Source organism: Syntrophotaleaceae bacterium (assembly GCA_041390365.1).
Lineage (GTDB): Bacteria > Desulfobacterota > Desulfuromonadia > Desulfuromonadales > Syntrophotaleaceae > JAWKQB01.
Genome location: JAWKQB010000002.1, coordinates 960,518 through 1,018,188, shown reverse-complemented (window position 1 = coordinate 1,018,188; position 57,671 = coordinate 960,518). Strand labels below are relative to the sequence as shown.

The following is a 57,671-nucleotide window of genomic DNA, read 5'->3' as shown; positions in this document are numbered from 1 at the left end:
CCCTGTGAGATGTCAGGAGACTGCCGGTCTATGGAAACCAGCACTGCGCAGGTTTCCCAATCGAAGCCGATGCTTGAGTCGTCGTAGCCAATCTCTCTGATGGTCTGCCGGACCACCTCCGGATAATCGATTCGGGCATTGGTGGTGATTTCGCCGGCGATCATGGCCATCCCGGTGGTGACAAGGGTTTCGCAGGCCACCCGGCAAAGGGGATCCTGGGCGATAATGGCATCAAGCACGCTGTCGGAAATCTGGTCGGCCACCTTGTCGGGATGCCCTTCACTGACAGACTCGGACGTAAAAAGAAAATCGGTCATGGCCATGGAGCAGAATCCTCCTATCGTTGGTTATTGGAAAATAAACAGGGAATGCTATAAAAAAACCCGCCGGCCTGTCAAGAAATTACCCTCGACAGGCCTGTCGAACGGTTTTTCAGCAACCGGCGTCTGAACCGAACAGTTTGGGAAATCTGCTTTTCATTTCCACCTCGAGCCGCTTGGCGACTTCGGGGGCTGTGCCCAACCGGAACAGTTCATCCAGCAGGCGGACGCATTCATCCCGCCGGACCTGACGAATGATCCGCTTGACCTTCGAAATGTAAGGGGCATTCATGGACAGTTCGTCGAATCCCAAAGCGAGCAGTACCGGTGTATAGAGAGGCTCCGATGCCATTTCGCCGCAGATGCCCACCTCGATACCCGCCTTGCGGGCGGCTTGGCAGGTCATCTGCAGTGCTCTGAGCACCGCGGGATGAAGGGGTTCGTAAAGATAGGCCACATGCTCGTTGCCACGGTCCACGGCCAGGCAGTACTGAATCAGGTCGTTGGTTCCTACCGACAGGAAATCAACCTCACGGGCCAGCAGTTCGGCGATCATGGCTGCCGAGGGGGTCTCGACCATAATGCCGAGTTTTACGTCGGGCTTGAAGGCAAACCCTTCATTGCGCAAATCCTGTTTGATCTTTTCCAGCAGTTTCTTGCAGCTTTCGATTTCAGCCAGACCGGTGATCATGGGCAGGAGAATCCTGACCCGGCCATGCTGGGAGGCTCTCAGGATGGCACGCAGCTGGGTTTCGAAAAGCTTGCGTTCCTTCAAGGAAAAACGGATCGCCCGCAAACCCATGGCCGGATTCCCCTCATCCGACAGATCGATCCCGGAGACAAGCTTGTCGCCGCCGACATCCAGGGTGCGGATGGTGACCGGATGAGGAGCCATCTTTTCGACCACCTCACGGTATGTCTGGTACTGTTCCTCTTCCGTGGGCAGTTTGGAACGGTTCATGTAAAGGAATTCTGTGCGGAACAGCCCCACTCCCTGAGCGCCCTCCCGCAAGGCCAGGGGAATCTCCTCGGCCAGTTCGACATTGCCGCGGAGTATGATCCGGTGGCCGTCCAGAGTCTCGGCCGCCAGCCGGCGGTAGCTGGCCAGTTCCTTTTCCAGATATTCATAGAACTGTTTTTTTTCGAGATACCGCTTGAAGGTGTCGGGTTGGGGATTGAGAATGACCGTGCCGCTGGTACCGTCGATAATGACGGGCATCGATTCGCGGATCTGAACCGTAGCCGTCTCTAGACCTATGACCGCCGGAATTCCCAGGGAGCGGGCGAGAATGGCAGTGTGCGACGTCCGTCCCCCCACATCGGTAATGAAACCGATGATGCAACTCTTATCCATCTGCATGGTATCGGCGGGAGAAAGATCATGGGCCACCACCACCGCCTTGCGGTCGATCTCCGACAGGGATTGTTCGGTCTGGCCGATAAGATTGCGCAGCAGCCGCTCGCCCACAGAGTCGATATCGGTTCGACGATCCCGCAGATACTCATCCTGAATGCTGTCGAAAACCTCCCGGAACCGGTCCAGGGTGCGCTTGAGCGCCCCTTCGGCGTTGATCCTCTCCTCCCGGATGATTCGGATCGTGTCCCCGATCAGCATCTGGTCCTCGAGGATGAGCAGATGAGTGTCGATAATGTGCAGATGTTCGACAAGGCGGTGATCGGCAACCCCCTTTTTGACATTCTCCAGCTGCAGTTTCGCCTTTAGAACAGCTTCCCGGAAGGACTGGATCTCCCCTTCGGTCTCTTCGGGGGGAATGATGCGCTCTACAGCCTTGATCCGTGTCCGGTCAAGAATATAGGTGGAGCCGATGGCAATCCCCGGCGATGCACCGATACCGAAGAGGATCCTTTCTTCCCGGCCCTTGCTGATTTCAGTCTTCTCCGAATCCATCATCGATCAATTTCCCGATGGCGGCGAGCGCTTCACCGGCGTCTTCACCGCATGCTGCGATTTCGATTCGCGATCCCTGGGGGGCGGCGAGCATCAGTATCCCCATGATACTTTTGCCGCTGACCTCCTCACCGTCCTTGGTGACGATAATATCCGACCGGAAATTGCTGGCCGTCTGAACGAGCAGGGCGGCAGCACGGGCATGCAATCCGAGTCGGTTTTTGATGGTAAAGGATCTCTTTTCCTTCATCGGCAATCCTTCCGCTAAACCCGGTCTCTTCCTGAAATTTTGTCGCCGGGTTAAATCCATTGAAACCAGGCCAACAGAGCCATCAACATCGAAAAAAGCAGAGTCAGAGGACCGATTCTTTTCCTGATCAAAAAACCGAGGACCCAGACCAAAGGCAAAGCGAGCAGGGCCCATCCCGAAAAAAGGCTCTGGCCCTGGAGCTGCCCCCCAATCAACCAGGCGGCCAGAATCCCCAAAAGGATGACAAGAAGCTGCTTCAATCTCAGCGCCAGGTCGGGCAAGCGGCAGCGCTGGACATTTTCCACCACCCTGAATCCGCGCCGGTACCCCCGGTGAAAGCCGTAAATCCGCAACCAAAGATGAGGCAGGTTGAACAGGAACAGAGCCAGCAGCGGACCCCAGAAGGAACCGCGAAAAGCAAGAAAAAGCCCTGCAGTGGAAGCCGCGGGCCGCAACGCCCCCCAGAAGAAACTGTCACCCATGGCGGCAAAGGGCGGCGTAACGGCGCTTTTGAATTCCTGAATGCCGATCTCCTTTGGTTCCCCCGCCGCGGCCTGCTGCTCCAGCTTTGCCACGGCTCCAATCAGCGCCGAGGCCAGATAGGGATGGGTGTTGAAATACTGCAGGTGGCGCCGATAAACGGCTGGCAGCAGGTCTTCCGGATACAAGCGGCGCAGGATCGGAACCAGGGTGTAGAGAAAACCCAGGCTCTGCATCTGCTCGTAGTTCCAGCTGGCCTGCAGCGCAAACGAACGCAGCCATGAACTGCAAAAATCTCTTGGGTTCAATCGGGTCATCAAGATTCCGGAGTTTCCTCATAAACCGAAAAAGCATTCATTCGGCTGTTTTTTTCAGCATGCTAAAGAAACAAAAGAGCGATAAAAAATGAACAGCAAAACAGCAGAAAAGCCCGCGGTGCCCTGAAGGTTCCAAGAATTGCGGCAATCCCGATCAAAGGAAAAGCGAGCCAAAGCCAACGGGCAACCTCCTGGAACCGTTCGGGCAGGTTTTCATGGAACCATTCCAAGGCCAGCGAGCCCATGCCGACGATAATGGCGAAGGTCGCAAGTGAGGCCAGCCCGAAGTGCAACAGACCCAGCAGATGCAGCCGCACGGCTTTGCGGTGATGCCCGGCATCCAGCAGAAACTCCGCTCTGGCCAGCAGCCGGGCGTTCCACAGACGGGCCAAACGGTCAAAATATTCCCCCGATTTGCCAAGGGGGAGACCCACGAGCAAGCTGAGAACAATCGCCGTTTCCATGGCAATGCCGGTTTTTGAAACAGCGGCAGTCGCCAGAACGGTGCAACCCACAGCCACCTGGGTATCATCGGGAGGGATGGCCGCTCCGATCGGCAGTCGCCCCACCCACAACAGTTCGAGCAATGCGCCGATCTGCAGCCCCACCAGAGGGTATCCTAGCAGCAGTCCTGTCAGGGGCGCCGCCACAATCGGCCGGCTGAGCATGAACTGCCCGACGGCTGTACGATCCAGCCCACATAAAAGAGCCACTCCGGCCGCTGTCAGGTAGGCATAAAAAGGCATCGACGGCGTCTCTCAGCTTATGGAACGCCAGTATCTCTGGCGGTCGGACGGCACACATTGCAGAACAACCCGCACCCCTTCTTTCTCCAGAGTCTCCAGGCTTTCCATATCATCTGAATCCAGGGCGACCGTACAGCTGAGCCGCTTGCGATCTTTGCCGCCGTGCAGGTTGCCAAGGTTGAGTGTGGAAAAATGAACCCCTTGACGAAAGGCCTCCATCGCGTCCGGAAGATTGCCGAACAGAAGAAAGATGCGTCTCTGGGCAGCCTCACGAGACTGAAGGAATGCCACCATCTCCTCGACGCTGCCGATCGCCACCTCGATGCCGCTGGGGACGGCGGCCTTCATCAGCTGCCGTTGGAAGGAAAGTTCGGGCAGGTCGTTGCTGGCCACAACAATACAGTCGGCACGGGTCAGCGGGACCCAGGCCTCCAGCACCTGGCCGTGAATCAATCGATTGTCGATACGTGTGAAAACAATGGCCATCCGCCCCCCAGGAATAAATCCGGTACTAACCCGACAGCACTTCGCTGGCCACCATGATGCTGCTTCGAGCATGATCCTTGAGATCCGCGGCAATCTCGGCCAGCGAAAGATCCGAGAGAACGTTGCAGGCTTTCAGCAACATGGGCAGGTTGACTCCTGTAACAACTTCCACCTTACCGGGATCAAGAAAGGAAAACCCGATATTCGAAGGGGTCCCTCCAAACAGGTCGGTCAGGATCAGGATTCCCCCTCCGGCTTCTCCGACCCGTTCGATAGCGTCGGCAAAGCGCTGGCGAATCACGTCCACACCGTCTTCGCGGTTGATGTTGATTGCCTCGACATGAGTCAGTGACCCCAATATCATTTCCGCGGCGGCGACCAGGGCCTGGGACAGGTTGGCATGGGTGGCGACGACGATACCTACCATTGGTTCACCCCTTGGCAATATCCCGGTGAATGACTTCGAGAGATATGAAAGGCTCCTGCAGCTCTTTCCGCAGATGTTCGACCAGGGCCACACTGCGATGGTGTCCACCGGTGCAGCCGACGGAAATAGTCAGATAGCTCTTCCCCTCCTGCCGGTATTGCGGCAGCAGAAATTTCAGCAATGCCAGAAAACGTTTCAGGAATTCCTGGGTGTCCGGCTGTGACAGGACATAATCGCGAACCGGTTGAGACAGGCCGGTTTGAGGCCGCAGATCAGGAATAAAATGGGGGTTGGTCAAAAACCGGACGTCCATCACCAGATCCGAACCGACCGGGAGGCCGTGACGATAGCCGAAAGACTGCAACAGGACTGCCAAGGGGAATCCGGCACCGGCACCGCCGCGGGCGATCTGCCCGATCTTGGCCCGCAATTGATGAGGCGTCAGGCCCGACGAGTCGATGATGACCGTGGCCAGAGCCTTAACCTCCGCCAGCAGCTCCCTTTCCCGACTGATGCTGGCGGAAAGGCCTTCCTTCTGCATCAGCGGATGGCGTCGTCGGGTTTCCGAATAACGGCGCATGAGGACATCGTCGGTGGCATCGAAGAAATAGATATCCACCCTGTGTCCGGCTCCCTGGACTTTTTGCAGGATGCTTTTGTATTCGGAAAGAAACTCGTGATTGCGAACGTCGACGACAACGGCAACATTGTTGTTGACGATTCCCGGTGGTTGCTGCAGTTCCATAAAATCGGGCAGAAGAACAACGGGGAGGTTGTCCACCACAAAGAAGCCCTCGTCCTCGAGGGCCCGGGCGGCAGTACTCTTGCCCGAACCGGACAGGCCGCTGATGATGACCAGACGCCTTCGATTCATCGCTCCCTCCAGGGCAGCGGCGGCAGCCACGCCCATCCCGGGTAAACAGTCTATTGGCATAAAAACAACGGCCGCACGCTACTTCGCGACGGCCGCAAAAGGTTGAACCGACAACAAATCCGCTGATTCGGGTCGAACCCCTATTGGAAGGGTAACAGGCCGGAAACCGGATTTATCGATCGGAAACCCCGGGTAGATATCACTGCGGCCCTGCCGTGGATCCGCCCGGGAGCCATACACTTGGGTCTGCAGGTTAGAGCTTTTCCTCCTCCTCAGCTATGATACGGTAAATATCCTCGCTGCCTTCCGCCTCGAGCAAACGGCGGCGGACAGCCGAGTTTTTAAGGAGCTTGGAAATGCGGGCCAGGGTTTTCAGATGAATACCCACCGATTCTTCAGGCGCCAGCAACAGAAAAAACAGTTTGGCCGGTTTTCCGTCCATGGAATCGAATTCCACTCCGGAACAGCTGCGACCAAAAGATATCAGGAGCTGCTCGATGTCCTTGAGCTTGCCATGCGGGATGGCTACCCCGTCCCCGATACCGGTACTCCCCAGCCGTTCCCTTTCCTGCAGAACCCTGATTATCTCCATGCGATCCAGGTTGGAATCGACCATCAGCACTGCATCCGCCAGTTCCTCCAGGGCCATTCTCTTGTCAGAAGCCTTGAGATCAGCCACAATGGCGGCGGGGTTAAGCAAATCGACGATTTTCATCTTTGGCATCCGACGCTCCATCCCGCAACATGAACGATGCGGGACGGAGCCGTCTCTCTCCTGAAAACATCATCAAAGTGTTATTTTCGCTCCGGGACAATCAGGCCGTAGTTACCGTCCTTGCGACGGTACACCACGTTGATTTCTTCGGTGGATGCATCCGTGTAGACAAGGAAGTTCTTGTTGAGCAGGTCCATCTGCATGACCGCCTCCTCTACAGCCATAGGCTTGACCGGAAAACTGTAGCTGCGGATGATGACCGGTTCACCCATCCCCTCATCGATGCTCTCAGCGGCCAGAACAGTTTTTTCGACCTGCCGCGGATTGCCGGGGAGGGGCTTGTGATTCTTGAGCTTTTCCTTATAACGCTTGAGCTGTCGCTCCAGTTTATCGGTCACGGCATCGATGGCCGCATACATGTCGTTGGTTTCTTCAGATCCCTTGATGGTGATCCCCTTGGCGACGATGGTCACCTCGGCGTTGTGTCTGATTTTTTTCGAAACGGAGAGAACAGCTTGAGCGTCGATCGGTTCTTCGATGTATTTCTTGAGGCGGGAGACCTTTTCTTCAACATAATTCCGTACCGGATCACTGGCTTCCATATGCCTGAAGGTCACAGCAATTTGCATAAATTCATATCTCCTAATAGTCGTTATGGGACAATTGAGAAAGAAGGCGATGGATTCCTTCCTCGGGCACCTGTCAGAACAGGCGTTTTCTTTCGGTGGAGGAGCTTATGCCCAGCATTTCCCTGTACTTGGTGACGGTACGGCGGGCAATGTCAATGCCCTGCTGGCGCAAGAGCTCCACAATTTTCTGATCGGAATAAGGCTTTTTGGGATTTTCTCCTGCAACAATCTCCTTGATTTTGCTCTTAACACTCTCGGACGCAATAGAAACTCCTACAGTTGTATTTATACCGCTGTTGAAAAAATACTTCAACTCGAACAACCCTCGAGGAGTCTGAACGTATTTGTTCGTGGTCACCCGGCTGACCGTTGATTCGTGCATATCGATATCCTCGGCCACGTCACGCAGAACCAGCGGCTTGAGGTATTCGATGCCCTTCTCGAAAAAATCTTTCTGGAATTTGACGATGCTTTTCGTCACCCGGAAAATGGTCCGCTGCCGCTGGTGAATGCTCTTGATGAGCCAGACCGCGCCGCGCAATTTTTCCTGAATATATTCGCCGGCTTTCTCGTCGACTTTGGACTCGGAGGAGAGAGCGTTGCGGTAGAAGGAATTGATCCGCAGGTTGGGCAGTCCCTCGTCGTTCAAAACGACCACGTATTCTTCCCCGATCTTGTAAACGAAAATGTCGGGTGTTATGTAATGGATCTCTTCCTGGCTGAAGGGGCGCCCGGGACGAGGTTCCAGACCGGATATGATGCGGGCGGCGCCGAGAACTTCGTCGAGACTGACATCGAGAGCCTTGGCAATGGCCTGGTAGCGGCGGTTTTCGAGATCGGGGATATGCTCCTGCAGAATAATCTCCACCAGTGAACCCTGCATGCCCAACTGCTCGACCTGCTTCAACAGACATTCCTGCAGGGTCCGGCAGGCGATACCGGCAGGATCAAAATCCTGTACAATCTTCAAGGCCTTCTCGACGATTTCCGGAGACAGCCCGGTCGCTTCGGCAATCTCCTCGTTGGTCGCCTTCAGGTACCCGCCTTCATCCAGATTACCGATGATTTCCGCCGCTGCCATTCTCTCCACATCATTGACCCGGGTCAGGTTCAGCTGCCAGCGCAGGTGGTCGGCCAACGAACTTTTTTTGGTCAGAAGATTTTCATAGCTGGGACGGTCATCCTCCCCTTCATAGAGTTCGGAGGACGTGCCTCCCCCCCCCAGATGGTAGCCTTCCAGATAGGTCTGCCAGTCGACATCATTGAATTCTTCAGGATTTTCCTTCAGTTCCCGTACTTCATCGGACCCCTGTTCGGCTTCCCGCTCTTCCTTGAACTGATTCGCCTCATCCTTTTCCTCGGCATGCTCCTGACCCTCTTCCAGAACGGGATTTTCCTCGAGCTCCTGACGGACGACGGCTTCAAGCTCAAGTCTCGACAACTGAAGCAGCTTGATCGCCTGCTGCAGTTGCGGGGTCATTACCAGTTGCTGACTCAGCTTAAGCTGTTGACGTATCTCTAAGGCCATAACACTCCCGGGGTCTCAACCCATATGCCGGTGAACAGCGATGTATGACTAAAGGCGAAACTTTTCGCCGAGGTAGATGGATCGAACCTGCGGACAGGCCGCGATTTCACCCGGCAATCCACACGCCAGAATTTTTCCGGCATTCAGAATATAGGCTTTATCGCAGACGTTTAAAGTTTCACGGACATTGTGGTCCGAAACGAGAATTCCCATCCCCTGTTCTCTCAGTCGGGAAATGATCGCCTGGATGTCGATGACCGCCAGGGGATCGATGCCGGCGAAAGGTTCGTCGAGCAACAGAAACCCGGGATTGGTCACCAGCGCCCGGGCGATTTCCAGTCGCCGCCGCTCCCCCCCGGAAAGGGCGTAGCCCTGAGTCCTGGCCACATGGGTCAGGCGGAACTCCTGCAGCAGATCCGCAACCCGGCTTCGCCGGGCCCCTCCGGCCTGGTTCACGGTTTCAAGAATCGCCAGCAGGTTCTCCTCGACCGTCAACTTGCGGAAAACTGACGACTCCTGGGGGAGGTACGCGATGCCGGCACGGGCCCTCTGATACATGGGCAGAGAGGTGAGGTCCTCCTGCTCCAGAAAAACCTTCCCCGCATCCGGGCGGATCAGACCGACCACCATGTAGAAGGAAGTCGTTTTTCCCGCTCCGTTGGGTCCGAGCAACCCGACCACTTCTCCGGAGGAAACCTCGAAATTGACACTGTCGACCACCTGCCGACCTTTGTAGGCCTTGCACAGATTTCGAGCTGTCAACTTACGGTGCATTCCCCTTCTCCTTGGGGTGGAACACCGCTTTGGTGCGGGAACCGGGTTTGCTTTTGGCCACACTGCGATCTTCGTTCAGGAAAACCGTGATTTCATCACCCTCGACGAAATTTTTCCCTTCCTGAACCCGGGGGGATCCGGTGAGGACGACTTTTTGCGCGTCATTGTCCATTTTGGCGGCCTGCCCGGTCGCCACCCTTATCCCCTGGACAATGCGAACATTCTTGAAAGCCTCGATCTCCCTGACCCTCTGGCCCCCCTGCTCTCCCTGCTCCAGATGCAGAACGAGTTCTTCGGAATAGATGGTCACATCTCCCTTTCGTGCCACCACGGCCCCGAGAAACCGGATCACCCCTTTGCCGTAATCGGCATTCATGCGTTCGGAGGTGATCTCCACCGGCTGCTCGCCTGCCTGACCCGCTGCTGGCTGGGCGGCAGAGGTTCCCGCAAAGAACGGCAGCGCCAGCACCAATGCGAAAAGAAGCAGAGCGTAAAAAGGACTGTTGCCCGGCCCGAACCTATTGATCATAAAATGTCCCTCTGACCTGGGAAAGCAGGCGGAGCTCCCGGGCATTGGCATCGAGCCGCAGACCGTTGCCAGTCATTACCATTCCGGGCCCGACCAATTTAACCGGCAGGTCGGATTGAACAAGCCCCTGTTCCTGCAGAAAAGTCAGTTTCCCGGTGTAGAAAGCGTGACCGCGGGTCCCCTTGGCCTCTACATTCCCCTCCAGTTCGATGCGCCCCTCGTCCTGGTACCACTGGCCCTGATCGGACACCAGCGCGACATCACCGAATCCCTCCAGGGAAAAAAACATCATCTGTACATTTTCCAGCAGGGTTACTGCCTGATCTGCATTATGAGCAGCGGAATCCGCCTTCAGGGTCCAGAGTTTTTCTCCACCCCGGGTTTCCGTATAATTTATCGTTTTCAGAGCGAGATCGACATCCTGAGGAAGGTTTTCTGCAATCTGCTGGGCCACAGGGGCCTCGAATTTCCTGAAAATGATCCACGACAGCAAACCGGCCATCACCAGCATGGAAATTAACAAGATATTTCGAATAGTTACCCGATTAATCATAAGTGGCCAAATTATAGCACCTGCCCCCCCGGGTGTAAAGACGATTTCCGCGCGAATTGGCACGGGATTTGATTACATCATTCCCTTCCTGGCGGAGCCGTTTTTGGACCCTCTGCCGAAAGGTCGAAATAGCGGGAGGTTAACTCGTCCCAGCGGCCACTCTCCTTGAGCAGCAGATCGCAGACTTCCCTGACCGCCCCTCGACCTCCGGGCTGCCGGGTCACATAATGCACCCGGTTCCTGACCTCCTCCACCGCGTCGGCCACAGCCACCGCAAAGCCGACCCGCTGCAGAATCGGCAGATCGACCAGGTCGTCGCCGACATAGGCCACCTCCTCATCCCGCAGGGAACAGATATCCAGGATCTGCAGATAGGGCTCAAGCTTTACCTTGGCCCCCTGATAGACCAGATCGATGCCCAATTCACGAGCCCGAATGGTGACGATACTGGAACTGCGCCCGGTGATGATCCCGATTCTGATACCGGCCCGTTGCACAAGCTTCAGACCGTGCCCGTCCTTGACATCGAAGGATTTGGTTTCCACCCCCCGGCTGTCGAAAGTGATCCTGCCGTCCGTCAGGACGCCGTCCACATCGAGCAGCAGCAGCTTGATTTTCTCCAGACGGCTACTCATCAGACAACTCCCGCCTTGAGCAGATCGTGCAGGTGAATGATTCCTACTGGTTGTCCACTGTCCTCGGTTTCGAAAACAAACAGCGAAGTGATGGAAAATTCTTCCATGACCTGGACCGCCTTGGCGGCCAGGGAGGCCCTGAGTATCCGCTTGGGGTTGCGGGTCATCACTTCATAGATGGGCCGGTTCAGCACTTCGACCCCCTTGGCCATAGCCCGCCTGAGATCCCCGTCGGTGAAAACCCCGACCAGTACCCCGGCATCGTCCGTGACTCCGGTCACTCCGAGTTTTTTGCTGGTGATTTCAAACAGGGCGTCCTTCAGCAGGGTATGCTGATGGGACAGGGGGATTTCCGTGCTGGAATGCATCAGATCCTCGACCCGGAGCAGAAGCTTGCGGCCGAGGGTTCCGCCGGGGTGGAACAGTGCGAAATCCTCCTCCCGAAACCCTCGGCGTTGCAGCAACCCCACTGCCAGGGCATCCCCCATGGCCAGGGTGGCGGTGGTGCTGGCCGTCGGCGCCAGACCGAGGGGGCAGGCTTCCTCCTTGATGGAGATGTCGAGAAAGACATCCGCAGCGCGCTGCAGGGTACTGCGGCAGTTTCCGCTCATGGCGATCAGGGGCAGCTTCATGCGTTTGATCACCGGGAGAATCCGCACGATTTCCTCGGTTTCTCCCGAGTTGGAAACCGCGATCACGATATCGCCTTTCATCAACATCCCCAAATCACCATGAATCCCCTCGGCGGGGTGCAGGAAAAAGGCCGGAGTGCCGGTCGAAGCCATGGTGGAAGCGATCTTCTGGCAGATCAGGCCCGATTTGCCCATACCCGTGATCACCACCCGCCCCTTGCACTCCAGAATCATTTCCACAGCCCGGGTGAACTCCTCCCCGATCCGTTCGGCCAAAGCCATTACGGCCTCGGCCTCGGTGATGAGCACTTTGCGGGCAATCTCAATCATGTTCATCGGCTCTTCTGTTGTTTGACGACGGCATCGATCGCCATGATCTCCCTCAACATGGGCTCGAGGCTGTCGAGAGAGAGGGAGTTGGGCCCGTCGCAGAGGGCTTTTTCCGGGTTGGCGTGTACTTCCCAGAACAGCGCGTCGACCCCCACCGCAACCGCCGCCCGGGAAAGGTCGGCAACAAATTCCCGCTGTCCGCCGGAAGATCCCCCGGCACCACCCGGCAGCTGCACGCTGTGGGTTGCGTCGAACACCACCGGACAGCCGGTGCGGCGCATGATCGGCAGGGAGCGCATGTCGACGACCAGGTTGTTGTAACCGAAGGTTGCACCGCGCTCCGTGAGCAGGATCCTTTCATTGCCGGTCGAGGCGATTTTGGCAACCGCATGGGTCATATCCCAGGGGGCCAGAAACTGCCCTTTTTTGACGTTGATCACCCGTCCGGTGCGGCCGGCAGCGAGCAGCAGATCGGTTTGGCGGCAGAGAAAAGCAGGTATCTGCAGGATGTCAAGAACTTCAGCGGCTTCTTCGAGCTGTTCCGTTTCGTGCACATCGGAAAGAACCGGCAGATCGAAATGCCGTTTGACCTGCGCCAGAATCTGCAATCCTTCCTGCAGACCGGGACCGCGGAACGCATCGACGGAGGTCCGGTTGGCCTTGTCGAAAGACCCCTTGAAAATCAGGCCGATACCCAGCTTGCCGGTCAAACTCCTGAGGCTCTCAGCCAGCTTCAGAGTTTCCGTTTCGTCCTCAATGACGCAAGGTCCGGCAATCAGCACCAGCGGCCGGCCGCCGCCGACGACCAGGTTGCCTACAGCAACTTCCCCCCTCATGACGTTCAGACCTCCTTCCGATGTTTCAGGCAGGCGCCGACGAAGGATTCGAACAGGGGATGGGGATCCATCGGGCGGGAACGAAATTCGGGGTGAAACTGGCAGCCCAGGAACCAGGGGTGATCGGCCAGTTCCACGATCTCCACCAGGTCGGCCTCGGGGAAGACCCCGGAAATCACCAGGCCCGCATCGCTCAGCACCTGGCGGAACTTGTTGTTGAATTCATAGCGGTGCCGATGCCGTTCAAGAATGTTCGACTGGCCGTAGATGCGGCGCGCATGGGTCCCATCGGCCAGGGTGCAGGGGTAGGCTCCCAACCGCATGGTTCCCCCCTTGCGGGTCACCTTTTTCTGATGTTCCATGATGTGAATGACAGGATTCAGGGCATCTTCCTTGAATTCACTGGAATAGGCATCCTCGACGCCGCAGACATTGCGGGCGTATTCGACAACCGCCATCTGCATGCCCAGGCAGATACCGAAAAAGGGCGTTCCGTTTTCCCGGGCATAACGAACGGCGGCAATCTTCCCTTCGCTTCCCCGCTGGCCGAAACCTCCGGGCACCAGAATGCCGTCCACGTTGGCAAAAGTGTCTCCGATGCCGTGGCGTTCAAGCGCTTCGGAATCGACGTAGACCAGATTCACCCGGCAGTCGTTGGCGATGCCGCCGTGAATCAGGGCCTCGGACAGGGACTTGTAGCTCTCTGTCAGTTCAACATACTTGCCGACGATGGCGATGGAAGCTTCGCCAGCCGGTTCCTTGATCCGCCTCACGATCCGTTCCCAGTCGGACAGGTCGGGGGCCTTGGTCCAGATGTTGAGATAATCGATGATTCTCTCATCCAGTCCCTGCTCATGGAAAGCGATCGGCACCTCGTAGATGCAGGGCACGTCCCGGGCGGTAATGACCGCCTCTTCCCGCACATTGCAGAACAGAGCGATCTTGGCCTTCATGTCCCGGGGGATTTCCCGGTCGCAGCGGCACAGAAGAATGTCCGGCTGGATCCCGATCTCTCGCAGTTCCTTGACGCTATGCTGGGTGGGCTTGGTTTTCAGTTCACCCGCTGTGGGGATGTAGGGGACCAGGGTCAGATGGATGTAGAGGACGTTTTCGTGGCCCCGGTCGGTGCGGAACTGGCGGATGGCTTCAAGGAAAGGGAGGGATTCGATATCCCCGACGGTGCCCCCCACCTCGATGATGGCGATGTCCACCCCCTTGGAATTTTCAAGGATTTTGTTCTTGATCTCGTTGGTGATATGGGGAATGACCTGAACCGTACCACCGAGGTAGTCTCCCCGGCGTTCCTTGCGAATGACGGAATCGTAGACCTGACCGGTGGTGAAATTGGACTTCTGGCTGAGACGGGCCGAAGTATAGCGTTCGTAGTGGCCAAGGTCGAGATCCGTTTCCGCGCCGTCATCGGTGACGAAAACTTCGCCATGCTGAAACGGACTCATGGTTCCCGGATCGACATTGATATACGGGTCCATCTTCTGCATGGAAACCCTCAGGCCCCGCGCTTCCATGAGTGCCCCGATCGAGGCCGCCGCCAGTCCCTTGCCAAGAGAGGAAACAACGCCGCCGGTAATGAACAGAAACTTGGTTTTCATAAAATTTCAACTCCTTCCCCCAAAACCTGACGGACTTGCAGCAAGCTGCATCCGAGACCGAATCCGGGACAAAACAGGGCCTTTTTCAAAGCAGGAATTCTACACTCAAGGCGCGGAAATGGAAACCCTTATTTCTTCCATTGTTCCCGCCTTTCAGCTCATCCCCCGAAGGTGAGCCTCAACCCGTGCCACATCCTCGGGCACGTCCACCCCGATGCTGATCAGGTCGGTTTCCACCACCCGAATCCGGTAGCCGTTTTCCAGCGCCCGCAGCTGCTCCAGCTTTTCCAGGCTCTCCAGCCGGGTGGGAGGCAGAGAGGCGTATCTGAGCAGAAAATCCCTGCGATAGACATACAGGCCGATATGCTTGAAGGCTTCGGGGTGCAGGCTTGCCCCGTCACGCCAATGAGGGATGGGCGCGCGGGAAAAATAGAGGGCGAAACCCTCGCTGTCGGTCACGACTTTGACCACGTTCGGATCCAGGAACTCTGCCCGGCTGCCGATGGGCGTCTTCAGGGTGCCCATCGGTATACCCGCATCCCGTTTCAGGGGCACAATGGCGGCCTCGATCATGGCCGGGTCGATGAGGGGCTCGTCTCCCTGGATGTTGACAATCAGATCCGTGGTGAGGTCTGCGGCCACTTCAGCCAGCCGATCCGTGCCGGTGGCATGATCGGCACGGGTCATGACCACTTCCCCGCCGAAAGATTCGACGGCCTGGAAGATGCGCTGATCATCGGTGGCGACAATGATTCTGTCGACCAAAGAGGCCTGGGACACCTGCCGGTAGACCCTTTCGATCATGGTTTTCCCCAGAATCAGCTGCAAAGGTTTGCCCGGGAAACGGGTTGAAGCATAACGGGCTGGGATGATGGCGGCGACTGTCATGACTGATCCTTTCCAAGGTCGCGGGTAGGGTAAAGAAATCGGATCGGGATGTCAAGAAAGGTTAAAGCAGGCAGGGGCTGCAATAATCGCAGGGCAACCGCTGCAACCATCCGATTGTCCGGTCCCGTACCCTGGTTTTGTGTATGGTTTTTGCATCCACTATTTTAATCCGCAGAATCTGCTGGCCCGTCCCCTGCTTTCAGGGTCGTCAGCGAGGTCTGTCCGCTGCCCGGCAGGAATCAGGACAGTTCGGCTCCTCTTCCCTCTCCTCCCCTGAATTACCCGCTTGGCTTTACTGGACACCTGTGATATTCATAGGTGCCCGCCGGTTTTCATTAGAGAGAAAACCGCCATCTTCCCGAGTTTTCGATCGATGTTGTCAACGCCCTTTCATCAGAAAAAGAACGTGCGGTTTGTCTGTCTGGCAGTGTTGTTTGCCTTGCTTTGCTCCCTTCCGACATCTCTCCATGCCAGCGGTTTGTCAAGCGGCGGATCCGGCGAGGCCAACAGTTCTTCATTCGTTGAAGAGGAACCCAGGATTCTGCCCCCCGTGGTGGTAAAGGCAGGAAAACCGGAAATCACCGGAAACGGTACCGTCATCAAACGGGAAACCATTGAAAATTTGCCCTTCCGTAATGACAGCATCAACGAGGCCTTGACGGTCCTGCCCGGGGTTCAGTTCAGCGAGGGTGCAGATATCTCCACCAGGGGTGGCGATATCCTTCCTCCGGCTGTCTCCATATCCGGCGGCAAAACATTCGAAAACAATTTCACTATTGACGGCATCAGCAACAACAGCCTGATCGACCCGGAGGGAGACACCGATCCGGTGACCAACAATGATGTCCCAGGTCACGCTCAGGACCTGTTTCTCGACAATTCACTGGTCGGCGCCATCACCGTGTATGACAGCAATGTGCCGGCCCGGTTCGGCAATTTCAAAGGCGGGGTAGTCGATGCCGAAATCATCAGCCCCGATCCGTGGTTCGGCGGCAAGCTGTTTTATCGAACGACCCGGGACGAATGGACCAGTTTCCATATCGATCAGGAGGACGAGCAGGATTTTCTCAATTCAACAGACCACCGGCAGCAGCCGAAGTTTCGCAAGCATCATTTTGGCTTCGACCTGCATCTCCCCGTCTCTTCAAGGCTCATGACCCTGGCCGCCTACCGCCAGATGTACTCACGGATTCCGCTGAAGCAGGACGAAGAGACCGAGACGCAGGAGCGCCGCGGCGAAAACTACCTGCTGAAAACCGTTTTTCTGGCGACGGAAGATACCAGCTTCAGTTTTCTCTGGACCTACGCCCCCTATCGCGGAGTCTATTTCAAGGACGGTTTCCGGGACAGCGAGTTCACCCTCCGTGGCGGCGGCCATCTCTTTTCCGTTACTGGCCATACGCGACTGCCCCTTGGCGACCTCGATGTTCAGGTCGCCTACCGCACCAGCGAAAACTCCCGTAAAGCTCCAACCGATATGATTCAGACGGAAATCAGTGATAACGTCTGGGATAAAGAGGGTTTTCTTGGAGATATTGAAAAAACCCAGGAAAGTTATCAGATCAAAACTGATTTCGCCTTTCGCCCTTTCTCCACCGGCCCCATTCATCATGGCGTCAACACAGGTTTAGACATCCAGAGAATCGAAGCCAAAACCGAGCGTGTGGATACCAGTTATCTGTATACCTATCTGATCGATGCCCCCCCACGACGAACAGCTTACGAAAAAGGCGAGACCGAAGTCCTTCAACGGATGTACAGCTTCCATTTGGAAGACATAGTGCGTTGGGCCAGGCTTGAGGTTCGGCCGGGCGTCCGTCTCGATTATGATGACTTTACGCATAACCTCAACCTGGCCCCCCGCCTAATGGCGGGCCTGGATCTTTTCGGCGACCAGCAAACCTTTCTGATCGCCGGCTTCAACCGCTACTATGCCAACAATATCCTTGCCTACAAACTGAGGGAGGCGCTGAATCCGACATATCAGGAGCGCTGGTCGGAAACCGATGGCTGGACTCTTTATAGCCGGTCCGTCACCGATTCCAAATATTCGGAGCTCGAAACTCCCTTTACCGACGAGCAAGTTCTCGGTCTGGAACACCAGCTGTTTGGCGGCAAGGCTGCACTGAGATACGTTCATCGCAAAGGCCGGGACGAACTGGCCAAGACATTCGAGCAGGAAGAGGACGGCATTTATTACAACACGCCGAACAACAACGGCAGCAGCCGACATGAGAGCTACAGGATCTCCTGGGAGCGGCAGTGGGCCAAACATTACCTGACCATCAACGCCGCCTATCAGAAAACCGAGACCAGCAATGAGTCCTATGACGAGCTTCTGGAGGAGGAGGACCTTCACGAGAGGGTCTGGTACGATGGTCGACTGCTGGAAGCAAGTGAGATGCCGAGGAAGGATTTCAACCGTAACTGGATCGTCAATCTGGCCTATGTCGGAAAGTTTCCTTATGGATTCACCTTCAGCGGGCTGGCCAAGTACCGAAGTGGCTATGAAAAATTGAAAACCACCGGAGAGGACATGATCCTCCCCAACGGGGATTCGGTGCCGATCTTTGACAAGGTAAAAAAGGGCGGGTCGGTCGTCGTTTCCTGCCGCCTCGAATGGGAAAAGGACCTCTGGTCGGATCAGAGCATGATTCTAAGCCTTGATGCCTTCAATCTGTTGAATAAAAAAGTGACGATTTCCGATCCTGACTCCAACGAATTCGCCGATGAAATCGGGCGGCAGATCTGGGCCGGTCTGGAGTACCGCTTTTGATAGCGCGGCCGGATTCGGTGGCCTCCTTTTCCCTTCTCACTCCTGACCTGCCACTCTAAAACTCATGGGCTCGTCCATAATTGCATATTGACCATCTCTGGAAACCGACAGCAAGTAATTTCCTGAAACAGGCAGAGGTGGGATTCGCAGGTATATACTCCCGGAGTCGGAGATGGCGGCAAGCGTCATTTCCATCGGCAGGGGCATACATTTCACCCCCCCTCCCGTGAAGGTGACACAGGCCTGGTTGCCGACCACGTCCACGCTTCTGGCGCTGGTAACACCCAATGTACCAAGTTCGTACGGCTTTTCAGGTTCTGTAAGGTCCACCACCAGCAAGCCCCGGTCATTATCGTAGATAAAAGCAAGCCTTTCGACCACCTTGGCCCAGGCGATGTTGCCCATAGCGGATACGGTGGACAGCAAGTTGGGACGATGCGGATGGGAGACATCGAAGATCTGACATCCGGCTCGTGAATTGGCCAGGAGCAGAAGGTCTTCGCTCTGGGAAAGAGCGACGGCGGTGCTGAAAACCCGTAGGTGGGAGGGGATCTCCACCTCTCCGAGCAGAAGAGGTCTTGCCGGGTTTTTCAGGGAGACCTGCAGCAACCCCCGCTCGTCGGCTGCCACATAAAGCTGATCACCGACCAGGGAGACGTCACGAACATTGCCCAGGCCAAACAGACTTCCAACTATCTGCGGGCGCCCGGGATCGGCGATGTCGATTACGAACAGGCCGTCATTTTTGACACCCACACAGGCCAGACGAGGCGACACCGTGATCGATTCTGCAGCCACTTTACCGGGGAGAGGAACAATGTTTTCAACATGCCCCTTTCCCTGGAGATCGCCGACAATCACCAGGCCTCCCCTGCGATCGGCTAGATATAATCTTTCATTGAACAGTTTCAGCCGTCGGACATACCCGGGGGTATCGATAGTGGAACCAGCTGTCATTCTGCCGTCGGAATCGATGTCGATAAAACGAACCCCTTCGTGGCCGTCGGCCAGATAGAGGCGATTTGCACTGGAAACCAACTCCAAGGCACTCCCGCCCGTCTCCAGGGTGGGCAGAGAAGCTTCGCGCGCGCGCGCGGGGTCTATGATCTGCAACCCTCCTCTGGACTGGGCAACATAAAGCAGCCCGTTGCCCGACACCACGTCCCAGGCGAGATGGGGAGTCTCGATGATTTTCTTCCTGATCGGCACGCCCCCGGGTTCTGTTTCAAGAACCTGCAGACCGAAGGTATTGACTGCGACAAAGATCCGGTTTCCGACAACGGCGATACCGCGCGCAAAACCGGGGGTATCGATTCCTTCGACGAATTCGACTTTTGTATCCTTCAATGCGAAAAGATCCACCCCCTGTTTCCCACACCCGACCAGCAGAGTGTTGCCGCTGATGGTAACCCGTTCGGCCGGGCCGCGGGTTTTCAAGGTATCCACCAGACGAAGCCCGCTCACTCTGTCGAAATCGATGATCGCCACACCGTTTTTCCCATTGGTCAGGTAGATGCGTTTACCTTTGACCCTCAGATGTCTTCTCTTCCCTTGGGGCAGATCCAACAGAAACATGCTTTCCGGATGCTGCGGGTGATCAACGGAAACCGCTGCAATACCGTACTGGTCGGCGACCAGCACAAACCCATTGAGAAAGTCTACGGCATAGGCATCTCCCCGGGTGGCGGTTGTGGAGAGGATGCGCAATCGGGCAGGGTCGGCAATCGAGATCACGACCAGACCGGTTGGGCCGTCGGCAACAAAGGCATGATCCCCGTGCACGCGGACCCCCCATGCAAACCCGGGCGTATCAACCGAACCGATAATCCGGGGTTTTTGGGGGTCGGCAACATCAACCACCTGCAGACCCCGCTTGCCGTTGGCCAGAAAGACCCGGTCTTCCCGAACCACCACCTGGTTCAGATGTCCCCAGGTTTTCAGGGAACCGACCAGCGCCCGATAATTTCCGGTATCGAAACTCAGGCTGGCCCTGACCCTGTCATCAAATCCAGAACCCGAAACTTTAAGGAGTTTTTCCCGATCTCCGACATCCACAGTCAAGGCGGATGCGAGGGTCAGGATTTCAGTCTCCTTTCTCCCTGAAAAGAGAGTCTTGAACAACCCCGTCAGCACCAGCAGATAGGCCAGAAAACTCAGGACCGCCAGGATTTTTATAAAGAAACGGGTTTTACCCGAGTCCCGTAGAAATATCTTGTCCATGCCTCATGCCAACCTGCCGTCATCCGGCTCCCGAAAAGACACCTTCCGCCAGCCATTTTTCTACGACTTGATGCAATTGCTTCTGTTTGAAAGGCTTGCAGAGATAGTCGTCCATGCCCGCCTCGCGGCACTGTTCGACATGATTATCAGAAGTATGGGCCGTGAGTCCCACGATCGGATGTCTCCAGCCCGTGGCGCGGATCTGGCGAGTAACCGTGCAGCCGTCCATCTCCGGCATATTGAAATCCATCAGTATTAGGTCGAAGGACGAGTTCCGCCAGATGTCCAGAGCGCTTTTCCCGTCTCCGGCAACCACGACCTCGTGCCCGGCGCTGCCAAGACTGATTTTCAAAAGATTCTGGGTGGTTACGTTGTCTTCAGCCACAAGTATCCTGCCCCTGCGTTTAACCAGCTCCTTTTCATCCTCCGCACCTCCGTCCGGATCCTGAACGGATTTCGGCGGCGCCTTCAGGGGCGAGGGAGGTCCCTCGAGGATCTTCGCGAGGCATTCATCGACCACAGAGGGCAGCAGCGGCCTGTAAATCACGGCATCGACGCCATCGAGTTCCCCGCAGGGCATATTGTCCCGGTTCTTGACGGCCACCAGCCATCCGTCAAAACCGCTTTCGGTCAGCAGTTCGGCCAAACGCCGGCTATCCTCCCCGGGCAGCTCCTCGTCCAGGACAACGGCATAAAAAGCGTTGCCGGCATCCTGGCCGTTTTGCAGATGGCTCCAACCCTCTTCACAGCTTGCCGCCGTAACCACCTCAAACCCTTCCGCCTTGAACCGTTCCCGGAACATCTGACGAACGGCCAGGCTGTCGTCGACGACCAGGACTCGTTTTCCGGTTCCTTTTTTTCCGTGAGAAATGCGGTCCCTCTCCACTTTCTCGGGCACCTCCAGATCGACCGTGAAATAGAACAGGGATCCCGTTCCCTGTTCACTGCTCAAACCGATCTTTCCGCCCATCTTTTCCACCAGCTGCTTGACGATGGACAAGCCCAATCCGGTACCGCCGAATTTACGGGTGACGGAGTTATCCGCCTGGCAGAAGGCATCGAAGATCCTCTCCCGGGCGGCCGGAGCGATGCCGATACCGGTGTCACTGACCAGAAAACGGAGGGTGGCACGATCCGTTTGTTGCCGCACCAGTTTGACGTGGAGCGCAACCTCACCTGCCGGGGTGAATTTTATGGCATTGCCGACCAGGTTGAAAATGACCTGGCGCAGCCGGCCCGGATCCCCGCGCAGATGCCTTGGCACATCGGGCTCACAACGGCAGAGCAACTCGAGATTTTTGTCCCGCGCCCCTTTGGCGAGCAATTTGACCGGGGTTTCAATGATCTCCGCAAGGCTGAAATCAATGTGTTCCAGAACAAGTTTTCCCGCTTCAATTTTCGACAGGTCGAGAAGATCGTTGAGCAGGGTCAGCAAGCCCTCCCCCGATTCAAGGAGGGTCTCCACCAGATTGCGCTGATAGTAATCGAGGCTGCTGGCCAACAGCAGTTCGGAAGTCCCCAGCACTCCGACCATGGGGGTTCGGAGCTCGTGACTGATGCTTGTCAGAAATTGCGATTTGGCATGACTTGCGGCTTCAATCTTGGTTTTGGCGGTTTCCAGCTCTACGACCGTCTGCTGTAATTTTTGATTCGCTTCGTGCAGTTCGGAAGTCCGCTTGAAAACCAGGTCTTCGAGATGGTGCCGATAGCGCTCCAGTTGCCCGTCCCGTTCCTCAACCCGGCTGAGCATGCTGTTGAAACCATCGACCAGAGATCCGACCTCGTCATCGGAGGTTTTTTCCGCCCGGATGGAAAAATCCTCCTCCCTTCGAACGTGGTTCATCTTCTCCACAAGATAGAGTATGGGACGGGACACCAGTTCCTGAAGGCGAAGAGAAAGCAGGTAGGCCAGCAGAAAGGAGACTCCGACGACCAGCAGCCCTGCCCCCGCAAAGAAATGCAGCCAGTTGTAGAAGGGTCCTATATCGGCATTGAGATAGACCATGCCGACGGGATTTCCCTCGAAATAGACCGGACAAAAAGTGGTCAGGTGGCTGCTGGAAAAGCGGCTCGATTTCTTCCCGGCGCTGACCCCTTCGGCAAGCTGTTTCAGTTCGGGTTCAGATAGTTCGAGGCGCCGGGAGGCGTGCTCTTCAGCCTGGCCTTTGCATCTATAATACCGGGCGAAAGGCTGATTCCGCTTGTCGAAGATGTAAGCCAGCTGGATATCGGGTTGGGAAGCCAGGGCTTCCAGGGTGTTCTGAGCCAGGTCGCGATCATTGAAAGTCAGGGCGATGGAACTGTTCGCAGCGATGACCTCGGCAAGGGAAGCGTTGTTGCTGACCATGACCTTGCGGAAAGAAAATATTTCCGCGGCGATGAAGGCGGCAAAGGTCAGCAACAGCACGATGCTGCAGACCAGCATGGTGATGCCGGTGAGCTTTTTTTTCAGGGTGGCATTGGCGAAAAGGTCGGCCATGCGAGCCTCGGGAAAATTATCCGTCTGCTCTCGCCAGGGGGCGGAGGATTACTGGAGGCATGTCTGCAGAAAAGAGGAGAAACCCCTGTCAACGCCCGGACGAAGTCGAATTTCATTTACCGGCCGTCAATTTAGCAAAATAATCCCGAGGAGGGAAGGAGTTTTCATGAGCGGCAGGGAGAAGGAGGTTTGGAGGCCGTCATCCCTTGCGAACGAAAATTTCCCGGGCCAGCATTTCGTCCACGGCGAACTCCGAATTGCCGACACTGAAGATGTAGCTGGGAAAGTTCCTGTTGAGCCTGATCTGGTTGCCGGGCAAAACCCCCATGGACATCAGTTTCTGCATTTTTTTGCTGTCGTCGGTCGCCAGATAGGCGATCTCCGCCGTCTCGCCCACCTTGATCTCCGTCAGGCTCACGACGCCGACATCCCCCTTTTCCCGGGCTTCCAGACAGCAGGGGCCCGGCGGGATCGGCTTGCCGTGGGGGCAGGTCGTGGGATGGTTGAGAAGGGTGCAGATCTTGGTTTCCATCCCTTCATTGAGGAGATGTTCAAATTCGCAGGCGGTGCTGTTGGCATTGGAGTCCTTCATGTCGAGGATATCCATCATAAGGCGCTCGGCGAGGCGGTGCCGCCGAACCACCTGCTCCCCTTCGAGGCGTCCTGCAGGCCGCAGATAAACCCGCTCACCCTGGATTTCCACCAGGGACCGCGCGACCAGTTCGCCCAGGGCCTGGTCCCCCGCTTCCACACCGAGCTCGTCCAGACTGGCGGAATTATCCCCCTCCTCCACCACGGCCATCCAGAGAGCCTCCAGCAGGTCCTCGGCTTTGCAGGAATTATTCATCGTCACTTTTTTTCTCCTTCGATTTTCGGTTATTCCGCCTCTGCAGATACCCGGGCACCAGGGGATTTCCGTATCCACAGTAAGGGCAATAGCGTTTCTGGCATTTTCCCAGACAGCGGCCGCAGGGGTTTTTCGCCTCACCGGAGCGGGAGGAGAATTCTCTGCCGCAGAAGGCGCATTGCATCATAGCCATCCGGTGACCGACAACAGGCGGTTCAGCAGCCAGCCCACGCTGAAGGCCAGCAGGGAAACAAACAGGAATATGCTCAGGGCTACCTTCCAGCCCCTCTCCTTCTTCATCATCAGAAACTGGGCGATACAGGGAACGAACAGGGTCATGGTCACGGCCGCGACGGTCAGCTGAAGAGAGGAAAGCAGTCCGGAGCTGTGCAGGTCAAAAAGCCCGGCAGCACCGAAGTCCCTCCGGAAAAAGCCGAAAATGAAGGCTGCGGAAACCTCGGCGGGCAGGCCCAGGGACCGTACCAGCGGCGTCATGCCGGCGACCACCCAGTTGAGGGCTCCGGTCATTTTGCCGGCCCACAGCAGCACCGACGCGATGATGAACAGAGGAAAGATCTCCAGAAAATACCATTGCATGCGGCTGAGGGTCTTGATCATCACGTTGTGAAACTGGGGCAGTCGCAGGGGGGGCAGCTCCATATAGAACATCGGCTGCTCGCCAGGCATCAGGCGGGCCGAAAGAAATCCCACGGCCAGAAACACCAGGGCGATACAGAAGCCCCAGATCAGCAGGGCCAGGGGCACCCCGGACAACAGACCGAGGATGACTCCGAGCTGGGCGCTGCAGGGAACGGCCAGGGCCAGCAGCAGGGTTACGATAATGCGCTCCCGCACGGTTTCGAGGGTGCGGGTGACCATGGTGGCCATGGTGTCGCAGCCGAAACCGAGCACCATGGGGATCACCGCCCGGCCGTTGAGACCGATTTTTTTGAAAATGCGGTCAACCAGCATGGCCAGGCGGGGAAAGTAGCCCACATCCTCGATAATGGAGAAAGTCAGGAAAAAGGTGCCGACGATCGGCAGCACCAGAGCCACGGCGTAGCGGACCCCGAGGGTGAACAGCCCGTATTCACCGACCAGAAGCTCGCGCAGCCAGTACCAGGAAGTCGCGCGCTCGACCAGTGCGATCGCCCAGGGATTGAGATAATTTTCGAACAGGATCCCTTCGAAGAAATTGACCAGCGTGCCGGCGCCGAACTGACCAACGAACTGATAGATGCCGAAGTAAAGCACCAGCAGCAGCAGAGGGAAACCGGTCCAGGGATTGATGGTCCAGGCGGACAGGCGGTCGGCGAAATTCTTCCTGCGTTCCTGAGGCTGCTGGATGACGCCATCCAGCACCCCTTTGCAGACCCTTTTCCTCTCCAGACTGATCCTCAGGTGGAGATCGAGCCGCCGTTCGAACACCGTCTGATTGACCGACTGCTCCACCAGAGCGAAATTCTCGCCCTCGGTGCACCGGACCAACTGCAGGATTTCCTCATCCTTCTGCAGCAGCAGCAGGGCCAAAGCCCTTCTGGATAGGGCGTAACGGCCGCCGAGGGCGGAGGCGACCTTGTCGATGTCCCGGTCCAGATCGGCCGAATATCCAAACACCGCCTTTTTCGCGGGGGAATAGGCGGCGATCGCCTGACGGACCTCCGGCAGTCCGCGTTTGCTGCGCATGGCGCCGCCGATCACCGGGATGCCCAGTTTTTCTTGCAGCAGCCCGATGTCTATTTTCATGCCGATCCGCTCGGCTTCGTCGATGATATTGACCAGCAGAATGACCGGCAGCCCCGCTTCGATGAGCTGCAGGGTCATCGGCAGCATCCGCTCGATGTTGCGGGCGTCCACCACGTGGATGACGGCATGGGGCTTTTCCAGCAGCAGCATCTCCCGTGCGACCCGCTCCTCCTCCGTGATCGGCATGATGGAATACATGCCGGGCGTGTCCAGTATCTCAAACCGCGTACCATCGATCTCGCAGTGCCCGCGGGATACGGCCACCGAAGTGCCCGGATAGTTGGAAACAACGGTATAAGTTCCTGTCAGGACGTTGAAAAGGACGCTTTTTCCAACATTGGGGTTGCCGACCAGAATAATTGTGTTGCGGGACTCATCAACGATATTCTCGCTGTCCATTACAATTCGCTCACCTTCAACTGCAACGTCGACTTTCATTTTTTTCCGCACTTGGAACAGAGACCGAAAATTTCCAGACGATGGTGGGTCATGACAAAATCACGCTCCTTCGCCACCTGCTCCTGCAGCCGCTCGATGCGGGAATCCTCGAACTCGAGGATTTCGCCGCACTGGGTGCAGATCAGGTGATCGTGGTGCTCCCCCTTCCGGCTGGTCTCGTAAAGGGTCTGGCCGGCGCCGAAATCCCGTTCCTGGGCTATTCCGCTCTCGGCAAACAGCTTCAAGGTCCGATAGACTGTCGCATAGCCGATATGCGGGTGTTTGCTCCGGATCCTGAGATACAGGTCTTCCGTGGAAATGTGGTCCGTGGAATTCAGAAATGCATCGAGAATGACTTCCCGCTGGCGCGTCGACTTCAGCCCCTTGCTGATCATATACTGCCGGAAACGCTCACGTTTTTCCACCATCGCACTCCCCCCCTCCGTGAAATTGATTTTCAACTCTACAAAGATGGACAGGCCGATGTCAAGGCAAAAAACCCGGAAGAATCAGGGATTGACGGGAAGAATCTGATAGAGATAGCCGGTGACAATGCCGAACATGTTGAAAAACAGCATGACACCAACAATCATCAGCAGGATGCCGGTGAAAATTTCCACCAGCCGGATGTATTTGCGAAACGTGTTGAAAAATTCCAGGAAGGCGTGAAACAGCAGTCCCGAAACGAGAAAAGGGATTCCCATCCCCGCCGAATAGGTAGCGAGCAGCAGAATGCCCCGTCCCGGGCTACCGGAGGCGCCGGCAGCCAGCGTGAGAATGGCACCGAGAATCGGTCCGATGCAGGGGGTCCAGCCGGCGGCGAAGGCCACTCCCACCAGGAAGGTCCCGAGAAAGCCGGCTGGCTTGGCATGGATGTGAATCCGCTTGTCTCCAAGCAGAATGCCGAAGCGAAACAGCCCGCTGATATGAACGCCGAACAGGAATATGAGCACTCCACCCAGCTTCTGAATCCAGCCCAGACTTTCACGCAACTGCCCTTGAAAGGAAGCAGAGGCGAGACCGGCAAGAGCCCCGAGAGCGATGAAAACCGTAGAGAAGCCGGCAATAAAGAGCAGGCAGTGGACCAGGACGGTCCATCTCACCTGCTTTCCCGGATGGGCTTCCTGCAGCTGGCTGAAACTCAATCCGGTAATATAGGTGATGTAGGAGGGCAGCAGGGGCAGCACGCAGGGCGAAAAAAACGACAGCATTCCCGCGGAAAAAGCAATCCAGTAAGTTACATCCATAGTCATGATTCAACGGACCCGATCAATTCGGAGAGCTCTCGGCGAACCTCCGGTGAGGACCAATCCCGCGGGCCGAGATGACGTACCACAATCCTCCCCTCGGGATCAATCAGAAAAAACAGCGGGATCTGATAGGCTCCATACAGTCGCTGAACACTTCCGTCGCTGTCGAGCAGTACGGGAAATCCAAGGCCATGTTTTTCGACATAACCGGAAACGATGCTTTGAGGCTCGCCGAGATTGATGGCGAGAAGGGCCAGATCGGAATCGGCAAAATCTCGATACAGGCCCTGGAGGGCGGGCATTTCTTCACGGCAGGCCGGACACCAGCTGGTCCAGAAGGCAAGCAGGACGAATTTTCCCCGGAAGTCGGCAAGCTCGACCTGTCCGCCGTCGATGCTGGTCAATTCGAATCCCGGGGCCTGCTCCCCGACAGCGATGTCGTCTTCTCTCCCCCTCTGCATGAGCAGCCCGATCAGAACCAGCGCAACCAGGGCGGCCAGGGCGACCGCTGCCGCCAAGGTCCACCTGGAAAAACCCTGTTTCCTGCCGCCCGTCATAGGACCTCCCGGATTCCGTCGCATCAAAGGTTTATTAAACATCAACTATAAGGCCTGGATTGTCAAGCAAAGACATCTGCCTTTTGCCCGTTGCCCCCGGCTCCGTCCTTGAGGTATGCTTGCCCCACCTGCGGCAAGCAGAATCGCGGACAGGCCAGGCCCTAATCATCGAATGAAAATATGGCATTGCTGAATGTTCTGAACATCATCCTGCCGGTATTTCTGGTCGTAGGGCTGGGCTCCCTGCTGCGGTACCTGGGGCTGCTCGACGGTGGATTCTTTCATCAGGCCAACCGTCTGGTCTATTTCGTCTGCCTGCCCTCTCTTCTGTTTTACAAAATCGGCACAGCCGATTTCCACAACACCTTCAACGGCCCCATGGTTCTTGGCGCATCGGCGGCCCTGGTTGCGGGTTTCGCTGTCAGCTATCTTTATGCGGCCTGGAGGCCGTACCCGAAAGGGGACATCGGGACTTTCAGTCAGGGGGCCTTTCGAGCCAATCTGGCCTATATCGGGCTGCCCATCGTCTTCAGCGCCTATGGAGAAACGGCTCTTGCCAGGGCCGGCATGCTGATGGGGTGTCTGGTCCCCCTGCTCAACCTTCTCTCCATCCTGGCCCTGCTTCTGCCTTATTTCAAAGGCCGCTGCGAGGGAGAACAGAGCCTTTCGCTGAAAAGGGACCTGCTTTACAATCCCCTCGTCATCGGTGCCCTGCTGGGTTTGTCCTGGAGTTTCTTCGACCTGCCCCTGCCTGCCCCCGCGGCCAGCGTTCTCGACCTCCTCGCCCGGGTTGCCCTGCCCCTCGCCCTGATCGCCATCGGCGGCGGATTTTCCCTGCAGAAGCTGCGGGGGGATCTCAGAAAGGCCTTGCTGGCAAGCCTGTTCAAAACCCTCGCCATGCCCCTGGCAACCTTCCTTTTCCTGCGGCTGCTGCAGGTTCGGGGACTCGACTTCAACCTTGCCATTCTCATGGCAGGGGCGCCGACGGCGGCCGCCAGTTATGTCACTGCCCACCAGATGAGAGGCAACGCCGAGCTGGCAGGATCCATCATCATGCTTTCGACCCTGATATCCGTGGCCAGTTATACTGTTCTGCTGTTATGGCTGGGTAATCGTTTAGTGGGATAATGCTTTTGAGAGGAGGCGGGTTCCGCCCCGGCAGGGACGAGCCCAAACCTATTTGTCTGGTCTTTCCCGGGGACTGCCCCCTTCGCGATCGCCCTCATCCGTCGGCAGGGCGAAATGAACCCGCGTTCCCCGTCCCACCTCGCTTTCCACCCAAATCCGGCCGCCGTGGCCTTCCACGATCTGCTTGACGATGCTCATTCCCAGCCCCAGGCCTCTGACTGCTGCTGTATCGGAGGCATCGGCCCGGTAAAACTTGTCGAAGATGTGCGCCACCTGTTCGGGGTGCATACCGATCCCTTCGTCCTCGACCGTCACCTGAAATATCCCCTCCAGAAATTCTCCCTTCATGCGGATTTTTCCTCCTCGGGGGGAAAATTTGACAGCGTTGCTGACAAGATTATCCAGGACCTGGTAAATCTTGTCCGGATCCAGACTGAGTTCAATCGGAGTGCGGGGAAGATGGAGGGTGAAGTCGTGTCGAGGGCTCAATCCCCGCCAGGTGGAGGCAGATCTTTCCAACAGGGCGGCAAGGTCCTGGCGGGACCTGTTCAAGCTGATCAATCGCCCCGCGTGCACTCTGCTCAGATCGAGGAGATCCTCCACGATCTTTGCCAGTGCCTCTGAATGCCGGTAGGCTATCTCAAGATAATTTCTCCGGTCTTCGTCGGATACGGGTTCCTCCCTGTTCATCACCAGCTCCAGGTAACCCATGACAATCGTCAGAGGCGTGCGGAGTTCATGGGCGGCAGTGGAAATGAACTCATTCTTCAACCGGTCGAGCAGCATACGCTCGGTAATGTCGGTGGATATGCCGCAGACCGCATACACATTGCCTGACTTGTCGAGAACCGGCGTCTTGATCGAGATGTAAGTGTGCATGCCGTCGTCATGGGGCACTTCCTCCTCGGCCTGGAGCGGAGTTCCGAGGGCGACGACCTGCTGGTCAAAAACGCGGTAAGTGGCGGCATGGTCCGGCGAAAACAGGTCATAGTCGGTGCAACCTGCCACGGATTGCCGGTTAACATGGAAAACCTTTTCAAACTGCCGGTTGACAAGGAGATAACGTCCCTGAAGATCCTTCACATAAATCACCGCCATCGAGTTGTCGATTATGCTCTGCAGCAGGCTTTGGCTTTCGCGGACCGCCTCCTCCGCCCGTCGCCTCTCCCTGTTCTCCCGCTGCAGATCGCCGTAGAGAACGGCGTTCTCAAGCGAGATCGCGGCCTGGGAAGCGATAAGCTCCAGCACCGCCACCCGTCCTGCCGTAAAGACACCGGGGGTCAGATTGTTTTCGAGGTACAGAATGCCGGCAAGTCGCTTCTGCCTGAGCAGAGGGACGCAGAGAAGCGACCTCGAATTTGACCGGCGAAGATACTCGTCGGCCGAAAAAAAGTTGGGGCTCGAGGCGTCATCCAGGATGAGCTTTTCTTGAGTGCGCAGAACGTAACGCACGATCAATTCGGGCATTTGGGCCGGGATGACCGCAGGCGGCCGGGAAATGATCACTCCCTTGCCCGGTCCTGTGACGGCTTCCGCTTCGACCCGGTATTCTTCCCCCTGTGGAAGGATCAGCAGAGCCCTTTCAGCACCGGCATGCTGGAGGACAATGGTCATCAGAGTTTCGATAAGTTTTTCCAGCACGATCTCGCCGGACACGGCCTGGGATGCCTTCATCACCGAGAGCAGGTCGAGTTGATCGGGATGCATGGCAAATGTGCCGGTGGGTGGAGCGCCCCTGGTTCTAAAAAGACCGGGGTGTTTGCCTTCGAGCTGTTTCACCTTGCCCTCGGCGCCCCAGACGGCATAACAGGTGACGGCCTCGCGCAGGTAGGCGTCGGCGATGAGATCAAACCCTCGGGTCCGATAAAAGCCCGCGGCGAGTTCATAGGCAAGCCCTGCGTTCTGAACGAAGCCGCTCCCACTGGAGGAGCGGATCGCCTTCTCATAAAGCTGCATGGCCTCCCCGTCCCGGTTGTTCAGCCGCGCGATCTCGGCTGCGACAAGCGCCTCGCGATTGCCGAAATTGGCGGGACAATTCTCCGCCCAGATCTGGAGCTGCTCGTGATGCTCGACGGCGGCCTGCAGATGGCGCGACCGATCGACGCCCGGCGCCGATTCACAGCAGGCGGAATGAGCGAGCGCGGCGAAGAAATGATATTCGGCCGTCTCGAAGAACGATGGCGACGTCCAAAGCAGTCGATCTGCCCTGGCCGCGGCATCGACGGCGGATGGATAATCGCCCGCGAAAAAGCGCCCCTGGAGCTTACGGATCCAATACCAGCAGCTGGCAATGGCCAGGCGGGGATCCGCTTCCAGATGCCGTTCGAAGTTTTCCTCGTTGAATCCTTCATCATCAAAGGAAGAAAAATCGGGCATCAGCCCCCGCAATACCCTGATAAGCCTCAATTGACCGGTCATAATGTCGACAACCAGCCCGAACCTTGCCTTGCGCACGAAGGCAAGCGCCGCCTCGGCCTGCCGCTCCACCTCTCCGAGCGGCTCGCCTGCGGCAAGCAGCAGTGTGATGAGACAATTGCGAATGTAGCAGGCATAGGTCAGGTCCCCGGTTTCCTGCGCCACCCTGGCTCCCTGACGCAGCCAATGAACGCCGCTTCGCAGGTGTTTGGTCCAGGGATTGATGAGATGACCGAAGTTCAGGTAGGTCCGCGCCATGAAACGCCTGGGGCCCCGCTTCTCCAATAGATCGAGGCCGAGCTTTCCGAACCGGAATCCCGACTGGTAATCTCCGAAACGGGGCCCAAGAACCATGCCGAGCCGGATGTAGCCGAAGCCGGAAGCATCGCCGTTTCCATGCTCCAGGCTGAGATTCACCATGCGTCCGGCGATAAGGCAAAACAGATTATGATCGGTGAACAGGGCCGGTGAGCTGGCCCAGGAAAGAACATCCAGCGTCGCGTTCCAGTCCGGCTCGTTCATGGCAGGCAAGTCGATCAACTCTTCAATACGGCGGCTACCGAGACGTCTCCACAACAGCCGGTATTCCTCGTCGACCGCCTCCTCGGCCGGGTGTGGCGACCACTCTATATTCAGACGCCGGAGGAACTTGAGGCACGCTTCGACGGCGAAGTCGCTTCGATCCAGGGTGGTGTAAAGGGCCGCCTGCACGCTGGCGACGGCGGCGGCGTCGACGATATTGACGGCCTTGTGCGAGAGCATTGACAGCCGCTTCTCGGCCTCCGTCGTCTTGCCGGTCAGATATTCGCATTCAGCCCTGCTGAGCTCCAGGGGAAAAACGAGATCGTATCGCCGCTCCCAGGCATCCTCCGCCAGCAAAGCCCGTCCGGCGGCGAGATACTGAAGACCCGACGCGAAGTCCCCGGAAGCTTTGGCCCGTCTTCCAGCAAGCAGGTTGAGTTCGGCTACCCGCTCCCGTTCCCATGCTGAAGAGATCAGAACCGTACCCAGATTGAACTGGCTCACGATTTCGAAGATTTTTTCCGCCAGATCTTCGGGCGATGTCTGTTCCAACAGCAGAGTGCCGATGCGCAGATGCAGCTCCGGCAACTGCGGTCCAGGGATAAGGGAATAGGCCGCCTGTTGGATGCGGTCATGGGCAAAGGCAAATTTATCATCGTATCGCAGGACGAAACCGTCCCTGATCGCAGGCCAGAAATCGGCAAGTGTCTTATCACCGGACTTTCCGCAGGCAAGGGCAAGCAGTGGAATCCCGAAACTGCTGCCGAGACAGGCGGCGGTCCGAAGAATATTTTGGGTAGCGGCAGGAAGCGTTGTAAGCCTTTCGGCAAGGAAATCGACCACATTCTCGGTGAAGCCTTTCTTCCGAATTTTCTCCAGGTCCCACCGCCAGGTCAGGGTGTCTTTGTCGAAATCCAGGCATCGCTCCTGGTAGAGGGCTTCCAGGAATTGTTCCACGAAGAAAGGATTGCCGGCGGTCTTGGCATGCACCAGCCGGGCCAGCGGTTCATTGCGAGGAGGTTTGCACTGGAGGGTATCCGCGAGCAATTGTCCCAGGTCATCGACGGACAGGGGGCGCAACACTGTCTCCTGTAACGGCGCCCCGCTCCTGCGGATCGCCTCAAGGGTAACAGCCAGAGGATGGTCGGGTCCGACCTCATTGTCCCGATAGGCGCCGATGGCCAAAAGGTATTTGATGTCGGAGTAGGTGAAGAGGTATTCAAGGAACTTGAGGGTCCCCCTGTCGAGCCACTGCAGATCATCGAGGAAAAGAACGAGGGGATGGTCCTGGCCGGCGAAGACCTCGAGAAACCGGGCCAGAACCCCCAAAAACCGGTTCTCAGCCTCCCGCGGCCCGAGGTCCGGGACGGGCGGCTGTTTGCCTGTAATGAGTTCCAACTCGGGAATGAGATCGACAACCAGTCGGCCGTTCGGATGAAGCGCCTTCAGGATCTCTGTCCGCCAGACGTCGAGTTCCGCATCGCTCTTCAACAGCAGCTGCCGGACCAACTGCCGCAAGGCCTGAGCGAGGGGTGCATAGGGGATATCATGTTTGTACTGATCGAATTTACCCGAACTGAACCAGCCGCGGCGCGAAACAATGATCTGCTTCAGTTCGTTGACAACGGACGATTTGCCGATGCCGGCGAAGCCCGATATAAGCGTCAGTTCCGGCGTACTGCCGGCAACGACCCGCTCGAAAGACTCCAGCAGGGCACGAACTTCCCTGCTCCGTCCATAGAGTTTCTCAGGGATGAGCAGCCGGGGCGACACGTCCCGCTCGCCGAGAGGAAAAGGTTCGATCGTTCCTTTTGCCTGCCATTCTGAATGGCAACGGCGCAAATCGGCCGCAACGCCTGCAGCGGTCCGGTAACGCTCCTCAACGGTTTTCGCCAGCAGCTTCATGACGATGGCCGAGACCGCCGGTGGGAGCTCCGGACTGCGTTCGGCAAGGGATATCGGTTGGCGAGCCACATGGCAATGAACCCATTCGAGCAGGTCTGCGGCCACACAGGGAAGCGCGCCGGTGAGCATTTCGTAGAAAATGACGCCAAGGGAATAGAGATCGGCTCGGGAATCCACGGAGCGGTTCATGCGCCCGGTCTGCTCGGGAGCCATGTAGGCCAGGGTGCCGGCAATGACTTCCGGAGGCTCGGGCGTCGGCCGTTCACGGGGCAGACGGGAAGCGAGGCCGAAGCCGATGAGCCTGACTTGATCGGCACCATCGATGAAGATATTCGAAGGCCTGAGATCCTTGTGGATCATTCCATGGGCATGGACCTGGCTGACGGCATCAGCGAGAGAGATGGCAATCGGCAGGAAACGTCCGAGGTCCAGAGGAGAACCGAGGAGACGCTCCAGTGGTTCGCCCCCGAGATCCTCGAAAACGAGAACCTTCCCTCCATTCTTTCGGACAAGAGCAAGGGGTTTGGCGGCCCAGTTGGATTCGAGCTCCCTGCGCAGCGCATACTCGTGCTGCAGACGCTCGTCAATCTCCTGCCGTGGAAAAGAGACCGGAACCTTTATCAGAACCGGCAAAAGATCCCTGTTTCTTGTTCCGCGCCAAAGGGCAAATTGATCATTTTTCAGCAATATTTTCTGCAGGGTAAATCTTGGCACATCGACCATTCCTCAATCCCCGGTAAAGTGACCAGAACGGAAGGATCGTCAAAACTTCAGTACTATTATATCAGCCACGGATACTGCGAGAACACTCTCCGGGACCCTTCGCGAACCCTTTGCCCCCCCAAAAAAAACGGCCCGCAAGCGGGCCGTTTTTTTTTTTGATTATTTCGAGCGTTTTTCATTCGAGGATCAAGAGCAGCTCTCCCTGCTCGACCTGGAGTCCTTCCTTGATCAGAATTTCAGCTATGGTACCGTCCTTTTCGGCCTTGACGTTGGTCTCCATCTTCATCGCCTCGGTCGAGAGCAGCACGTCGCCTACCTTGACCTTGTCCCCGACATTGACCAGGATCCGGAAGACTTTGCCAGGCATCGGTGCGCCGACATGGTGGAGGTTTTCGGGATCGGCCTTGCGATGGGTGACGACATCCGATTCCACCGAAAGATCCTTGACGTTGACCTGCCGGGGTTCGCCGTTCAGCTCGAAAAAGATATCCCGGGTGCCGTTTTCCTGGACCCGGCCGATGGCGTTGAGCTGGACGATCAGGGTCTTGCCCGGCTCGATGTCGATGCTGGTCTCATCGCCGAGGTCGAGGCCGTAGAAAAAGACCGGCGTCGGCAGGACCGAAACGTCGTCGTATTCCTGGCGTTGCAGGGCAAATTCCTCGAAAACGCCGGGATAGAGGACCGCCGAGAGGACCTCCCGGTCGCTCAGCTCCTGGCCCAGCTTCTTCTCCAGTTCGGCCTTTTTGGCTGCCAGGTCGACTGCCTCGAGGAATTCACCGGGCCGGCAGGTGATCGGCTTTTCCCCCTTGAGCACGATCTCCTGCAGCTTTTCCGGAAAACCGCCGTGGGGCTGGCCGATCATGCCCTTGAAAAAGTCGACGACCCCCTGCGGGAACGCCAGTTCATGGCCCCGCGCATAGACGTCCTCCGGCTGCAGGTTGTTCTTGACCATGAACATGGCCATGTCGCCGACGATCTTCGACGACGGGGTGACCTTGATGATGTCCCCGAACATGTCGTTGACCTTGCGGTACATCTCCTTGCAATCTTCCCAGCGATGTCCGAGGCCCATCCCTTCGACCTGCGGTTTGTAGTTGGAGTACTGGCCGCCGGGAATCTCATGATAATAAACCTGGGCAGTGCCGCTGCGCAGTTCCGACTCGAAGGGTGCATAGTAAGTGCGCACGGTCTCCCAGTAGTTGGCCAGCTTCTGCAGCCCGGGCTCGTTCAGCTGCGGATCCCGTTCTCCGTCCTTGAGGGCGGCCAGAAGAGCGTTCAAATTCGGCTGGGCGGTCAGGCCCGAGACCGAGGAGAGAGAAGTATCGACGATGTCGACACCGGCCTGGGCGGCGATCAGCAGGGTCGCGCCGCCGTTGCTGGAGGTGTCGTGGGTGTGCAGATGGATCGGGATGCCCACCTCGTTCTTCAGAGCCTTGACCAGCTTTTCCGCCGCAAAAGGTTTAAGCAGGCCGGCCATGTCTTTGATGGCCAGGATGTGGGCGCCCATGCGCTCCAGCTCCTTTGCCATTTCAACATAATAGGACAGCGGGTACTTGTCCCGTTTGGGATCGAGGATGTCGCCGGTGTAGCAGATGGCGGCCTCGCAGATGGCACCCGACTTGCGCACCGCATCCATGGCCACGGTCATCCCCCGCGTCCAGTTCAACGAATCGAAGACCCGAAATACGTCGATGCCACTCTCCGCCGCCTTGGCGACGAAGTTCTGCACAACGTTGTCCGGATAGTTGCAGTAACCGACGGCATTGGCCCCCCGCAGCAGCATCTGGAACAGGATGTTGGGGATCTGCTCCCGCAGGCGGTCGAGACGCTCCCAGGGGTCCTCCTTGAGAAAACGCATGGACACGTCGAAGGTCGCGCCACCCCACATCTCCAGGGAGAAAAGGTCGCTGCCGAGGAAACTTGTGGCCTGGGCGATGCGCACCAGATCATAAGTCCGGAACCGTGTCGCCATCAGCGACTGGTGAGCGTCGCGCATGGTGGTGTCGGTGATCAGCAGCTGCTTTTTGTCAAGAGCCCACTGCGCCAGACCCTCGGGGCCTTTCTCCAGGAAGATGTCGCGGGTCCCCATGGGACGGGCCATCTCATAGGGAATCTCGGGCACCTCGGGTTCCCGCAGATCACGAAAGTGCAGGGGCTGCTTGATCCCGGGGCTGCCGTTGACGGTGGTATGGCCGATGAAGGACAGGAGCTTGTTGGACCGGTCCCGCACCACCGGAATGTGGAACAGCTCCGGATGCATGTCGATGAAAGAGGTGTCGCACTTGCCATTCAGAAACGTCGGATGTCTGACGACGTTCTGCAGAAAGCCGATGTTGCTCTTCAAACCGCGCATACGAAACTCTTCCAGGGCGCGGGTCATGGAGCGTCCGGCATCGGCCAGCGTCAACCCCCAGGTGCTGACCTTGACCAGCAGTGAATCGTAGTGTGGCGTGATGCGGGCGCCAGGGTAGGCGCTGCCGGCGTCGAGCCGGATACCGAAGCCGCCGGGGCTGCGGTAGGCGGAAATGGTGCCGAAATCGGGGGCGAAATTGCGCTCCGGATCCTCGGTGGTCACCCGGGACTGGATGGCGTAGCCGACCAGATGGATGTCCTTCTGTTTCTTGATGTTGATTTCCGGATCGGACAGACGGTGCCCCTCGGCCACACGGATCTGGGCCTGCACGAGATTGCGCCCGGTCACCATTTCGGTCACCGTATGTTCCACCTGAATCCGGGTATTCACCTCGATAAAGTAGAAATTCTGTTCCTGATCCATCAGAAACTCCACCGTACCGGCGTTTTCATACCCGACGGTTTCGGCGATCTTCAGGGCATAGTCGCAGATTTCCTTCCGCTTTTCGGAGCTGAGCCCCGGGGAGGGGGCGATTTCAACCACCTTCTGATGACGGCGCTGAACCGAACAGTCACGGTCGTAGAAATGGACGATATTGCCGTACTTGTCCCCAAGGATCTGGACCTCGATGTGCTTGGGTTTTTCGATGTACTTCTCGAGGAACACGGCAGCGTTGCCAAAAGCAGCCCGGGCTTCGGAGGAGGCCGATTTGAGCCCCTCGGCCAGTTCCTTGTGATTGCGGGCGACCCGCATCCCGCGACCGCCGCCGCCGGCGGATGCCTTGATAATGATCGGATAACCGCATTTGGCGGCAAAAAGGAGCGCTTCCTCTTCGCTCGTAATCGGTTCTTCAGTACCGGGAACGACCGGCACGCCGGCCGCCATCGCCACTTTTCGCGCAGAGACCTTGTCCCCCAGTTTGCGCTGGATATCGGCGTTCGGACCTATGAAAACGATCCCGGCCCGTTCACAGGCTTCGGCGAAATGGGGATTTTCCGAAAGAAACCCATACCCCGGATGGATGGCATCGACCCCCTTCTTGAGGGCCAGGTCGATGATTTCATCGATGCCGAGATAGGCTTCGATCGGCCCCTTCCCCTTGCCGATCAGGTAGGATTCGTCAGCCTTGTAGCGGTGGAGTGAAATCCGATCCTCATTGGAGTAAATGGCCACCGTCTTGATGCCCAGTTCGATACAGGCTCGAAAGATGCGAATGGCGATCTCCCCGCGATTGGCGGCCATAACTTTTTCGAATTTCCTTATTTCCATCAAAACCTCCAGGCGATTCTTTTTATCCCAGTAGTGAACTCGGGAGTCTACCAGATCCGCCTTTTCAAAGCAACTAAGTGTTAAAAACGCGATTCGGGACTGTTTTCGAACAGTCTTGAGGGGATTTTATCATGCTGCATGGCGCATCTTCCATTCCCTGGAAGATGCGCCTTCCATAAACAGAACCTGCGGGGAATCAGTCTTTGCCGGAGGTTTTTTCCGGGCTGTCTCCCTGCAGCCTTTCAAGAAACGGTCGAACGAGATCGATGGGGAACGGGAAGATAATGGTCGAGTTCTTTTCCGTGGCGACCTCTGTCAGGGTCTGCAGAAAACGGAGCTGAAGAGCGCTCTTGTCCGAGGAGATGATACGGGCCGCCTCGGTCAGCTTCTGCGCCGCCTGAAATTCACCTTCGGCATGGATGACCTTGGAACGCCTCTCCCTTTCGGCCTCGGCCTGCCGGGCCATGGCGCGCTGCATTTCCACCGGCAGATCGACGTGCTTGATCTCCACATTGGATACCTTGACCCCCCAGGGGTCGGTCTGCCGGTCGAGAATCTCCTGCAGATGCTGGTTGATCTGCTCCCGGTGGGCGAGCAGATCGTCCAGTTCCGACTGCCCCAGCACACTGCGCAATGAGGTCTGGGCCAGCTGACTGGTGGCGTAGAGGTAATTCTCCACTTCGATGATCGATTTTTCCGGATTGACCACCCGGAAGTAGATCACCGCATTGACCTTGATGGACACGTTGTCCTTGGTGATGACATCCTGCGGAGGCACGTCCATGGCTACGGTCCTCAGGCTGATTTTCATGATCCGGTCCACGACCGGTATGATGAACCGCAGCCCGGGCCCCTTGACCGCGGAATAGCGGCCCAGGCGAAACACCACGCCCCGTTCGTATTCATAAATGATGCGTATGGCGCTGCTGGCTATGATCAGGACCAGCAGCAGAACGATAATGGGAAGCACCATGGCTGTTCTCCTTTTTTTAAAGCGGGCAGACACACAGGTCTGCCCCTACGGTGGCGGTTCCGCCTTTTTAACCTCCAGGCGCATCTTTTCACCGAGGCGGATTACTTCCACCGTTTCACCCTCGGAAATCCGCTCCCGGGAAAAGGCATTCCAGTACTCGCCGTGAACGAAGACACGACCCTCGCCGTCGATGTCGGTCACCGCCTTGCCCTGTTCGCCCGCCATCCCTTCGGCGCCGGAAACGAAGCGTTTTTTCTGGGTACGGACCACGAAGGAGAGGACCAGCAGAAAAAGGGCACTGGTCACGGCGACAGTGGCGGCAATGACCGGCCAGGATATGCGCATGTAAGGGTTGGTATCTTCCATCAGCATCAGGGAGCCGAGGGTCAAAGAGAGGATACCGCCTATTGTCAGCAAACCATAGGAAACCACCTTGACTTCCAATATGAACAACACTACCGCGAGCAGGATGTAAAGCATGCCGACATAATTGACCGGCAAGGCCTGGAAGGCAAAAAGGGCCAGAAGCAGTGCAATGGCGCCGATGGCACCGGGAAAAATGGACCCGGGCTGGGAGATTTCGAAGAAAATACCCAGAATGCCGAGCATCATCAGCATGTAGGCGATATTCGGATGGCTGATGGTCTGGAGAATTTTCTGGCGCCAGTTCATCTCCATGAATTCAAGTTCGACCCCGGTGGTCTTCAGAACAAACTCCTGGCCGCCCCGCTGATAGACGCGGCCATCCAGCTTGGTCTTCAGCTCCTGCTCGTTTTCGGCGATCAGGTCGATGACTTTCTGTTTCAGAGCCTCCTCGGCGGGAGTGGAAATGCTCTTGCGAACAATCTGTTCCGCCCATTCGACGTTCCGCCCCCGCTGCTGGGCGATGCTGCGGGCATAGGCCACCGCATCCTCGACCACCTTGCTCATCATCGCGCTCTCGCCCTCCTTTTCACCGGCTCCGATGGCCACCGGATGGGCAGCCCCGAGATTGGTGCCCGGAGCCATGGCGGCGAAATCAGCCGCCAGCGTGATCAGTGCCCCCGCCGACGCGGCCCGGGCCCCGGAAGGGGCGACGTAGACGATGACCGGAGTCCTGGAACCGAGCATCGCCTGAATGATGGAACGCATGGCGGTATCGAGCCCCCCCGGCGTATCCAACTCGAGCAGAAAGCCCTTTTGCCCCAGCCGGTTCGCCTCTTCCAGCTGTTTGGTGATGAAATCGGCAATGGTGGGACTGATGACCCCGGTAATCCGGACCGCACGGATGGAATCCGCGGACGGCGGTTCGGCAGCTGCCGACCGGAGAGCCCCGGTGGCCAAAAGGCACAGGGCCATAATAAAAATTGGCAAATATTTGAAAATCATGGCTAAATTCCGATTTTAAGTAATAATATCGTAGCCGTAGGCAGCACGGGTGTCAAATGAGACATGACTGAAAATTTTGGCAAAGATCTTGCCGTGATTGGAAATACATGCTAGCTTGAATTTCACCGTCAAAGACCTGACACGATTAATCAGGACGATTCCATGGACATGGACAATCTTTCTCAGATTCTGGTTATCGACGATGAACCCAGCAACCGGGAAGCCATCAGCCTGCTGCTGTCCAGTGCCGGATACCAGGTCCAGACGGCCGAAAGCGGCGAGGACGCCCTGCTGATTCTGCAGAAAAACCCCTTCGAGGTTATCCTCACCGACCTGTTTCTGCCCGGAGTCAGCGGCATCGATATTCTGAAAAAGGTCAAGGAGGACGCCCCTTTCACCAGTGTCATCCTGATCACCGGCAAAGCGTCGGCAGAAACCGCAGTCGAAGCCATGAAGGAGGGGGCTTTCGACTACATCACCAAGCCTGTCCATCTTGAAAAACTGAAGGTGGTCATTTCCAAAGCTCTCGAAAAAAGCCGTCTGCTGGCAGAAAATCGCTATCTGAAGCAGCAGCTGCGGGGCAAGTACCGGTTCGACAACATGATCGGCAACAGTCTTGCAATGCAGCAGGTGTTTTCCCGCATGGGGAAAATCGTCCAGACCGATTCGACCATCCTGATTCTCGGTGAATCAGGCACCGGCAAGGAACTGGTGGCCAAGGCCATCCATTTCAACAGCAACCGCAAAAACCAGCCTTTCGTCGCCATCAATTGCGGCGCCATCCCCGCCGAACTCCTCGAGAGCGAGCTGTTCGGGCATGAAAAGGGAGCCTTCACCGGAGCCGTGGCGGACAAATCGGGAAAGTTCGAGCAGGCCAACCACGGCAGCATCTTTCTCGATGAAATCGGCACCATGCCCATGCATCTGCAGATGAAGCTGCTGCGGGTGCTGCAGGAACACGAGGTGGTCAAGGTCGGGTCCAGTAAAACCATCAAGCTTGACGTGAGGGTGATCAGTGCCACCAATGCCAATCTGGAGGAGGCGGTGCGGCAGGGTCTGTTCCGGGAAGACCTCTACTACCGGCTCAATGTCATCCCCATCCACCTTCCCCCACTGCGCGACCGCCGCGAAGACATCGCGCTGCTCACCCGGCACTTCGCCACCCGGGTCTGCAAAGATCTCGATCATCCCCCAGTCACCTTCAGTTCCGGAGCCATGCGAGCCCTGGAATCCTATTACTGGCCGGGCAATGTCAGGGAACTGGAAAACGTGATCGAAAGGACCATCACCCTCGCGGAAACCGAGATCATCGGCAGAAAGGACCTTCCCACCAATATCGGCGGAAACAACGATGAGGATGAGAGCCAGGAAATAACCTGCCCCCGCCTCACGGAACAGGGAATCGACATGGTGCGGATCGTCGAGGGCGTGGAACGCTGCCTGATCCGCAGCGCCATGGAACTGGCCGGCGGGGTCAAGGCCCGGGCGGCCGCCCTGCTCAACATCAAACGCACCACATTGGTGGAAAAGATCAAGCGGCTGGACCTGGAATTGTGAGCGCGAACTGCGCGACTTGCGGAAGCGGACTGGAGGAACTCATTTACCAAGGAGACGGTGATGCCTGATACAGTCGATCGCAATCAGGTGTTGAGGCTGGACCTCAAGTTGCTGACGAAGTTCATTTACGAGCTGAACATCGCCCGGCACCATTCCCTTTCCTATCCCACCGGTCATCCCCTCATCCGGGCCTCCATCGATCGGGCTCTGGACCTGCTGCAACAGCTGTCCCCGGAAAGGGAATCCTTTTCCATCGGCATCACCAGCGATTCCCTCTGGTACGGTTCCACCCCTCTCGATCAGAAGAATCCCGTATTTCGTGATTTTGCCCATCACCTTTTTTCCCGCGGCGGCGCCCTCATCACTTTTCAGGCCGCCCTGACAGCCCGGGAGCTTGAAATCTTCTTCGCGGTGCTGGCAAATACCCGGGAGGAAATTCTGGAGCAGGGCGGTCTGCAACAGACTCTGAAGGCGGCCGGTATTGTTCACCTCTCCCTGCAGCAGATTGACTATGGCCGGTTTCGTCCGATCCGGAAAACGCAGATTTCACCAGGGTCTCAGGAAACCGGAAAACGACATTCGGTCCTTTGGGAACGATTTGTCCGGGAACTGCTCGATGATCAGGCCGGACATTCCGTGGAGTCCCCCGTTGACACCGTCTCTCCCGAGACTCTGGCCGAAATCCTGAACCAAAAAGGTGAACCGCAGGCGAGAAAGACCCTGGGACACTACGAGCAGGCCATCACCGAATTCCTCAGAGAAATGGATCGGGAAAAACTGGACGAGGAGGTCTGCACGCCCGCCATCAACCGGCTCAAAATTCTTGCCGCCAATCTTAACCCCGAATTTCGTTTTCAGCTGATGAACAGCACCTTCAGAGAGCTGGATAAACGACCGGACACGGCGGCCCGGTTTCTGCAGCATTTCCCAGCCGGCATGCTGCTGGAAGCGCTGGAAAACCTCAATAACCGCAGGGAAGCCGTCCCGCCGGTGATTTTCAAGCTTCTGTCCCACCTGACCCTGCAGAAAACGGATTTGAAACACTTCAGCGGCAGCACCACAGCCGCGGGGATCATTCAGGATTCCGATCTTGAACCGCTATTCATGCCGGATCAAACCATCGCCTATTCCACCGAAGAATATCGCGGCATGCTGAAATCTCTGGATGGCGCCGCAGCCCCTGCCGTGCCAGCCGCACCGCCGGTCAGTGTCAATCTGGACGATCCGGAGTTTGATGCGAACATCGAAAAAAAGACCTGCGAAATCATCTTCCATCTTTCGACAGGCATCCAGGTTGGCGAAGAAAGCGGGTTTTTATGGGAGACCCTGCTGCAGCTCTGGGACCACCTGCTCGGTATCGGCGATTTCAACACCCTGGCCGATATCTATCAGAAGTCGCTGAATACCGGCTCCGACTTTTTTACGACTCTGCATCGCCCAGAGGCTCTGAACGAAGTTCTCGACTCCCCGAACCATTGGGGAAAAGAAAAATTCGCCGAAATCCAGCGGCTGGTCGTCACCATAGGCTCACCCGTCGTAAAGCCACTGCTTGACCGGCTGGCGACCGAAAGCAAAAGGTCCCTCCGGTATTTCCTCATCGATTGCCTCGTTGAACTGGGGGAAACCGCGAGACCCGAGATACTGGCGCGGCTCAAGGATCAACGCTGGTATTATCTCCGCAATCTCCTGACCGTGCTGCGGCGCCAGGGTGATCCTTCCGTCATGCCTGAAGTCCTTCTGCACCTGCGCCAGAACCCCAACGAAATCGTTCATCAGGAGTTGTTGAAAACGGCCATCGGCCTGTCTCATGCAGAAATGGACCAGCTGCTGCTGGAAGATCTGGCTCATCCACTGATCCAGCGCCAGCTCGGAGCTGTTCGGCTGGCCCCTCATAGCCGCCACCCGCAGGTCTTCCAGTCCCTGCTCCGCTTTCTGCAGATCCGCGACCTTTCCGATGCCGGATTCAGACAAAAGATCGCCTCTGTGAGGGCCCTGGCCGAAATGAACAATACCGCGGCCCTCCCCGACCTCGAACGGCTCTATTCCAGACGGAGCCTGCTGCATCCGAGAAGGCAAAGGCTTTTGCAAACAATCATCCTGGAAAACCTGCGGCATTATTCGGGCCAGGACGCAGCGCTGCTGTACCGGAAATTGGGCGGGAAAAATTGGCAGAAGGATTAGAACGGGGGCGGAGAAGATCATGATAAATGACAAGCGATCTTCCTGGCATGAATTTTTCCGCTGCCTGGTCACGGCAGCCGCCCATGCCGACCTTTACGACTCAGGCCATCCGCAGGTTCGGCACCTGGTTTCGAAAGCCCGCACCCTGCTGGGCAGTCTGGTTGCTGGCGGCAACAGTGCCGAACTGCTGCTCCTCGACGAGGACATCGTCATCGACAAAGCTCCGCTGCCTGCAAGCCTGCATACCCGCCGTTTCTCCACGGCGCTGATAACCAGCGGCGTCGAGCATCTGCGGATTATGCCGGATATCACCGAACGGGAACTGCTGTCTCTGGTCCTTGCCCTGTCCCGCCGTGGGCGGAGTGACGCCCCACTGCAATCGAGCGCACATCTGGTTTTCGGAGTCATCGACCTGGAAGATGGGAGAAACAAAGGCTCCTCCTGGGCGTGCCGGGAACAGGTGGAATTCACGAATGAAGGGGAAATTGCCGAAGAAACCGCCAGATTTGCGGAGATCTGTGAAAGCGCCAGGCAGCACCGGCCGGTCAGCGTCATCGGATTGTCAGAAATCGTTGTCCGTTTCATCCATGCTTTCGAGCAGGAGCTGCCGCCGCTGGGGGTGCTGGCACCCCTCAGGGTTGCCGACGAATACACCTTTACCCACGCTACCAATGTCTGCCTGCTCAATCTGGCCCAGGCCAAAAGTCTCGGTGTCGAATCCACCCTGCTGCACGACATCGGGCTCGCCGGGCTGCTGCACGATGTCGGCAAGCTCTTCATTCCGCAGGACATATTGCAGAAGCCCGGAAAACCGACGGACCAGGAATGGGAGATCCTGCAGCAGCATCCCGTAAATGGCGCCCGTTATCTCCTCGAGTCCTCTGGGGTGCCCCATCTTTGCGTGGTGACCGCTTTCGAACACCACATGAAGTTCAACCTTTCCGGTTACCCCATGGTGGCCTCCCGCTGGCGTCAGCATTTTGCGAGCCATATCACCACCATTTCGGACATCTTCGACGCCATATGCACCAAACGGTCCTATCGGGATCCCGTTCAGGTCAAAGAAACGGCCCGTTTGATCGCGGGCTTGAAAGGAACCGAACTTCACCCGCAACTTACGGAAAACTTCCTGGGCGTTATCGAGAGGAATCTTGCCGAAACGGCCTGATGCAGGGGCTAACGTCCCCTTTCCCGCGGAGCTGTTATCCGGGCTGCCTGGATTCGAATTCCTGGCGCATGAAGGATCTCACAAGGTGCATGTCTTCCACGGACAGATCGAGAAACTGCACCCCCATCCCGCACGGCATGAAGGGATTCTGTTTTTTGGGCGGTTCATTGACCCAGGCGACCCGGCCCTGGCAGGAGATAGGCAGCGGCTGTCCGGGCAGGACAAACTCCAGGTCGAGCGGTGTATTCATCGGCAGGGGTGAATCCGTTTCGATAAACAACCCCCCCGCACTGATATTGATGGAGTAGTTGCTGAGTTTCCTGCGGTCGGAAGCCGGCCCGTAAAAGACAGTCATCCGAACCGGAATCCGGGGGGCCGCGCCCAGTTGGATGCGCAGGTGCTTCCTGCAGACCTCGGTCATCTGGGACCAGTCGACCGGCCCGGGGATAAGGTCATCACAACCGGCGCGGCGACAACGATCCAGCATATCCTGATGAGCCAGATCCACGACCAGAACCACCGGTATTTTTTTCAAGTCCGGATGGGTTTTGAGACGACAGCAGCATTCGTCGCCGTTCAACTCGGGAAGAACGGCATTCATGACAATCAGGTCCGGTCGGTCGTAGACCGCGCTTTCGTAAGCCTGCACCCCGGAACAGGCGACAAGAAATTCATATTCGCCTTGATCTGCATCGGCTCTCTCCCATTCCCTAGAAAACCCGTCCGCGTCCACCAGGAGTATTTTTTTCCGAATCAATGTCAACCTCTTTCCATCAGAATCAAGCAGCCCTCAACGAGCACAGTCCTCCGGATCACCCTTCAGTTTCTTCAGGCCGTGGCCCAAAGCCGGGAGCACCACCTCGAGGTTTTCCCGAACCCCTTTGGGACTGCCCGGAAGATTGATGATCATCGCTCTGTTCCGTACCCCCGCCAGTGCCCGGGAAAGCATGGCATGGGGGGTTTTCTCCAGGCTGGCGGAGCGCATGGCTTCGGCGATTCCGGGAATATCCCAGTCGATGACCCTTCTGGTCGCCGTTGGGGTGACGTCGCGGGGACTGAGCCCGGTGCCGCCGGTGGTCAGAATCAGATCGAGATGCTCTTCATCGACCCATTTGACCAGCGTCTCCACGATCGTCTCGACATCGTCGGGGATAACCTGATAGTGGGTCACTTCGCCGAGTCCGGCCACCATCTCCCGTAACACCTGCCCGCTGATGTCTTCCCTTTCACCGCGGGCGCCCTTGTCACTCAGGGTCAGGACGCCGATCCTGAATCCTTCTGAATCTTTCATGGGGCCTCTTTTCTTTCCGTTTCCAGCATCAGGACAATGACGCGGTCTCCCCTGGCCACAGGACCGCCCTTGACCACTTTGGCGAAGATTCCTTCCTTGGGCATGACGCAATCGCCGGCCTGATAGTAAATCTGGCAGCGGGTGTGACAGATCTTGCCGATCTGGCTGATTTCGAGCAGAGCGGATTCACCCACCTGCAACTGGGTACCGACGGGAAGACCGCACAGGTCGATCCCCTCGGTGGTCAGGTTCTCGGCGAAATCTCCGGCCCCCACATCCAGCCCCTTGGCCTGCATCTTGGCGATGCTTTCCTTGGCGAGCAGACTGATCTGCCGATGCCAGTCGCCACCGTGGCCGTCCCCTTCGAGGCCGAATCCGGCCACCAGCGTCCCCTGCCCGACGTCTTTTTTGCGTCCGCCCTTGGTGGGGCTGACGCATACTGCCACCACTTTTCCCTGCATCATCTACCTATGACTCCTCTAGGAATTCCTACCGCCGCTTCTGCCTGGCATTCAGCAGGCGACGGGCGTTGTTGACGATTATCTGCGATATTTCGCGGCTCTTGGCAAGCACTTTCAGGTCCCGGTCTGTCATTGAATTCATATAGCGAATGGCCTGTCCGGGAGGAACCCGCGGATGAACCACCAGGGCCTGCCTGATCGTGTAATTCTTCATCCACTCCCGGTTCTGGGTGATCAAGCGGATCATCTCCTCGCTGGCCCCCTTGTTCTTGGCCACCGTCAGTACCTCGCCATCGGTGATTCTGGGGTTTTTCAGTACCGCCGTTGAGACGAGCTTGTTGGTGTCCTGGATCAGGATCTTGCGCCATTCCTTGTCGCCGTTGAGTGCTGCCTTGATCTTCTCCGAGACGCCCATGCTGAGAGCCTGTTGGTATTTGGACCGGCTTTCTTCATCCTCGACCTCCTCGTCCCAGGTTTCCTCGCCATCCTCCCCTGCGCCGGCGTCCTCGTCTTCTTCAGGCATTTCCTCGAAATCCGGAGTCTCGTCGTCCGCCGCCGGAAACGGCTGTCCGTCCAGGCCGGAAAGTCGCGCCAGCAACTCCTGGTCGGCCGCAGGATTTTCCGAGGCCGCCTGGTAAAGGGAGGCGGCTTGCGGGCTGAAGGAAAACCGGTCTGTCAGCAATTCCAGCACCGCCCGATCGGCATGACGGGCCACCAGGGGGAGGACCTGCGGATCGAGCAGCGGGTGAGACAGCAGTCGCTCCATGATCACAGCGTCATCCGGCCGGCAGGCGGCGATGAACTGGAGCAGTTGCGGATGAAGCTCTTCTTCCTGAAGCAAAGGCAGCAGGCGCGACGCCGGCATCCGTCGCAAACCGAGTCGGGCTGCTCGGCGTATCTCCTCGCCGCCGCGGTGGGCCAGCAGAAAAAGGGCGGTCAACTGCTCCTGGTCGCCAAGGGGCAATTCGCCCCTTATCGCCCGGAGCTGATCCTGCTCGGAAACACCGGCATCAATCAGTTCCCCCACCCGGGGGGTTACTTTGAGACGAATTGTTCGGGTCTGTTCTTCCATCGCAAAACAAATCCGCCATCCGGCGGTTCCTAGAATCATCCCTGAAAAGAAAAATTATCTTCGCCTTTTAACCGGATAGTGTCAAGTAGGGGCAGGCCCCTGTGATGGTCGGGTTGTAAACTTTAGGTTTATCCAAATCGAAATCGCTATCGAAATCGAAATCGGGTGTTAGCCTTTTCGTTTTTGAAGCCAAAAGCCAAAGGCCGATTTCGATTTCGATTTCGATGAAAACCTTGTCCAACCCTTTTTTTGAAAGCTTTTGTCGCGGAGTCAATAAAAGACGTCCTCCGGCCCTGGTTGGGCCGGAGGACGAAATCAATCCAACAGAATCCAATGCCGTTTTTCAGACTTGTCCGGCCTGCCTGGGCTCACTCCGCCTGCTTCCGGCTGGCCACGACCTTGTCCGTGATATGCTGCGGCGCCTCTTCATAATGGGAGAACTCCATGCTGAACATCCCCCGGTCGGAGGTCATGGAGCGGAGTTCCGGCGAGTATTTCAGAACCTCGGCCAGGGGCACCTGCGCCATGATGACCTGATTGCCGCCCTTGGGATCCATGCCCAGCACCTTGCCGCGGCGGGAGTTCATGTCGCCGATGACATCGCCGACGCAGTCATCGGGGACGGTGATTTCCATGTGGACGACAGGCTCGAGCAGGATCGGCTTGGCCTGTTCCATCCCTTTCTTGAAACCCATGGAGCCGGCGATCTTGAACGCCATTTCCGAGGAGTCGACGGTGTGGAAGGAGCCGTCGAAGAGGGTGGCCTTGAAGTCGACGGTGGGATAACCGGCCAGGGTACCGGATTTGGCCGCCTCGATGATCCCCTTTTCGACAGCCGGAATGTACTGGCGGGGCACGGCGCCCCCCACGATCTTGTCTTCGAACTCGAAACCGGTGCCGCGCGCCAGCGGAGCGAATTCCAGCCAGACGTCCGCAAACTGACCGCGACCGCCGGACTGCTTCTTGTATTTGCTCTGCAGCTTGGAGGTGCCCCGGATCGTTTCCCGATAGGGCACCTTCGGTTCCTTCAGGTCCACCTCGACGTTGAACTTGCGCTTCATCTTTTCGGTGGTGACTTCCACGTGCACCTGACCCATGCCGGAAAGAATCAGTTCATGAGTCTCCTCATCCCGCTGAACCTGCAGGGTGGGATCTTCCTCGACAAGCTTGTGCAGGGCATTGTTGATCTTGTCCTCGTCGGCCTTGCTGCGGGCTTCCAGGGCGAAGGAGATGACCGGCTTGAGGGGTTCGGGATACTCGAAAAGGATCGGCTTGCCGGCATCGCAGAGGGTGTCCCCCGTTGCCGTCTCCTTGAGTTTGGCCACCGCCACCAGATCGCCCGGTCCGGCCTCGTCCACCGGTGTCTGCTTTTTGCCGTTGAGCATGAAAACCTGGCCGTAGCGCTCGCTGGTATCCTTGTTGGGGTTGTAGAAATTGCCGTCGGATTTGAGGGTGCCGGAATAGACCCGAATAAGGGTCAGCTTGCCGGTGTAGGGATCGCTGATGGTCTTGAACACCAGCCCCGAGAAAGGCGCATCCTCGGCGGGAGCCCGTTCCTCAACTTGCTGGTTTTTGGGATTGGTGCCGTTCAGATTGCCCTTGTCCAGAGGGGATGGCAGGCAGACCGTGATGTATTGGAGCACTTCGGCAATCCCGTAATTGGCAGTGGCGCTGCCGGCCACGACGGGAATAAAGGTTCCGGCCAGGGTTCCGGCCCGGAGTCCCTGAAGTATTTCCTCGGGGGAAAGATTCTCCTCCTCGAGATATTTTTCCATCAGGGCATCGTCGGTGTCGGCGACCGCCTCCATGAGCATGATACGCATGGTTTCCGCTTCATCCTGCAGCTCGGCGGGCACCTCGGCCTCGTCGTACCCCCCCTTCTGGCCGTTGAACAGATGCGCTTTCATGGTGACCAGATCGACCAGTCCGCGGAAATTATCTTCGGCGCCGATCGGCAGCGTGACCACCACCCCCGGCACGCCGAGCGACTCCTCCATGCTGGACACCGCCTTGGCGAAATTGGCCCGCTCCCGGTCCATCTTGTTGACAAAGGCGATGCAGGCGACGTTGAAATCCTTGCACCATTCCCAGATTTTCTGGGTCTGCGCCTTGACCCCGGAAATGGCCGAAATCAGCAGTACCGCGCCGTCCACGGCCCGCAGGCAGTTGCGGGTGTCGTGGAGAAAGTTGGCGTAACCGGGAGTATCCACCATGCGGAGCTGATGCCCCTGCCACTGGCAATGCCCGATGCTGGCGCCGATGGAAATGTTGCGTTTGGTCTCTTCCGGTTCGTAGTCCATGCTGGATGTGCCTTCATCGACCCGCCCCAGCCGATCGGTGACTCCGCAATCGAACAGAATCGCCTCGACCAGGGAGGTCTTACCCGCACCCCCATGGGCAACAACCCCCAGATTTCTCACTTTGGCCGTATCGTACTTTCCCATAGTCTCTCCCTTCCTCTTTCCCCCCCAGCGGGGAACTGTCTAAGGATCACATACCAGGAAACAACGAACAGCGCGGCGTCCCCCCGCCGCACCCTATCCCGATCCGGCAGCACCCTGCCGGTCAAATCGATCAATGGGTTGAGCATGCCCGGTTTGGAAGCGGGCAGAATCAATTCTCTGTTTCAAATCTCCTTTCCCGATCCCGATAAGGATCGAATCATTTTTTGTTGCGCAGATACAGGATTCTCAATCCCTCCAGGGTCAGGAACGGCTCCACTTCGTCGATGGTCTGGGAATCCGGGGCGATGACCCTGGCCAGCCCGCCGGTAGCGATCACGACCGGATTTTCCCGGGCTTCTTCCTTCATCCGCTGGACGATGCCGTCCACCAGCCCCACGTAACCGTAGTACAGCCCGGCCTGGATGCTGTTGACCGTATTCTTGGCAATCACCTGCGGGGGCCGGCTGAATTCAACCCGCGGCAGCTTGCTGGCCCGCTGGAAGAGCGCTTCGGCCGAAATGCTCAGTCCGGGAGCGATGGCTCCCCCCTGATACTCTCCCCTGGCCGATACCAGATCGAAGGTCGTGGCGGTGCCGAAGTCGACGATGATGAGGCTGCAACGGCGTTTCTCGAAAGCCCCGACCGCATTGACGATTCGGTCTGCCCCGACCTCCCGGGGGTTGTCGTACTGGATCGGCATTCCGGTTTTCATCCCAGGGCCGACCACATAGGGGGTAAGGTCGAAATATTTGCTGCACAACCCCTCCAGGGCATTGCGGGTCGGCGGAAGGACGCTTGAGATGATGATATCCCGGATCTCTGCAAAAGAGATTCCGCCCAACCGGAGCAACTCGTGCATGAGAATGGCGTACTCGTCGACGGTGCGGGTCTTGTCGGTGGTGATCCGCCAGCTGTGCAGCAACCGGTCTTCCTGATAAACCCCCAGAACGGTATTGGTGTTGCCTACGTCAATGACCAACAACATATGGAAACTGTGAACTCCAGATATCGATTTCAATCACAAGTGGATTTTTCACCACGAAGAACACGAAGAACGCGAAAAAAATCTTTTCTATACAAATATGTCTTGAGATGTTTTCTATTTGTTTTCCACTTCGTGAACTTCGTGCTCTTGGTGGTCATGGCTTTTGATTCAGTACTTGATTCCCCTATTCCAGCAGTCGGACATCCCCGGACAGCACCCTCCGCTCGGTTCCGTCCCCCATTTTCAGCAGCAGGGCGCCGTTATCATCGAGTCCCGACACTCTGCCGCGCAACCGGTACTCCTGACAGTCCACCTCGACCTCCCTGCCCGCCATTTCAAAAAACTCCTGCCATGCCGGCAGGACTTCAGCAAAACCCCGCTGCAGATAGAGTTCATAAAGGCGGTCGAGATTTTCCAGCAGCGCCCGGACAAAAGGTAAACGTTCCATTTTGTTTCCGGTCTCCATCGCCAAAGAGGTCGCCGGATAGCGCAGATCGGGAGGAAACTGGTCAGGCTGCATGTTCAGATTGACCCCGATGCCAAGGATCAGATAATGGATCCGTTCCGTTTCTGCATCGATTTCATTGAGCAGTCCCGCCACCTTCCGTCCCCGGAGCAGGACGTCGTTGGGCCACTTGACGCTCGGAGGCAGCCCGGAACACTGGGCCACACTGCGGGCGACCGCCGCTGCCGAAAGAAAGGTCAACTGAGAGGCATGATGGGGGGGAATGGCCGGACGCAGCACCACTGAGGCATACAGATTCACGCCCGGCGGCGATTCCCAGCGGCGGCCGAGTCTCCCCTTGCCTGCAGTCTGGGCATCGGCCAGCACAACCGTTCCTTCGGATGCCCCCTTCAGGGCCAGTTCGTGGGCCCGGTTATTGGTCGAATCGGTCGAAGAGAAGAATATGATCTCACGACCTATGCGTCTGATGTCCAGCCCGTTCCTGATCTCCTCAGGTAGCAGTATATCAGGGGTGGATGCCAGACGATAACCTCGCGAGGGCACCGCATCTATCCGGTAACCCAGGCTCCGCATCTGTTCGATCCGTTTCCAGACCGCCGTACGGGAGATTCCAAGGTCCCGACTGATCCGCTCGCCGGAAAGATATTCTCCGGCATGGTCATGAAACAGCTTCAGGATCTGTTCGCCGGTACTCTGCTGGTTCATTCCGATGGGATCCGCCTTTGGGCCAGTCGGGGTCGTTATCGGTTTCGGAATCGGGGCTGAAGCAGTTTCGATACCGACCCCCGATACCGACGCCGGCCCCGAAGAAGCAAGTGCAATTACCGGAACAACATCGATATGTCCACAGCGCGGGCCGAATGGGTCAGGGCACCGACGGAGATCAGATCGACACCGGTTTCGGCAATGTCCCGAACGGTTTCCAGATTGACTCCGCCGGAGGCTTCGGTCAGGGCGCGGCCGTCGATCATCCGAACCGCCTCACGCAATGTCTCAAGATCCATATTATCGAGCATGATAACGTCCGCCCCGGCGGCCAGCGCCTCCGACACTTCCATCAGATTGCGGGTTTCCACTTCGATGCGCAGAGTATGAGGTGCGTGCTGCCGGGCTCTCGCCACAGCGGTGGCAATGCCGCCGGCTGCCGCAACATGGTTCTCCTTGATCAGGACTCCGTCATATAGGGAGGTGCGGTGATTGCGCCCTCCCCCCATCCGCACGGCATATTTTTCCAGGGCCCGCAGGCCGGGAGTCGTCTTGCGGGTATCGACCACAGCGGCACCGAGACCCTCGATTTTTTTGGCGAAAGCCGCGGTCAGAGTCGAAATTCCGCTCATCCGTTGCAGCAGGTTGAGAGCGACCCTTTCACCCTGCAGGAGGGCTCGGGCATCCCCTTTCAGCCAGGCCAGAACCTCGCCCCGCTGGACGGCGAACCCGTCTTCCCGCAGCTTTTCGAAAGCCACGGATGGATCGAGAAGGGCAAAAACCCTTGCAGCGACATCGATGCCGGCCAGCATGAAATCTTCCTTGGCCACCAGTTCCGCGCGACTGACCGTCCCAGCCTCGATTGTGGCCAGAGTGGTCACGTCACCGAGGCCGATGTCTTCCTGAAGGGCGTTGCGGATGATGCGATCGGTTTCGAACATGGGGTCTCCAGAAAAAACGGTCGGATGGAACGTTGAAGCAACATGCTAAAACAAGGTTTTTATAGCATGCCCGCCAAACCCCCCGCAACCGAAAAGCCGGCGCTATGAAAACTATTTCCCTTTACATTTTCGCCAATTTTGCGAGAAAATCGGACAACTTATGTTTTGGGTCCGTCTGCAGAAAGACTTGCGGCAACCGCAGGTCAGCCCCGCCCGACAAGGAGATCGATGATGTTTCGAAATGTCCTGATGCCCGCATTCCTGCTGCCGGCGCTGCTGATTTCCGGCTGCGTGAGCAAGACCGAATATCAACGCAGAACCGACGAAGTCCGCAATCTGGAAGCCGCCGTCGCCGGGCTGGAAACCGATTATCGCCAGGCCATGGAACAACAGAAACAGCTCGCCGAAAGATACGATGAAATCAGCCAGCAACTTGAGGCGGCGACCCGTGAAAACGCTGCCCTGCGCAAGGATCAGCTGCGTGCGGCGGCTGACATAGAGAGGCTGGAAAGCGTGCTCAGCGCCCGCAGCGCCGAGGCCGGGGCAGCCCTCAGCGAAATGCGCCAAACGGTTGACCGTCTTGAACAGGAGAAACGGGACCTGAATGACCGTCTGGAAGAGGAACGGCTTGCCCGCCAGGCCCGCCTGGCTCAAATGAATAACACCTACAATGAACTGGTCGAAAAGATGGAAGCGGAAATTCAGCGGGGTGAGATCACCATCTCAGAGCTGCAGAACCAGCTGACCGTCAATCTGGTGGAACGCATCCTTTTCGATTCGGGAGAGGCGGAAGTCAAGCCGGCAGGCATACAGATCCTTCGCCGTGTCGGCGATATCCTCAAAGGCACAACCGATAAGGATATCCGGGTGGAAGGCCATACCGACAATGTGCCGATCAGTCCCCGGCTGAAAAGCACCTTTCCTTCCAACTGGGAGCTTTCCACGGCGAGGGCCAGCAATGTGGTGCGCTTTCTCCAGAGCGAGGTCGGCATTGCCGGTGAACGTTTGACGGCCTGCGGGTATGGCCCCTATCGCCCCGTGGCGGAAAACAAAACCGTCAAGGGCCGGGCCCAGAACCGCCGGATCCAGATCGTCCTGGTGCCCAGTCAAAAAACAACCAAGTAGCGGCCTTATTTTTGCTCCACCTTATGCTCATGCATCAACAACTGGACCACATCCATTTCGTGACGGCTCATGGTCCGCACGACATCGATCAGGGCCAGGAAAATGGGAGCCGCATGGGGCAGACAGAGGCCCTCCACCAGACGGGCTTCATGAGCGGTGGCAAAATCGATACTCAGGTGGCTGAGCTGGGGAGCCTTTTCCTCGAGGATCAATTTTTTCAGAACCTCGTTGTCGGTCTTGAAGATATCGACCAGGGTCCGCAGAATCTCGATCTGCCCATCGAATAGTTTGTTCGCCTGATCCATGGCTTTACGGGAAAAGGGGATGCCCTCCCTGATCTGTTTTTTCAGCGGTGGAATCGCTTCGTTCATCGCCTCGACGATCATTTCCAGGTGGCTGAGAACGCTGAACAGCTTGATCAGGGGCGTCTTCCCTTCCTTGTGGCTTTTCATCATGTGGGCGTCAATACGCTCCGAGGCGAGGGCGATTTCCTCCCGGGCGATGCCCTGATAACGTTCCAGTTCGGCCAAATCGTGACGATTTTGGCGGTTGAAGGCGCTTCGGGCTGTCTCCATCATCACCAGATTCGCCACCACGTCCGCAAACAGATTCAATTGCTCTTTTAGTGCTTGTCCCGACATTTTTTTCTCCTTGTCCCAGCCCAAACCCTGTGAATCCCTGACCAGATTCGAAATCCCTTTTCGGCCGCAGCCCATCTCCCGTATACAATCCTGAGGGACGACAACACCGACCTTTACGCGGATCCGTTCAGCGGTTCCTATATGTTGAATAATAACAGGCTTTTCCAGACCTTAAAGCAAAGCCGGGATCATTTTGTGCGATCGGGCATGTTTTTCGAAGATTCACCGGTTGAGACTGGCTTTCACTCGAAAGCAAGGCTCGGACTCAGGCATGAATCTGCGCCGAAAAAAGCTGGCCGGTCCAGATCAGGCGTTCAACAACAGGGATTCAAAAACGACGTGGTGCTTGAGAAGGGGGGTACCGCCTCCCTCGGAGACAACCCTCAGCACTCCGCCGGCATCGCGCACCCGCGCCCCGGAAATCTGGGTCATGGGAGTTCCGACGAAAAGCTCCGGCAGCAGCGGCGCGGAGGGTCCAAGAAGAACCGCACCGCGGGGACTGCCCATGGCGTCGAGAAGACCGTCAATGGTACCGGTAATGAGACTGGTTCCGGTGACAATGGCGATATCACAGGCGGCCAGGGCCTTCATTCCCTGCTCGGCATTCAGGTCGGCCGGTCGTTCCGGGTTGATTTCTACAATTTCCAGCCGGCAACCGATCTCCCGCAGGTTTTTGACCAGCGGGCCGAAATAGCCGATCATGACCACATGGTCCTTTGGCGTGATATTCAACAGTGATAGAGCTTCCCTGGTAGTCGCATCAGGGCGCGGGTTCCCCGCCAACAGGGCGTTGGCCGTCGCCACCCCAATGGTCCGGGTCAAGGCCCCTTCGTCCGTCAGCATATTCAGAAGCTCCGAAGCCGGACGGCCGCCCAGGGTACCTGCAAAGCTCAGATGAGTGCAGCCGCAGCCTTTCAATGGCGGGGTCCAGGCCAGACCGGCCGCACCATCGTCGAGTTGAACGGCGGAGTAACCCAATCCAAGCCGGACCTCGGAGACTCGCCGGGACTGGGCCTCATCCACAAGCAGATCATGCAACTTCTTCTGAAGCATCAGACTCATTCTTTCCTCCCTGTCAATGGTGGGCCCCCTTCATCCGAAAGGGAAAAAATTAAAAAACTGGCAGACGCGGTTCTGACTCGGGAAATTGAGATCTGAATCCACGGTTCTGTCGGGCTAGATGTCAATAGCACCTAAAATAATACCCACTGGACCATTAAACAAGGAAAATAATCTGTTTGGCCCTATTCCCGCTGCAGCACCTTTCGGCAGTGAGGGCAAAAAGCGGGCTGTTTGCGGTCGGTATCTGACAGACAACTGGAGAAATGCATGACGCAACCGGTCTTGCGGCAATGGCCGAGACCGAGCAGATGCCCGATTTCATGCACCGCTTCGACCAGGGCCCGACGCAGCAGCAACATTCTGGAAGCGGCAGGCACCAGACGGGCCAGAGATATGACCGCACAGCCGGTTCGGGGATCGGCGCTGCCGAATACATAGTTCATTCCAGGGGCGAACAGGTCCGCCACAGTAACGGCCAGCAGCAGGCTTTGGGCCGGCTTGCGAAGCGGCAACTGCTGCAGAAAAAGGTGTGAATCAAACTGGCAGGATCTCTCCCTGCAGGCATCGAAATCCGGTTCGAAGCGCTTCTCTCCCGTGACCCGCAAGCTGAAAATGCCGGGCAGACGGTCCCGCAAAAAAAAGATGACGTCCTTGTCCACCCCTTCGGTCCACAACAGGCGGATTTCTCTGATGGTCTCCCCGGGCGGGGAATCGGAGAGGAACATGGGACAAGTCAGTCCTTTATACCTGTGAGGATGGCAACGGGTTTCTTCCTCCAGCACAAACTTATTCAAAATTTAAGTGCAGAAAAGCAGGATTTGCAAGAGGCAATTTGACTTCGAACTTGGCAAATCCATGCACCCCCGTTTCTAACTTTTTTCCTGATAGGCGCAGAATCCCGGGCGGGGACCGATTTGTGGATGATTCCGGCAGGTGGCCGGTCGTTTCTGGTAGATGGTGCAAAGTCGGGTTTTCTGGTCAAGAAAGAGACAATCGTCATTGGCCCGGCGGGCCAGAGTGAACACTTCACTGCGAAAGTTGAAGTGATCGATAAACCCTGCCTTACGCAGTTTTTTCGCAATCTCTCTGGCGGGTTCCTCTGCTGCAAAGGGATCGATCAGCTCCATTCGCACCA

General features: G+C 57.3%; 48 protein-coding genes (2 of these 48 running past the window's edge). 6 read left to right on the top strand and 42 right to left on the bottom strand.

The genetic code is table 11. The features are described 5' to 3' along the window. From metK to kdsB, 19 genes are all read right to left on the bottom strand, one after another. Positions 1-317 carry the start of a methionine adenosyltransferase gene (gene metK, locus R2940_11805; GenBank protein ID MEZ4600462.1) on the bottom strand. It extends 847 nt beyond the left edge of the window, so 317 of the gene's 1,164 nt are visible here — the first part of the coding sequence; its start codon is at positions 315-317; its stop codon lies off the left edge, out of view. A 115-nt stretch (positions 318-432) separates the two neighbouring features. Next, a complete protein-coding gene (gene ptsP, locus R2940_11800; protein ID MEZ4600461.1) occupies positions 433-2,232 on the bottom strand; it encodes a phosphoenolpyruvate--protein phosphotransferase in 1,800 nt (599 codons plus the stop codon). Beyond that, on the bottom strand, positions 2,210-2,479 hold the full coding sequence (locus R2940_11795; protein MEZ4600460.1) for an HPr family phosphocarrier protein: 270 nt from the start codon (positions 2,477-2,479) through the stop codon (positions 2,210-2,212). The genes ptsP and R2940_11795 overlap by 23 nt, the downstream gene beginning before the upstream one ends. A 50-nt stretch (positions 2,480-2,529) precedes the next feature. Continuing rightward, positions 2,530-3,276 carry a PTS system mannose/fructose/sorbose family transporter subunit IID gene (locus R2940_11790; GenBank protein ID MEZ4600459.1) on the bottom strand — a complete coding sequence of 249 codons (747 nt, stop codon included), beginning with the start codon at positions 3,274-3,276 and terminating at the stop codon, positions 2,530-2,532. A gap of 62 nt (positions 3,277-3,338) precedes the next feature. Then, on the bottom strand, positions 3,339-4,022 hold the full coding sequence (locus R2940_11785; protein ID MEZ4600458.1) for a PTS sugar transporter subunit IIC: 684 nt from the start codon (positions 4,020-4,022) through the stop codon (positions 3,339-3,341). 12 nt (positions 4,023-4,034) lie between these two features. Next, positions 4,035-4,508 (bottom strand): PTS sugar transporter subunit IIB, encoded by a 474-nt coding sequence (locus tag R2940_11780; GenBank protein MEZ4600457.1) that lies wholly within the window; start codon positions 4,506-4,508, stop codon positions 4,035-4,037. Positions 4,509-4,533: 25 nt separating this feature from the next. After that, positions 4,534-4,935 (bottom strand): PTS sugar transporter subunit IIA, encoded by a 402-nt coding sequence (locus R2940_11775; GenBank protein ID MEZ4600456.1) that lies wholly within the window; start codon positions 4,933-4,935, stop codon positions 4,534-4,536. Positions 4,936-4,939: 4 nt separating this feature from the next. Continuing rightward, positions 4,940-5,809: an RNase adapter RapZ gene (gene rapZ / locus R2940_11770; protein MEZ4600455.1), complete on the bottom strand. Its 870-nt coding sequence runs from the start codon at positions 5,807-5,809 to the stop codon at positions 4,940-4,942. Positions 5,810-6,062: 253 nt separating this feature from the next. Next, entirely contained in the window at positions 6,063-6,524 is a 462-nt protein-coding gene (locus tag R2940_11765; protein MEZ4600454.1) for a PTS sugar transporter subunit IIA, read from the bottom strand. Positions 6,525-6,604: 80 nt separating this feature from the next. Beyond that, positions 6,605-7,153, bottom strand: a complete 549-nt coding sequence (gene raiA, locus R2940_11760) for a ribosome-associated translation inhibitor RaiA (GenBank protein ID MEZ4600453.1) — start codon at positions 7,151-7,153, stop codon at positions 6,605-6,607. A 73-nt stretch (positions 7,154-7,226) separates the two neighbouring features. Next, positions 7,227-8,681: an RNA polymerase factor sigma-54 gene (rpoN, locus tag R2940_11755; GenBank protein ID MEZ4600452.1), complete on the bottom strand. Its 1,455-nt coding sequence runs from the start codon at positions 8,679-8,681 to the stop codon at positions 7,227-7,229. Positions 8,682-8,729: 48 nt separating this feature from the next. Next, the gene (lptB, locus tag R2940_11750) at positions 8,730-9,455 is read right to left on the bottom strand and encodes an LPS export ABC transporter ATP-binding protein (GenBank protein ID MEZ4600451.1); all 726 of its coding nucleotides are present in this window, start codon (positions 9,453-9,455) and stop codon (positions 8,730-8,732) included. After that, positions 9,445-9,984, bottom strand: a complete 540-nt coding sequence (lptA, locus tag R2940_11745) for a lipopolysaccharide transport periplasmic protein LptA (protein ID MEZ4600450.1) — start codon at positions 9,982-9,984, stop codon at positions 9,445-9,447. The genes lptB and lptA overlap by 11 nt, the downstream gene beginning before the upstream one ends. Next, complete coding sequence (gene lptC, locus R2940_11740; GenBank protein ID MEZ4600449.1) at positions 9,974-10,507, bottom strand: LPS export ABC transporter periplasmic protein LptC; 534 nt, start codon at positions 10,505-10,507, stop codon at positions 9,974-9,976. The genes lptA and lptC overlap by 11 nt, the downstream gene beginning before the upstream one ends. Positions 10,508-10,614: 107 nt before the next feature. Further along, positions 10,615-11,172: an HAD-IIIA family hydrolase gene (locus R2940_11735; protein MEZ4600448.1), complete on the bottom strand. Its 558-nt coding sequence runs from the start codon at positions 11,170-11,172 to the stop codon at positions 10,615-10,617. Continuing rightward, positions 11,172-12,140 (bottom strand): KpsF/GutQ family sugar-phosphate isomerase, encoded by a 969-nt coding sequence (locus tag R2940_11730; GenBank protein MEZ4600447.1) that lies wholly within the window; start codon positions 12,138-12,140, stop codon positions 11,172-11,174. The genes R2940_11735 and R2940_11730 overlap by 1 nt, the downstream gene beginning before the upstream one ends. Then, positions 12,137-12,970: a 3-deoxy-8-phosphooctulonate synthase gene (gene kdsA / locus R2940_11725; protein MEZ4600446.1), complete on the bottom strand. Its 834-nt coding sequence runs from the start codon at positions 12,968-12,970 to the stop codon at positions 12,137-12,139. Before kdsA ends, R2940_11730 begins: the two co-directional genes overlap by 4 nt. 5 nt (positions 12,971-12,975) lie before the next feature. Continuing rightward, on the bottom strand, positions 12,976-14,580 hold the full coding sequence (locus R2940_11720; GenBank protein MEZ4600445.1) for a CTP synthase: 1,605 nt from the start codon (positions 14,578-14,580) through the stop codon (positions 12,976-12,978). Between the two features lie 153 nt (positions 14,581-14,733). Then, entirely contained in the window at positions 14,734-15,468 is a 735-nt protein-coding gene (gene kdsB, locus R2940_11715) for a 3-deoxy-manno-octulosonate cytidylyltransferase (GenBank protein MEZ4600444.1), read from the bottom strand. A 550-nt stretch (positions 15,469-16,018) separates the two neighbouring features. Between kdsB and R2940_11710 the strand changes: the two genes are divergently transcribed. After that, on the top strand, positions 16,019-18,244 hold the full coding sequence (locus tag R2940_11710) for a TonB-dependent receptor plug domain-containing protein (GenBank protein MEZ4600443.1): 2,226 nt from the start codon (positions 16,019-16,021) through the stop codon (positions 18,242-18,244). A gap of 36 nt (positions 18,245-18,280) precedes the next feature. Here R2940_11710 and R2940_11705 read toward each other — a convergent pair whose 3' ends face one another. From R2940_11705 to R2940_11675, 7 genes are all read right to left on the bottom strand, one after another. Next, positions 18,281-20,464, bottom strand: coding sequence for a hypothetical protein (locus R2940_11705; GenBank protein MEZ4600442.1), 2,184 nt, complete (start codon positions 20,462-20,464; stop codon positions 18,281-18,283). A gap of 19 nt (positions 20,465-20,483) precedes the next feature. After that, complete coding sequence (locus tag R2940_11700) at positions 20,484-22,943, bottom strand: response regulator (GenBank protein ID MEZ4600441.1); 2,460 nt, start codon at positions 22,941-22,943, stop codon at positions 20,484-20,486. A gap of 199 nt (positions 22,944-23,142) precedes the next feature. Next, complete coding sequence (locus tag R2940_11695; protein ID MEZ4600440.1) at positions 23,143-23,790, bottom strand: metal-dependent transcriptional regulator; 648 nt, start codon at positions 23,788-23,790, stop codon at positions 23,143-23,145. Between the two features lie 183 nt (positions 23,791-23,973). Further along, a complete protein-coding gene (gene feoB / locus R2940_11690) occupies positions 23,974-25,974 on the bottom strand; it encodes a ferrous iron transport protein B (protein ID MEZ4600439.1) in 2,001 nt (666 codons plus the stop codon). Further along, on the bottom strand, positions 25,971-26,402 hold the full coding sequence (locus R2940_11685; GenBank protein MEZ4600438.1) for a Fur family transcriptional regulator: 432 nt from the start codon (positions 26,400-26,402) through the stop codon (positions 25,971-25,973). The genes feoB and R2940_11685 overlap by 4 nt, the downstream gene beginning before the upstream one ends. A gap of 81 nt (positions 26,403-26,483) precedes the next feature. After that, positions 26,484-27,227 (bottom strand): cytochrome c biogenesis CcdA family protein, encoded by a 744-nt coding sequence (locus R2940_11680; GenBank protein ID MEZ4600437.1) that lies wholly within the window; start codon positions 27,225-27,227, stop codon positions 26,484-26,486. After that, positions 27,224-27,781, bottom strand: coding sequence for a TlpA disulfide reductase family protein (locus tag R2940_11675; protein MEZ4600436.1), 558 nt, complete (start codon positions 27,779-27,781; stop codon positions 27,224-27,226). The genes R2940_11680 and R2940_11675 overlap by 4 nt, the downstream gene beginning before the upstream one ends. Positions 27,782-27,961: 180 nt before the next feature. On the opposite strand from R2940_11675, the gene R2940_11670 reads away from it, so the two are divergent. Then, positions 27,962-28,909 (top strand): AEC family transporter, encoded by a 948-nt coding sequence (locus R2940_11670; protein MEZ4600435.1) that lies wholly within the window; start codon positions 27,962-27,964, stop codon positions 28,907-28,909. A gap of 48 nt (positions 28,910-28,957) precedes the next feature. Here R2940_11670 and R2940_11665 read toward each other — a convergent pair whose 3' ends face one another. The 4 genes from R2940_11665 to R2940_11650 all read right to left on the bottom strand — a co-directional run bounded on the left by R2940_11665 (position 28,958) and on the right by R2940_11650 (position 40,437). Next, positions 28,958-34,474, bottom strand: coding sequence for an AAA family ATPase (locus R2940_11665; protein ID MEZ4600434.1), 5,517 nt, complete (start codon positions 34,472-34,474; stop codon positions 28,958-28,960). Positions 34,475-34,649: 175 nt separating this feature from the next. Continuing rightward, positions 34,650-38,096, bottom strand: coding sequence for a pyruvate carboxylase (locus R2940_11660; GenBank protein ID MEZ4600433.1), 3,447 nt, complete (start codon positions 38,094-38,096; stop codon positions 34,650-34,652). 196 nt (positions 38,097-38,292) lie between these two features. Then, positions 38,293-39,069, bottom strand: a complete 777-nt coding sequence (locus tag R2940_11655) for a slipin family protein (protein MEZ4600432.1) — start codon at positions 39,067-39,069, stop codon at positions 38,293-38,295. A gap of 45 nt (positions 39,070-39,114) precedes the next feature. Next, positions 39,115-40,437 (bottom strand): nodulation protein NfeD, encoded by a 1,323-nt coding sequence (locus tag R2940_11650; GenBank protein MEZ4600431.1) that lies wholly within the window; start codon positions 40,435-40,437, stop codon positions 39,115-39,117. A 162-nt stretch (positions 40,438-40,599) separates the two neighbouring features. Between R2940_11650 and R2940_11645 the strand changes: the two genes are divergently transcribed. The 3 genes from R2940_11645 to R2940_11635 are packed head-to-tail and all read left to right on the top strand — an operon-like array spanning position 40,600 to position 45,343. Next, on the top strand, positions 40,600-41,994 hold the full coding sequence (locus R2940_11645; protein ID MEZ4600430.1) for a sigma-54 dependent transcriptional regulator: 1,395 nt from the start codon (positions 40,600-40,602) through the stop codon (positions 41,992-41,994). A gap of 60 nt (positions 41,995-42,054) precedes the next feature. Further along, entirely contained in the window at positions 42,055-44,175 is a 2,121-nt protein-coding gene (locus tag R2940_11640) for a hypothetical protein (GenBank protein MEZ4600429.1), read from the top strand. Positions 44,176-44,194: 19 nt separating this feature from the next. Beyond that, a complete protein-coding gene (locus R2940_11635) occupies positions 44,195-45,343 on the top strand; it encodes an HD domain-containing protein (protein MEZ4600428.1) in 1,149 nt (382 codons plus the stop codon). Between the two features lie 34 nt (positions 45,344-45,377). On the opposite strand, the gene R2940_11630 is transcribed toward R2940_11635, so the two are convergent. The 8 genes from R2940_11630 to nadC all read right to left on the bottom strand — a co-directional run bounded on the left by R2940_11630 (position 45,378) and on the right by nadC (position 53,708). After that, complete coding sequence (locus tag R2940_11630) at positions 45,378-46,100, bottom strand: TIGR02266 family protein (GenBank protein MEZ4600427.1); 723 nt, start codon at positions 46,098-46,100, stop codon at positions 45,378-45,380. Between the two features lie 33 nt (positions 46,101-46,133). Then, positions 46,134-46,634 carry a MogA/MoaB family molybdenum cofactor biosynthesis protein gene (locus R2940_11625; GenBank protein MEZ4600426.1) on the bottom strand — a complete coding sequence of 167 codons (501 nt, stop codon included), beginning with the start codon at positions 46,632-46,634 and terminating at the stop codon, positions 46,134-46,136. Then, entirely contained in the window at positions 46,631-47,098 is a 468-nt protein-coding gene (locus R2940_11620; GenBank protein MEZ4600425.1) for an MOSC domain-containing protein, read from the bottom strand. The genes R2940_11625 and R2940_11620 overlap by 4 nt, the downstream gene beginning before the upstream one ends. Positions 47,099-47,123: 25 nt before the next feature. Beyond that, complete coding sequence (locus R2940_11615; protein MEZ4600424.1) at positions 47,124-48,167, bottom strand: hypothetical protein; 1,044 nt, start codon at positions 48,165-48,167, stop codon at positions 47,124-47,126. A gap of 368 nt (positions 48,168-48,535) precedes the next feature. Next, positions 48,536-50,611: an elongation factor G gene (gene fusA, locus R2940_11610; protein ID MEZ4600423.1), complete on the bottom strand. Its 2,076-nt coding sequence runs from the start codon at positions 50,609-50,611 to the stop codon at positions 48,536-48,538. 217 nt (positions 50,612-50,828) lie between these two features. Then, a complete protein-coding gene (locus R2940_11605; protein ID MEZ4600422.1) occupies positions 50,829-51,596 on the bottom strand; it encodes a type III pantothenate kinase in 768 nt (255 codons plus the stop codon). Between the two features lie 184 nt (positions 51,597-51,780). After that, complete coding sequence (locus tag R2940_11600) at positions 51,781-52,767, bottom strand: biotin--[acetyl-CoA-carboxylase] ligase (GenBank protein ID MEZ4600421.1); 987 nt, start codon at positions 52,765-52,767, stop codon at positions 51,781-51,783. A 116-nt stretch (positions 52,768-52,883) separates the two neighbouring features. Continuing rightward, positions 52,884-53,708 (bottom strand): carboxylating nicotinate-nucleotide diphosphorylase, encoded by an 825-nt coding sequence (nadC, locus tag R2940_11595; protein MEZ4600420.1) that lies wholly within the window; start codon positions 53,706-53,708, stop codon positions 52,884-52,886. A 228-nt stretch (positions 53,709-53,936) separates the two neighbouring features. On the opposite strand from nadC, the gene R2940_11590 reads away from it, so the two are divergent. Further along, a complete protein-coding gene (locus R2940_11590) occupies positions 53,937-54,833 on the top strand; it encodes an OmpA family protein (GenBank protein ID MEZ4600419.1) in 897 nt (298 codons plus the stop codon). A 5-nt stretch (positions 54,834-54,838) separates the two neighbouring features. Here the strand turns inward: R2940_11590 and R2940_11585 are convergent, their stop codons facing one another. The 4 genes from R2940_11585 to R2940_11570 form a co-directional block, all read right to left on the bottom strand. After that, positions 54,839-55,474 carry a hypothetical protein gene (locus R2940_11585; GenBank protein MEZ4600418.1) on the bottom strand — a complete coding sequence of 212 codons (636 nt, stop codon included), beginning with the start codon at positions 55,472-55,474 and terminating at the stop codon, positions 54,839-54,841. 306 nt (positions 55,475-55,780) lie between these two features. Next, entirely contained in the window at positions 55,781-56,536 is a 756-nt protein-coding gene (locus R2940_11580) for a DUF364 domain-containing protein (GenBank protein MEZ4600417.1), read from the bottom strand. 182 nt (positions 56,537-56,718) lie between these two features. After that, entirely contained in the window at positions 56,719-57,261 is a 543-nt protein-coding gene (locus tag R2940_11575) for an archaemetzincin (GenBank protein ID MEZ4600416.1), read from the bottom strand. A 144-nt stretch (positions 57,262-57,405) separates the two neighbouring features. Continuing rightward, positions 57,406-57,671, bottom strand: partial view of a YkgJ family cysteine cluster protein gene (locus tag R2940_11570; GenBank protein MEZ4600415.1) — the final stretch only. The gene runs 385 nt beyond the window's last position; 266 of the gene's 651 nt are visible here — the last part of the coding sequence; the start codon falls outside the window, past its right edge; it ends in the stop codon at positions 57,406-57,408.

Excerpts from the sequence above, each read along its gene's own strand:
- ptsP (MEZ4600461.1), bottom strand. The coding sequence starts at position 2,232 with ATGATGGATTCGGAGAAGACTGAAATCAGCAAGGGCCGGGAAGAAAGG.
- R2940_11795 (MEZ4600460.1), bottom strand. The coding sequence starts at position 2,479 with ATGAAGGAAAAGAGATCCTTTACCATCAAAAACCGACTCGGATTGCAT.
- R2940_11790 (MEZ4600459.1), bottom strand. The coding sequence starts at position 3,276 with ATGACCCGATTGAACCCAAGAGATTTTTGCAGTTCATGGCTGCGTTCG.
- R2940_11785 (MEZ4600458.1), bottom strand. The coding sequence starts at position 4,022 with ATGCCTTTTTATGCCTACCTGACAGCGGCCGGAGTGGCTCTTTTATGT.
- R2940_11780 (MEZ4600457.1), bottom strand. The coding sequence starts at position 4,508 with ATGGCCATTGTTTTCACACGTATCGACAATCGATTGATTCACGGCCAG.
- R2940_11775 (MEZ4600456.1), bottom strand. The coding sequence starts at position 4,935 with ATGGTAGGTATCGTCGTCGCCACCCATGCCAACCTGTCCCAGGCCCTG.
- rapZ (MEZ4600455.1), bottom strand. The coding sequence starts at position 5,809 with ATGAATCGAAGGCGTCTGGTCATCATCAGCGGCCTGTCCGGTTCGGGC.
- R2940_11765 (MEZ4600454.1), bottom strand. The coding sequence starts at position 6,524 with ATGAAAATCGTCGATTTGCTTAACCCCGCCGCCATTGTGGCTGATCTC.
- raiA (MEZ4600453.1), bottom strand. The coding sequence starts at position 7,153 with ATGCAAATTGCTGTGACCTTCAGGCATATGGAAGCCAGTGATCCGGTA.
- rpoN (MEZ4600452.1), bottom strand. The coding sequence starts at position 8,681 with ATGGCCTTAGAGATACGTCAACAGCTTAAGCTGAGTCAGCAACTGGTA.
- lptB (MEZ4600451.1), bottom strand. The coding sequence starts at position 9,455 with ATGCACCGTAAGTTGACAGCTCGAAATCTGTGCAAGGCCTACAAAGGT.
- lptA (MEZ4600450.1), bottom strand. The coding sequence starts at position 9,984 with ATGATCAATAGGTTCGGGCCGGGCAACAGTCCTTTTTACGCTCTGCTT.
- R2940_11735 (MEZ4600448.1), bottom strand. The coding sequence starts at position 11,172 with ATGAGTAGCCGTCTGGAGAAAATCAAGCTGCTGCTGCTCGATGTGGAC.
- R2940_11730 (MEZ4600447.1), bottom strand. The coding sequence starts at position 12,140 with ATGAACATGATTGAGATTGCCCGCAAAGTGCTCATCACCGAGGCCGAG.
- kdsA (MEZ4600446.1), bottom strand. The coding sequence starts at position 12,970 with ATGAGGGGGGAAGTTGCTGTAGGCAACCTGGTCGTCGGCGGCGGCCGG.
- R2940_11720 (MEZ4600445.1), bottom strand. The coding sequence starts at position 14,580 with ATGAAAACCAAGTTTCTGTTCATTACCGGCGGCGTTGTTTCCTCTCTT.
- kdsB (MEZ4600444.1), bottom strand. The coding sequence starts at position 15,468 with ATGACAGTCGCCGCCATCATCCCAGCCCGTTATGCTTCAACCCGTTTC.
- R2940_11705 (MEZ4600442.1), bottom strand. The coding sequence starts at position 20,464 with ATGGACAAGATATTTCTACGGGACTCGGGTAAAACCCGTTTCTTTATA.
- R2940_11700 (MEZ4600441.1), bottom strand. The coding sequence starts at position 22,943 with ATGGCCGACCTTTTCGCCAATGCCACCCTGAAAAAAAAGCTCACCGGC.
- R2940_11695 (MEZ4600440.1), bottom strand. The coding sequence starts at position 23,790 with ATGAATAATTCCTGCAAAGCCGAGGACCTGCTGGAGGCTCTCTGGATG.
- feoB (MEZ4600439.1), bottom strand. The coding sequence starts at position 25,974 with ATGAAAGTCGACGTTGCAGTTGAAGGTGAGCGAATTGTAATGGACAGC.
- R2940_11685 (MEZ4600438.1), bottom strand. The coding sequence starts at position 26,402 with ATGGTGGAAAAACGTGAGCGTTTCCGGCAGTATATGATCAGCAAGGGG.
- R2940_11680 (MEZ4600437.1), bottom strand. The coding sequence starts at position 27,227 with ATGACTATGGATGTAACTTACTGGATTGCTTTTTCCGCGGGAATGCTG.
- R2940_11675 (MEZ4600436.1), bottom strand. The coding sequence starts at position 27,781 with ATGACGGGCGGCAGGAAACAGGGTTTTTCCAGGTGGACCTTGGCGGCA.
- R2940_11670 (MEZ4600435.1), top strand. The coding sequence starts at position 27,962 with ATGGCATTGCTGAATGTTCTGAACATCATCCTGCCGGTATTTCTGGTC.
- R2940_11665 (MEZ4600434.1), bottom strand. The coding sequence starts at position 34,474 with ATGGTCGATGTGCCAAGATTTACCCTGCAGAAAATATTGCTGAAAAAT.
- R2940_11660 (MEZ4600433.1), bottom strand. The coding sequence starts at position 38,096 with ATGGAAATAAGGAAATTCGAAAAAGTTATGGCCGCCAATCGCGGGGAG.
- R2940_11655 (MEZ4600432.1), bottom strand. The coding sequence starts at position 39,069 with ATGGTGCTTCCCATTATCGTTCTGCTGCTGGTCCTGATCATAGCCAGC.
- R2940_11650 (MEZ4600431.1), bottom strand. The coding sequence starts at position 40,437 with ATGATTTTCAAATATTTGCCAATTTTTATTATGGCCCTGTGCCTTTTG.
- R2940_11645 (MEZ4600430.1), top strand. The coding sequence starts at position 40,600 with ATGGACATGGACAATCTTTCTCAGATTCTGGTTATCGACGATGAACCC.
- R2940_11640 (MEZ4600429.1), top strand. The coding sequence starts at position 42,055 with ATGCCTGATACAGTCGATCGCAATCAGGTGTTGAGGCTGGACCTCAAG.
- R2940_11635 (MEZ4600428.1), top strand. The coding sequence starts at position 44,195 with ATGATAAATGACAAGCGATCTTCCTGGCATGAATTTTTCCGCTGCCTG.
- R2940_11625 (MEZ4600426.1), bottom strand. The coding sequence starts at position 46,634 with ATGAAAGATTCAGAAGGATTCAGGATCGGCGTCCTGACCCTGAGTGAC.
- R2940_11620 (MEZ4600425.1), bottom strand. The coding sequence starts at position 47,098 with ATGATGCAGGGAAAAGTGGTGGCAGTATGCGTCAGCCCCACCAAGGGC.
- R2940_11615 (MEZ4600424.1), bottom strand. The coding sequence starts at position 48,167 with ATGGAAGAACAGACCCGAACAATTCGTCTCAAAGTAACCCCCCGGGTG.
- fusA (MEZ4600423.1), bottom strand. The coding sequence starts at position 50,611 with ATGGGAAAGTACGATACGGCCAAAGTGAGAAATCTGGGGGTTGTTGCC.
- R2940_11605 (MEZ4600422.1), bottom strand. The coding sequence starts at position 51,596 with ATGTTGTTGGTCATTGACGTAGGCAACACCAATACCGTTCTGGGGGTT.
- R2940_11600 (MEZ4600421.1), bottom strand. The coding sequence starts at position 52,767 with ATGAACCAGCAGAGTACCGGCGAACAGATCCTGAAGCTGTTTCATGAC.
- nadC (MEZ4600420.1), bottom strand. The coding sequence starts at position 53,708 with ATGTTCGAAACCGATCGCATCATCCGCAACGCCCTTCAGGAAGACATC.
- R2940_11590 (MEZ4600419.1), top strand. The coding sequence starts at position 53,937 with ATGATGTTTCGAAATGTCCTGATGCCCGCATTCCTGCTGCCGGCGCTG.
- R2940_11585 (MEZ4600418.1), bottom strand. The coding sequence starts at position 55,474 with ATGTCGGGACAAGCACTAAAAGAGCAATTGAATCTGTTTGCGGACGTG.
- R2940_11580 (MEZ4600417.1), bottom strand. The coding sequence starts at position 56,536 with ATGAGTCTGATGCTTCAGAAGAAGTTGCATGATCTGCTTGTGGATGAG.
- R2940_11575 (MEZ4600416.1), bottom strand. The coding sequence starts at position 57,261 with ATGTTCCTCTCCGATTCCCCGCCCGGGGAGACCATCAGAGAAATCCGC.